This is a genomic window from Chryseobacterium ginsenosidimutans (assembly GCF_039536845.1).
GTDB classification, from domain to species: Bacteria; Bacteroidota; Bacteroidia; order Flavobacteriales; family Weeksellaceae; genus Chryseobacterium; species Chryseobacterium ginsenosidimutans_B.
In genome coordinates, this window is sequence record NZ_BAAAZJ010000009.1 from 251,232 (window position 1) to 308,902 (window position 57,671).

Sequence of the window (57,671 nt, forward strand, 5' to 3'; positions counted from 1 at the left end):
ATCGACTAAAGCTACTGCAACATCTTCCACTGAAAGAACACTTCTTCCATTCTCATCAAAAACAGGGTTTTCTAAAGCCGTTCTGTATTTTCCAACTCTTACACCTGCGGTTCCCTGGTGCATTTCAATTGCCGGACTGAAAAATGTCCAATCCAATGTATTATTTTCTTTAATTTTATTTAAATAATCTCTCGCTGCAGTTGCTCCGGCTTTATAATCTGCAGGGAATTCCGGTGAATCAACCAATTGATTTCCTTCAATAAATAAACTTCCTGCTCCACCAACAGTAATGAATCTTTTTACTCCGGATTTTTCAACTGCTTTTTCGATGTTTATTGATCCGTTTAGGAAATCGTTATACAAATTCGGATTTGTCCATCCTGCATTGAAAGCACTGATTACCGCATCATTTCCCTGTAAAGCTTCTGCCAATTCCTCAACATTATTTACATCAACACTTTTTGCTGTTACTTTTTCATTTTCCTGAACTTTTGAAGCGTCTCTAACAATAGCTTCCACTTCGTATCCTCTGTTTGATAATTCATTTACCAATTGTGTTCCCACAAAACCCGTTGCACCGATTACTGCTACTTTTTTCATTATATTTTATTTTAAATTGTAATAAGTTTTGTTACATTTATTGTCAAAAAAAATTTATTTGAACTGATCACTAAATTCCTTTAATGATTTATCACCTAAAAAATTTAAAACCAATTGATCAGTCTCTGAAAATAATATATTTAAGTGATTATTAATCTCTCTTCCTACACTACAAGCCGGATTAGGATTATTATTTTTTTTACCTAAAACTTCAGTATTTTTTACTGCCAGATAAATATCTGAAATACTTATCAAATCAGCACTTTTTGCCAACTGACTTCCTCCTTCCTTTCCCTGTCTGCTTGTAATTAAACCGGCTTCCTTTAAAACACTCAGTTCTTTACGGACAACTACAGCATTAATATTGATACTTCCCGCCATCCATTCGGAAGTGAGCCAATCCTGCGGACTTTCCGCCAATAAAGTCATGATATGTATTGCCGTAGCAAATCTTGTATTGTTCATCGTAATTACACAGCAAAGATAAATAAACATTTTTAATGTAACAAATTTTATTACAGTTAAATTTTTCTTAAAGAATCAATCTATCTAAATCTAAAAGTAAATAATTGATATTCTGATTAATCGTTCTCGTCGCCGACTGCATCTGATTCAGCATGGCAGCTCGATTATGAAGATCATCAGCACGATAAAAACCTCCACTACTGAAAATGACTGATTTTTCTGCAGCTTCTAAGTCATTATCAAACTGAAAATGAAGCCATCTTTTCTTAATACTCTCAATAACTGGTTTCTCATCTTTATTAGAAAATTTCTTCTCTGTATACATATACCAAACGAAGGGTGGAAAGTTTGAAGATTCAAGCTTTTCTTTCCAGACATCTCTTAAAAGATTTCTTTGATGAATAAATTCCACTTTTTTTCCTTTCGGATTTAATGTTGCCAAACCAAAACCAGCTCCTAAAACTCCACCTCCGATGTCAACAGCATTGCTCCAGGCATTATCTTTAATAATTCCTCCAGCAATGGAAGCTGCTGCTCCTGTTACAATTGAATATAAAATCAATTTATTATTTCTTGAATCATTCAGATTATCAACATAATTTCCGATTTGTGCAACTCTTTCTCCTTCACAGTCAAATTCTGCAGCGACAGCATCTAATTCTGTTAAAGCAATCGTTATTTTACTGTTAATTTTACTTTTTAATTGCAAAACTTTTACCTGAGATTCAAGGGAAGTGTCTTTTTTAAGTTCCATGATCTGATGAACTTCATCCAGATTATCCAATGCATTTAAAATCAAAATACTCTGATCAGAAAATGTTCCTTTTAGCTCCTGATTCGCAGCGATAATGGAATCCGAATTATAAGATGGTAATTTATTTACATAATTATATTTAAAAGGTGCTTTGCAATAGCTGTCTTTTAATATCAATATATTCTGTTTAATTACCTGATTTTTCTTTGAAACACAGGAAATCAATAATCCTAAAAAAGCAAAAAAATAAAATAGTTTCTTCATTTTTTGTGAATTCATTTTTAATAAAAACAGGAAGAATTTAAACTATTAATTATAAAAACTTTGCTGAGATTCCTACGGAATGACAAACTTTACGCACAATTTTATGTTATAATTAACCTAATTACGAATATACACAAATAAAAAAATTTACCCGAAAATCAGGTAAATTTTTAAGCTACTTTTAACGGGAAAATTATTTAATACCCAACAATTCTACTTCAAAAACAAGTGTACTGTTTGGTCCGATTTCCTTACTGATTTCCTGTTCTCCATAAGCTAAATGCGGAGGAAGAATCAATCTCCACTTGCTTCCTACAGGCATTAGCTGAAGCGCTTCAGTCCATCCTGAAATTACTCTGTTTAATGGAAATGAAGCCGGAGTTCCTCTTTTTACAGAACTGTCGAAAACCTTTCCTGAAATTGTAGTTCCATGATAATGACATTTTACAGTAGATTTAGGACCAGGTTTTTCACCGTCTCCTTCTGTAATGATTTCGTATTGCAAACCGCTTGGTAACTGAACGACGCTTTCTCTCTTCCCATATTCCTCCATGTATTCTTTACCGTCTTTCAGGTTTTTCTCTGCCAATTCTTTTTTACGCTTAAATAACATATCTGCTACTCCCATAATTAATTTTTTTACAAAGATAATTTTTCTTGCCGGAAAATTGTAAAATCAAATATGGAAGTATTTCAGACCAAAAAATGAAAAAACAAAACCCTACTTATCATATATTCAAACATTTAATCATTTCCATGAAATTAATTCAAAGAACCTTAATGTTAGGTTAACACAATTCTCGCAACTTGGCGTTATAATTGGATTTTGAAAACTAAATGCCAAGTCCATTAAAATATAACAAGAAATACGACAAGCTAACCGACGAAGAAAAAGAACTTCTTGAAATCAACAAAAAAAGCATTGCTGATTTTGTTGAACAGTCAACTTCCATCAGCGATGTCAACTACGCCACCAGAAACGCTCACGCGAAAACATATGCCGTTGCAAAAGGTGAATTTTTAATCGATAAAAATGTTCCCGAAGAACTTCAACAGTTTTTTGATAAAGAAAAATACGATTTAATCATTCGTTTTTCAAATGCTCATTTAAAGATTAATAAAACCAAGAAAGATATTCCTGCATATGGGTTTTCGGTGAAAATAAAAGACGAAAACGGAGATTTGCTTGCCAATTATCCTTTGGTTAATTTCCCTTTGTTTCCGATCAATTCTGTGAGTACTTTTCTGAAATTATTTACATCCGTCAACCGTTTTTTTGTAAAAAAATGGAGTTCATTTTCTTTAATGATTCAAATTTTAAGAATTACACCTTCGATTTTTACAGGTTCTTTTTTAATGAATATTGTAAAATTAATCAGCAAAAGAAATGATTTCATCTTATCATTTGATTATCATTCTGTCGGAGTTTATCGATTGGGAGAAAATATGATGAAAATTAAGTTGAGTCCGAAATCCGTCGACAAACATTTCGGCAAAAAAATAAATATAAAAAATGCACTTGGAAATTATTTTAAAACGAATGATTTCACTGCAGATGTTATGGTTCAGTTTTGTTATGATTTGAAAGATCAGCCAATCAACAGACTCAATGTGGAATGGAAAAATTCACCTTACATTAAAATTGGTGAAGTGAAAATTGAAAAAGATTCTATTTTAAGTCCGACTACCTGTGATAATGAAATGCTGTCATTTAATCCTTTTGAAAGCAAAATATTTTTTCAGCCTGTAGGAAAAATCCAAAAGCTTCGTGATGAAGCGTATAAGGTTTCTTTACAAACGAGACTTAAGATCAACAAACTTTTGAAATACAAATAATTATATTTTAATCTAAAATAAAAAAGGCTCTACAATTTGTAAAGCCTTTCTATTTTTATTGTAATTGATATTATTCTTCAATTTTTTCTTTCTCTTCTTCCTCTTTTTTATCAGGGAAAATGATCGATAAAAGTACCGAAATAACCAAAACTCCACCCACGATTCCTAATGAAAGCGGCGATGAAATATGAATCCACGGTGCGATCAACATTTTTACTCCGATGAAAGACAGAATAACCGCCAATCCGTAAGGTAATTTGCTGAACATATGAATAAAGTTCGCCAATAGGAAATATAAAGATCTAAGACCTAAAATTGCGAAAATATTCGATGTGTAAAGGATAAATGGATCATCTGAAATTGCAAAAATCGCAGGAATAGAATCCACCGCAAAAAGTACATCCGTAAATTCAATTACAGCGACAACTACCAAAAGCGGAGTTGCCATTTTTATTCCGTTCTGAATGGTAAAGAATTTATCTCCAACATAATTATCAGAAACTTTCCAGAATCTTTTGATCAATTTTGCTCCGGCTGTATTGCTGTAGTCTTCATCATCACCGTCGTCACCATCTCCCCAGGATTTGATCCCTGCGTAAATGAGAAACAGACCGAAAAGAACCATGACAATATTAATCTGAACAGCTTTTCCGAAAACATTCATTTCAGGCAAATACGTTAGATTAATCAATCCAACACCTGCAAAAATGAAAATTGCCCTGAAGATCAACGCTCCTATAATTCCCCAGAAAAGAACTTTGTGGTGAAGATATTTCGGAACTTTAAAGAACCCGAAAACCAAGATGAATACAAACAAATTATCCACCGAAAGTGCCTTTTCAACCCAATATGCAGCCTGATATTGTGTGAATTTTTCTACTGCGACAGCATGACTTCCCGCCGTTCCGTCTGTATTGAAAACCCAATACACAACTCCGGAAAAAATCATAGACAGCGAGATCCAGACAATTGACCAGATTGTAGCTTCTTTGGAAGAAACCTCGTGACTTTTTTTATTGAAAACTCCTAAGTCAAGGAGCAACATGATAACCACCGTTATGGCAAATCCCCAAACCAAACCGGGATGAAGGTCTATAATACTTTGATGTTTGTCCACTTTTTTATCTGCTTATTTATACGATAAAAGCAATAGCTGTACAAAGTACAATTATTGCTAATCTATTATTGTTTTGATTTATAATCTCTTACAAATACTTTTGCTTTACAGTTTCGATGGTTTCCTGTAATTTTCTGTCAGCTGTAGGATCTCCGATCGCGTTGAATTTCCATTCTCCGTTTCTCTTGTAGAAAACTCCCATTATCATTGCCACATGACCTTTGAAAGATGCATCGTTAGCAATATCATATTTAGCAAAAACTTCTCTCACATTGGTTGGAGTTCCTTCATAAATTCTGATTGAAGCAAAAGGAATTGTACCGAAATCCTGACCTTTGTAGCTATTTAAAACCAAAGCAACGTGTTCTACGTTTGATTCCAAATTACTAAAGTCAATAGTAATCACCTCGTTGTCAAGACCATCATCTCCGTTTACGTCACCTGTTAAATCATCACCACTGTGTCTTACTGCACCATTTTTTGATTTTAAATTTCCGAAATAAATGATTTCAGTTGCGTTTTTATTTGAATCATATAAAATACAGCTTCCGTCCAAGTCTACCGCTTCTCTTGTAACTCCACCGAAAAATCCTTTTTTCTCAATTGCTCCCCAGTTGATTCCTACACAAGCCTGTGAAAGAGTCGTTCCGTTTTCCTTCGTAAGGTTAATTCTTTGACCTTTTTGTAAGTTAATAGCCATTTTATGTTTAGTTTATTGTTTATATTTTTGCAGAGAAGCTAATTTTCATTTTGCTTTTTTAGCTTTCCCGGCTTTTTAATTATTATTCAAATTTAAATTAAGCATTGCGCGAAGAATATTGGTTTCTTCATTGATATCAAACATTTTGCTCATAACATCAGTATTTTCAAGATTTTTAATATAATCTTTTAATACTAAAATTACCTGCTCCGGTAACATTTTTTTCCTTTCGTTCATCGTTTCTTCCAGCTGTTCATTCTTTTTTTTCAGCTGATTGACAATCGTTCCCTGATTCGATTCATTGGGCAGTGTATCTAATTTTTCCAATTTTTTCGGATCAATTAAATACATTTTTTTACCTTCCAGATCAAAGATAAAATAATCGTCGGACTGGAAAATTTTAAATAATTCATATTCATTTCCTGTAATTACGTAACCGCAAACAAAACGAACTTTAAAGTTCTGAATATTAAGCCTTCCCAATAATTTCCTTTCTATCTGATAATCCTGATATTGATAGGCCGGAAACGAACCGGATTTCAATAATTCTTCATCAACATTCGATCTGTAGAATTCTGTCGCATATTTTTTATAGAAATACAGAACATTGTCCCAGTTCAAACGGAATTTGTCTTCCGTAAGATCTTTATACAGACTTTTTAATTGATTGGAAAAAATACCGCTGTACATTTTCCGGTCTGTTTCAAAACCGTCTACACGCTTTTCTTCGAAACCGGAAATATATTTGTTATTGATATCAATTTCATTAATAACAGCCAACATATCATTTTCCTTTTGTCTTTTAATTTTAGTCAGAAGTTCGATGAGACTGTCGGTATACTGAAGGTGAAAAAGTTCGAGTTTACTGTAATCCAAACCATTATTTTCCTGAAAAAGATTATGAATAATATCCGTCTTAATGTAGATGGAAATTATATCAACATTTTCAAAAAAATTCGCAAGAAGTTTAAGTTTCGTTAATCTTCTTTTGCTTTGGGACATTATGTTTACAGCATCATCATTCACCTTTTATCCTGTTATTATCCTCTTACGTTTGCTTTTAATTCGTGTTCCAGAGTCATCAAATCCTGATCCAGTTTTCTTCTTCCTTCTGCACCCTGTTTCTGGATTTGCTTAACTTCATTTAATGTGCTGATCAACTTCGCAGTCGTTTCTCTCAATACATCAACAGAAACGATAGTCTGCTCGTTTGCTCTTGCTACATTCACAGAATTCTGCCCTAAACGCTCTGCATTTTTTCTCAAAATTTCTTCCGTTGTAGCCGAAACTTTCTGCTGAATTTCAATGCTTTGCTGTTGTCTGTACATCGCAACCGCTAATGAAAGCTGGTTTTTCCAAAGTGGCAACGTCGTTGTTAAAATCGTCTGCGCTTTTTCAGCGATCGAAACGTTGTTATTCTGAACCAATCTGATCTGCGGAAGAGACTGCATCATGATCAGACGAACCACTTTAAGATCCGCCAGTCTTCTGTCTAATCTATTGATAAAATCTCTTTTATCAGCAATCTGATAATCCTGAAATTCCTGAGTATTTGCTTCCATGTGAGCCAATTCTGCTCCTGCTTTTTCCATTCTCAGGTTCCCGACAATTACCAGTTCTTCGATTTGTTTGATTGCATTTACATTGCTTTCAAAAATCGTCTGTAGAACAGCATTATCTTTCGTAGAAGTGATAATTCCGGCGTTTACTTTATATGCGATCTGATCAATATTATTAACGATCTTATCATATTTAGCAAATAAATTCTCGATCTGCGTCATTACCCCTTTCATGAAAGGCAATTTGCTTAAAAAGCTTTTGAATTTATTTTGATTTAATTCCTCAACATCTACATAATTCAGCTCGACTAATAAATTATTAATCAGTTCACCTACTTCTCCTGAATTTGATCTTCTTACATTTCCCAAGAAACTGTCACTCTGATTTGATAACGTTCTCTGAAGATCAGCTCCAAAGTTAACGATCGATCCCGGGTTTGTTTCATCGATAGAATCTGCAAGAACTTCATATTTTTTACGCTCCTCTACCTGTAATTGTGTAAGATTTACATTTCCGTCTCTGTCCACAAGTGGTGCAGGAGGCGTACTTGGAGCCGCCATATTCGGTGGCGGAGCCATTGGAGTTGGTTCAAAAGTTTTTAAAGGTTCAATAGATCCAAGTGGATCAATTGGTTGATTTTCTTGATTATCCATGATAAATTATTGATAAATTGATACAAATTTTTCAAGACCGTCTCTCTGTCCTGCTCCAACTGCTTCGAATTTCCACTCTCCGTTTCTGTTGTAGATTCTTCCGAATTCTACTGCCGTTTCAATGGAGAAATCTTCGTCTAATTCGTACTTCAAAATTTCTTCATTCGTATCTGTATTGAAAATTCTGATGAAAGAATTTCTTACCTGCCCGAAATTTTGTCTTCTTGCATCTGCATCGTGAATCGTCACTACCACAGTGATTTCTTTTACAGCGTCATCAATTTTAGTCAGATCGATTTTGATCTGCTCATCATCTCCTGCTCCATCTCCTGTCAAATTATCACCAGAATGAATCACTGCTTTATCCGGAGATTCAAGATTATTATAAAAAATAAAATGATTATCTGAAATTAACTTTTTATTTTCTCCCAATAAAAATAAAGATGCATCTAAATCAAAGCCAGTTCCGGTAGATGTATTATTGGTATCCCATCCTAAACCTACCGTAAATTTAGGTGCGTTTATATTTTCTCTCTGTCCTTTCTGTAAGTTAATAGCCATAATATAATTCGGTTTGCGTTAAAGTGTTTATATTGTTTTCGTATTCTTTTATTAAATGATAATTGTTGCTGATAGCAAGTTCCAGCAAGTTATCTATATGTTTCTTTGTTACTTTAGACGTAAGATACTCAAAATTACTTGAATCTAAGCCTAAAATATATTTCACGATCCTCGTATTAAACTGAAAACTAGGCTTTACCATTACTTCCGCGATGTGTTCCACATTTTTCACAGCGTAATAATTAAAATAATTTTCGATAGTAGGATCGAGGTTAAAATTCATCAATTCAGCATAATACATGAATAAAAAATCTGCTTCTACATTATATTCATCTAAAATTTTATTTACTGTAAATTCATGACTTCCTGTGATCTTAATATCATCTATAAAAATACAAAGTTTTCCTCTAAGAAAATCTTTATCGAGATAATAAGTATCATTGGCAATCAAATTTTTACGATCCTCGAAACTCAAATTTCCGTAATCGGTTGTATACGTATGATTTCTGTTAATTTTCGATAAAATACTAGACTTTTTCCCTTTCTGAAACAAGTAAAAATCCAATTGTTTTTTAAAATAGAAACACAAAAAATTAGAAGCTGTCGGAATTGCCATGTAAGGACTTGGCAAAATTACAATTTCCTTATCTGTATTTAAAATATCTTCATGTCCGGAAATAAATCCTTCGAATAATTCTTTCGCAAATTTCTCAGCATACGACTTATCGCCATACTTGAAATAGCTATATTCTGCGGGTGAAAAAGTAAACTCATCCGCCGAATGAATGTGGTGTAAGCTGTACCTTTTGTTCATAATTATATTTGGTGTTTAAGTAAATGGGCATTAAAACCAAAATCTTTTGCGCCTTTATAATCAGCAATCGGATTGTCACCAATATGCAAAATCTGCTTTAAATCTAAATCTTGGTTTTTTATTAAATTTTTCACCTCCTGAAATATCTGAGGATTAGGTTTTGAGCAATTAATTTCATCAGAATAAATATGAAAATCGATATACTGATTTAGATTTTCATTAATCAGGAATTTTCTCATGGTTTTTCCTTTGATAAAACCTGTATTACTCAAAATATTTATGGTCTTTCCCTGATTTTTAATTTCATCAAAAAACTGATGCAAATTTTCGAAAATCACAATAGGTTTATATTCCAGAAACAAGTCTTCGCTTTTTTGATAAAATCTGTTTAATTTATCTTTATTTAGTTGTTTTAAATCTATTTCTAAAGAGTTTAAGATCAATAAATATATTTCAAAAGTGTCTATGTTTCCTCCAATTACCTCATTGATAGAATTACAAAGATCATCATAATATTTTACGACTCTCGCAACCTCGTCAAGCGGTTTTTTTACGTCAAAAAATGAAGAGAACAACTCAACTCTTTTTGCTTTAAATTCAGGGTGAGATTTTATTAAAGTAAGCCACAAATCAAAAGAAAAATGTGAGTGATTGTGGATGTCGATATCTGTTTTCAAAATGGTGTAGTTAAAAGTTTTATTTAGCTTATTTCCTGAAAAAGATGTTTAATTATTATTGAGTTATTCATCATCAAAATATGTTTTAAATTTTCAATTCTACCCAAAGATAAAATTTTTAAATTAATGAGTAAAAGTAGTTTGATGTTTTAAGATATTTTTATGATTTCCGTAATTTCAATTTTATTTATTATTTATTAAAAACGACTTCCTTTTTGTCGTTAATAAAATATTTTCAAAAAATTTTTGTCATTTAAATATTTTTTATAATTTCGCAACCGATTAACAATCAACAATGTCAACAAAAATGATAAATATAATCACTTTAAGCAATCCTATCAGAGCTGTGTACTTTGGTAGCACTGAATATTTATCTGAATAACGATCGACCTTTATAAAAAGAAAAATATAACGAAGGCCTATCTGTTCAGATAGGTCTTTTTTGCTACCCTCCTTTTCAGCTTTTACACTCGAAAAACTTCTGTTGTTCGGTGATAAAATATTGGAAATTTTCTTTTAAACGCAAAGTCTTAAATAGATAAATTGCATATTTTCAGAGAGCAAAGAATAGCGACAAAGTCGCTGATGAAGCCAGCTTCTTAAAATCAATAAAATTGATTCAATCTTTGCTCCTTTAAATTAGATTTAATTTTAAAAAATCTTTGCGTCAAAAAATCAAGAAACATCACTCAACATTATTTCAGAAGTTTAAAAATCAACAATTTAAATTTAACAAAATGAAATACAACACAAGAAATATAGGGATCATAGCACACGTCGATGCAGGAAAAACAACCCTCACGGAAAGATTGCTTTATTATACAGGAATGATCCACAAAATCGGAAACGTAGACGAAGGAAATACCACGATGGATAAAGATATTCAGGAGAAGAACAGAGGAATTACAATTTCATCCGCAGCCATTTCCACACAATGGAAAAAAGATGATAATGTTTTCAATATCAACATTATTGATACTCCCGGTCACATTGATTTTGCAGTGGAAGTTGAACGTTCTTTGAGAGTTTTGGACAGCGTTGTTGCAGTTTTCTGTGCTTCTTCAGGAGTTCAGCCACAAACGGAAAATGTTTGGTTTCAAGCGGAAAAACATGGAATTTCAAAAATCTGTTTCATCAATAAAATGGACAGAATCGGGGCTGATTTCTTTGCTGTTTTTAATGAAATCAAAACTAAATTAAATGCAGTTCCTTTGGCTTTGCAAATTCCGATTGGTTCTGAAGACAATTTTGAAGGAGTTATTGATTTAATTAAACAAAAAGCATTGTACTGGGTCGACGAAAATGGGGAAATGATTGTTGAAAAAGAAATTCCTGAAAATTATAAAGCCGAAGCCGACGAATTCAGGTTAAAATTAATGGAAACATTAGCAGAATTTGACGAAATTTTTTTTGAAAAATTCATGGATTCTGAGACGAAAATTTCTGAAGAAATGATTGTTGAAGCCATAAAAAGAACCTGTAAGTCAAGAGCTACCGTTCCTGTTTTATGTGGTTCTGCTTTTAAAAATAAAGGAGTTCAGCCATTGCTTGATGCGATTGTAGATTATCTTCCTGCCCCAAATCAATTAGCTTCTATCAAAGGAAAAGATGCGAAAACGGAAGAAACAATCGAGCTTGAAAGAAATGAAGAAGAAACTTTTTCGGGACTGGTTTTCAAAGTTGTGATTGATAAACACATGGGCAAGCTGGCAATGCTGAGAATTTATTCAGGAAACATACAATCCGGAGACACGGTTTTGAATGTGAGAACGGGCGAAAATTTCAGAATTTCTAGGATTTTACAAATGCAGTCGGACAAAACCATAACGGCTGAAGAAGGAAAAGCAGGAGATATCGTTGCTTTAACAGGAATAAAAGATGCGAAAACAGGAGATTCTTTATCATCCATTGAAAAACCTGTTTTGCTAGAATCCATCTCGATTCCGGCGCCGGTTATCCGAGTTTCTATTGAGCCGAAAACGAATGCTGATGAGAAATCTTTCGGATTGGTCTTAGCTAAAATTCAAGAAGAAGACCCTTCGTTGGTTGTTGAAAGAGACAGGCAAACAGGTGAAACTTTGTTGAGCGGTTTAGGTGAATTACATCTTGAAGTTACTTTAGAAAAAATCCGATTGAATCACGGAATTGAAATCAATCAGGGAAAACCTAAAGTTTCTTACCGAGAAATTTTAACGGAAACCCGAAAACACAGAGAAAAACTTTCAAAACAAAACGGAGGAAGCGGACAATTCGCGGATATCACTTTTGAAATTGGACCTCGTGAGAATAATGAAATCGGTTTGGAGTTCATTAATCAAATTAAAGGCGGTGTGATTCCGGGTGAGTTTATTCCTTCGATTGAAAAAGGTTTCAGAGAGGCAATGGAAAACGGCCCATTGAGCGGAAATCCTTTGGAAAGTATGAAAATTACTCTTCTTGACGGCTCGACTCACAGTAATGATTCTCATGCTTTAGATTTTGAAATCGCCGCAAGAGATGGTTTCAAAGAAATAGCAAAAGCTTGCAAGCCGAAACTTTTGGAACCGATCATGCAGATTGAGATTCAAAGTATTGAAGAATATACCGGAGTTGTAACCGCCGACATCAACAAACGAAGAGGAATGATCACTTCGATCGATGAAAAATCAGGAAGAAAAATTTTTGCAGCGGAAGTTCCTTTAGCTTCTACTTTCGGATATATTTCTGATCTGAGAACGTTGACGAGCGGAAGAGCTTCGATCAGCATGAAGTTGTCGCATTATGCTTTGGTGCCTGATTTCATTGCGAATACATTAATAACCTAAAAAACGAGGGCTGTAAATTTTATTTTGCAGTCCTTGTTTGGGTTATAAAGGTGAATGTGAATGAATTTCTTCTTTTCCATCGTGGATTTTGCTAATTACACCTCATTATATTTTTGACCGCATTTTATACGATCTTTTTCTAAATCGTCCCTTCGGGACTACAAAATTTCAGCCACCAAAACTCTAAAAACACTCCAACTCTCAAACCCTAAAACTCTCCTACTTCTCAGGCATCACTTTATACGTCGGATCTTCCTGGATATTGACTTCAATAACTGCTTCTGCATTTTTCAGTATTTTTATACAATCTTCACTTAAATGTTTTAAATGCAGTTTTTTATTCAACTCATTGTATTTTTTTGATAATTTATCTAACGTATCAATCGCGCTCATATCGACAATTCGGCTTTCCTTAAAATCAATCACAACCTGTTCGGGATCATTTGCCGGATCAAATTTTTCTGTAAAAGCTGTAACAGAACCGAAAAATAGCGGACCGAAAATTTCGTAATGTTTAATTCCGTTTTCATCAATATGTTTTCTTGCACGAATTCTTTTTGCATTATCCCAGGCAAAAACCAATGCTGCAATAATGACTCCCACCAAAACCGCTAAAGCCAAATTGTGCAAAACAATGGTAATTAAGGCTACTGTAATTCCTACAAAAATATCAGATTTCGGCATTTTGTTGACAATTCGGATTGAAACCCACTGAAACGTACTGATTGCCACCATCATCATAACTCCAACCAAAGCAGCCATCGGAATTCTTTCAATAAAAGGTGCGCCAACAAGAATAATTATTAAAATGGTAATGGATGCAATTATTCCTGAAAGTCTGGCTCTTGAACCTGCATTTAAATTAACCAGAGTCTGTGCAACCATCGCACAACCTCCCATTCCACCGAAAAAACCGTTGGTAATATTCGCCAAGCCCTGAGCAATAGATTCTTTATCTGTATTTCCTTTTGAATTGGTGATTTCGTCGACCATTGATAAAGTTAACAGCGATTCAATCAAACCAACTCCTGCCATAATCATAGCGTAAGGAAAAATAATCTGTAAAGTTTCCAGTGAAAAAGGAATATTTGGAATATGGAAATTGGGTAAACTTCCACTGATATGAGCGATGTCTGCAACTGTTTTAGTATTAATTCCAAATCCTAAAACAATTCCAAAAACGATTAAAATTGCGACTAAAGAAGCCGGAATGACTTTCGTAATTTTCGGAAAAAAGTAAACAATTGCAATCGTTAGAGCTGTTAAACCCAACATTATATATAAGGATGTACCTTGAAGCCAACCAACAGCTCCGTTTGCATCAATAATTTTGAACTGTTCGATCTGCGCCATGAAGATAATGACTGCCAAACCATTCAAAAAGCCATACATAACCGGTTGCGGAATTAAGCGTACAAATTTTCCCAGCTTGAAAGTACCGACCAATAATTGAAAAATCCCTGCGAGAACCACCGTTGCAAAGAGATACTCTACACCGTGAGTTTTTATTAAAGCTATCAAAACGACAATTGTTGCTCCTGCTCCACCGGAAACCATTCCGGGGCGACCGCCTAAAACTGCGGTGACCAATCCCATCATAAAAGCTGCATAAAGCCCTGTCAGCGGAGAAAGCCCGGCTAAAATTGCAAATGAAAGTGACTCCGGAATCATGGTCATTGCAACTGTAAAACCTGCAAGAAGTTCGTTTTTATAATTTATTTTTTTCGAGAAATCGAATAAGGCAATGGTATTTTTCATTTCGTGGCAAAGGTAGGTACTTGAATTTTTCCATACAATTTTTGTGGTACCTCCATTTAATATTTCACAACATGTTCTGCTATAAATTGTTTGTCTTACAAACAAAAGCGATTACAATATTTCACTATACACTCCACTTATTTCATTTAATTTTAAACAAAATTCATATTTAACAAAATTTTCACCTCATTTTTTTGATTTTCTTCCTATTTTTTCTATATTTGAAATTAAAGATATTAATTATTTTCTATTAAAATTTTAAGCTAATTAATGATGATTAATTAAAATTTCAAATAGAATCTAACATAATAATTAAAATTATAAAAAGAAAATTGCATGAAAGAATTTTAACAGGTAATATATTATTTATACTTCTTTAGAGAAAGATATGAAATAAAGATTTTACTGAATGAAATGAAAAAGAGAAAACAAAATGAAGACACGAAATTCTTTATGTAATAGGAATCAGAAAGGATTATTATTCTGATTTGTTACACATTATTTACACTTCATGGTCTTGATTTTTCAGTAAATCTTTTTTAGAATATTTTATTTTTAGAAAAATTAATATATTTTTTGTGCTGTTTTGCATGCAAATTGTTTACTAAACACTAAGGTAATTTTATCACATGTTATACAAAGAAATACATATAGGACAGTTTATCAAAAACAGAGTTGAGGAATTGGAAATCAGCATTGAAAGGGTATGTAGTTTTCTCAAAAAAGATGAGGAAGCTGTTGAAGAGATTTACAAAAGTAAATCTATAGATACTGATCTGCTTTTAAGATGTTCAAAGCTATTGGAGTACGATTTTTTCAGACTTTACAGTTCACACCTGATTTTGTATTCTCCTCCTTCAGCTATTGACAAAGGCAAAAATCACAGATCCAACAAAATCCCTTATTTCAGGAAAAACATTTATACTCAGGAAATTAAGGATTTTATCATCGAGAAAATACAGTCCGGTGAAATGACACACAGTGAAATAATCAGCGAATACTCTATTCCTAAAAGCACTCTGCACCGCTGGCTTCAAAAAATCTAAAATTAAGAATCTCATGCGCCCCAATTATACAAAAATTTACCAGGACATGTTGAAAGAAAAGGATCCTGAAAAATTAAAAGATCCTAAAATTCAACGTCTAATAAAGAATTTAAAAACAACGGAAGATATATTGAATTTTAACGAATTGGTTTTTAAGCAATCAAAAGAAAGTTCGCAAAACAATCAAAAGTTAAAAACTTATGATAAGAAAACAATGATAAAACTTCTTGAGTATCAGCAAAAACATAATCTTTCTACTAATTATATGTCAAAAAAATACAAAATTAGCAGAACGACGATTGCCAAATGGAAAAAGACATTTGAAGAAGAATTTGAAAAGATAACAGCCAAGAATTAATTTTTTTTGACTTGAAATATTCAAAAATAAAAAAATCCGATGAGCCAAAAGATTCATCGGATTTTTTAAAGGTAAAAAACGAGAAAAGGACGGGGCTAGTCATACCGGAATCGAACCGGATAGCCTTGCCGGAGTAACCGACTTCGCTATTCCTCCCCTATGTGGACGAAGAATCTTTTCTCTACGACACTTTATATTTTAAAACAAGGCAACAACCAAAAAGCGTAATGTCGTGCTCTAACCCACTGAGCTACTTTTCCTATTTAAATTTTGTGTTTTGATTGTGGAAAAGGCGGGATTCGAACCCGCGACCCCGTCGTAATGAGCGAAGTAACACTATTCTACGGCACTTGTTTATATTTTTAAATTAAAAAGAGGTAAAGAACGAGAAAACTACATATAAACCATTTTCAGGTTTATTTTGGAGTTGAACCAATATCATACGATTTACCGAAGTAAGTTTTCTCTACGACACTCTTATTTTATCAAGGTGAATTACGTACAGATACTTTACGCTTACGTCCTACCATTAGACTACTGTTTTCACAGACAGGATTTGAACCTGTATCTTAAGCCTGGAACGAAGTATTTCTATACTAACGACACTTGATGTTATTCATAATTTTATTGAAAAAGAGGCAAAAGGCGAAAAGACAGACATGCACCTGCTCCTTACTGTTATTCGGGATATTGCACTTTTCTTAGATTTTTGAGGTCTAAATTCTGACTCGAAGTAAGCCTTTTCTACGGCACTCTTTTTGTTTTTTAAATCAAGGTAAAATTATAGAATCCTTTTTTCAGTTCATTTGCTCTACCAACTGAGCTACTCTTCCTCGTGGAACAGGCAGGATTCGAACCTGCGACACAATGTTTGGATATCGAAGTATGATTCTAAGACGACACTTGATTTTTATTTTATCGTTTCAATGTTTATAGTTTTTAAAATCGAGCAAAAATTTGAAAGAGGCTTTTTTTCAATTTGGATTCGAAGGAACTCTTTCTTACGGCATCGATTGTTTTTAAGTAAGGTAAAAAATCAAACAGAGACTTTGTCCAGAATTTTCAGGAACAGGATTTGAACCTATATAACCGCTCCTTAACGAAGAAATTCTGTTTTACGACACTTACTTTTTTGAGTTTTTATGGTTATTGTTTTTTGTTGTTGTAAAATTATTGTGTTAGTACGCATTCTTTTCACGCAGTTGAAATTATTTTTAAATTTAAAAAACCAAGTAACAAGTTATAAGAGTTTTTATGTTGTTCAAGTTTTAAATTTGATCGATGGAACTCTTATGGCAACGACATTGGTTAATATAAACCGAGCAATATAGCGAAAAGACTCTATGTCAATTGGAAGTCGAAGGATTTCTTTTCTTACGGCATCGGTTTGCTTTATTAATCATAATCATCTTTTGCGAAGAAAGTAATCTGGGCCTTATCTAAATCAATTAATAAAAAACATATATAAAAGCCCATATCATAACCACTCCAATCTCCAATGTTGAATATTCTATAATTATCGTTTTGAAACAATTTCACTAGAAAATCATTGATCATTTTACTTGTCAATCTATCCGAAGATTTCCATTCTTCGTATATACTTCCCTCTTTTGCAATCTCAAATAAATATCTTTGTAGCTTCAATTTATTCATTTCTGCTATGGGTAATTTTCTAAAATTTTCCAATGAAGTATATTGTGTGGCTATTGTGAAAAAATCGCTATCTTCATAGAAGTAGAGACTTATCCTTCTTAAAGTTTCATTATTTATAAGATGATAAATAAAATCTTTTGCATCAGAAGTTGCAGACTGAAAAGGAATATTAATATCAAAATCTTCTAACGGTTTATGAATGGAATTAAGATAATTTCTAAATTCCTCCTGATTACTCTCAATTGTTTTGATAAAGAAAAAACCATTAAAGATTAATTTAGAATATTCCTTTATAAATTCGGTTTCCTCTAAACCAATATTTATTTCGCTAAACTCAAAATCTGCTACTTTTTTATATTTATTTTCCATTTCTGCAGTTTGTTTTTTCCTAGCCCCGATTGCAACGGCATCCTTTTTCTTTTTTCTCAAAAAAGAAAAAGATATAGTGGAAAGCGGGAAATAGCTCCTAAAAAAATTGGTTATTAGTTTTATTTTTAAAAGCAGTGCCTTTTACAGCACTACTTTTTTAATCATTTCTACTGCTGTTTTTCGGTCTTCCAAAGCATTCAGTACATCGAAAATTTTGTCGGACCAGCCTGCGATAAGATATACATCATTTTTTCTGACATCTAACGGCTGTTTTCCGTAGCCCGCCAAATCAAAAATATACAATTTTGCATTGGGGTTGAAACTTTTGTATTGATTCCATGAGTTTTCAAAGGAATTTCTACCTCTGTTGCTATCCCAAAGCTGAGTGTCGGTGAACAACATTACTTTATCCACTTTTTCACGTCTGTTCAGCAAATCTTCAATCACCAAATAACCGTTTGTGGAATAACCAACTTCACCTTCTCTTTTATAAAATGCATCAACGTTTCTCAAGATACCGTTTTTAGGCATCGGAACTCTCTTCCAACGGTCACCAAACATACCTGAAATCACATTTTTGCACTGTGACTGCAACATCATCGACATCAACAAACCGATATCATACAACAAAACTTTAGATTTCGGGGAAACCGGCTGTTGCATCGAACCGGAAACGTCTGCTGCGATCACCACCGAAGTATCGAAACCAAAACCTTTGATATTTTTTGCACTCACCATCACCGCATCTTCCAATGCTTCTAAAATTGATGACAAGTAAGGTGAATCGATCGTTTTCAATTCTCTATACGCCGCCAAAAATCTGAATGGCAATTGTTTTGAATTTCTCACCGCTTTTTCATCCGACAAATAGTTGCACACTTTGTACATCGCATCTGAAGAAACGTTGGCTTCCAGGATATTTCGCAAGTTTCGTAACGTTGCCATATAACCCAGTTTATTACTGAAAATCAATTCTTCCCATTTGTTTTTAAAAGCTGATTTTCTTTCTGCTTCATCAGCAAATTTTGTCTGACCCAACACTGAAAGTTCAACTTCCCAAGTATATGGAGTTTCCAACGCATCGTTTACGATTTTGTTGAAAATTGACTGTTGATTTTCGTCTTTTGCTTTTGGGTGAACCAAGAATAATGCGTCCTTCAAAGTTACTTCAGCTTTTCTGTTGTATTTTGCGAATTGGTATTCATCAAATTTGTTGAAAGATTTTACCAAACCTTTTTGAATTTGTTTTGAAAGTTTGTTCAGCTTTTTTGTTTCTGTTCTTTCGTTTGCCAATTGGTAATAAGCCAGCAATTCTGTGATTTCATCAGCTCTTTGGATAACTCCGTTAACTGTTTTGCTTACCAAGTCTGTACCTGAAGCTTTTTTCGCCAATTCAGTCGTCAAAACCAATGGAATTGAACGCAAATACATTTCTTTTCTTGCATAAACCGCCAATTTTGCAACAAATTCAGGATCGTTTTTTGTAATCAAAGATTGAATTCTTGCCAATCTGTCATTTCCTTTTTCATAGGTTGCATTTGATAATCCTGTTGTTACAACAGCACTATATAGTTCTTCTGCAGGTGTCATTGTATAAGCTTTTGCACCTTCGTAGTTGAGTACTACTTTATTCTCTTTTCTTAAAAAATTAAATTTCATGGTTACTGTTTTTTTGTTAAACATTTCGGAGGATTATCATTTCCTCTCTGATTTCTTATGCAAAGTAAGGATGGTTTTGCGCAGTGTTTTTGCGTAGTTAATTTTTTAAAAAAAAAATTTATTTTTTGATTAATTGATTGCTGAATAGTTTTAAACACCATAATAATCATAAAGTTTGTCATTCCGTAGGAATCTCGGCAATGTTTACAATAACGAGGCTTAGATTCTTACGGAATAACAAAAATAGTATTGATTTTTAAAGTCAATTAAAAATAAAATCTATCTATCATTCATTTTACATAATGGAATCGATAGTTTCAGTTTTTTGGAAATATGTTGTCTAGCTTTGTGTACATTAAAATTTAAGCTATGATAAAAGGATTATATGAAACTCACGTACAGGTAAGCAATTTAGAAAACTCAATAAAATTTTATACTGAAGTTTTAGGTTTGGAATTTGCTCATCATGATGGAAACCGTCCAATTGCATTTTTATGGATCGGAAAAAATAAAGAAGCCATGCTTGGTTTGTGGGAGCAAAAAGAAAATTTACAGACGAGACATTTTGCTTTTTCCGCTGATAAAGAAGATATTTTAAATTATTCCGTTGAGTTTTTGAAAAATAAAAATTTAAAACCTTATAACTTTTTAAAAGACGGAATTGATGAGCCAATGGTTTTTGCGTGGATGCCGGCTTTAGCAATTTATTTTAATGACCCGGATGGAAATCAACTGGAATTTATTTCTATTTTGGAAGGAGAAGGAAAACCGGAATTGGGAGTTATTTCTTATGAAGAATGGATTCAAAAAACTCAAAATTAAACACAAAAAAAAGACAAATCCATTTCTAGATTTGCCTACAATATAATGTCAGTTATTAGTTTTATTTTGCGAAGATCTCTTTCAGCTGAGAAAGGATATTACTGTTTCCGGAAACGGTGATATCTCCAATTTTGTCGGCGATTTTTTCCATATATTCCATTTCTTTCAGCTTCCATAGAACTTCGTTTTCTTCCATCAGTTTTGCAGTGTTCAGCAAACTTCTTGTGGAAGCAGTTTCTTCACGACGCATGATGCTGTTTGCCTGTGCTTTTTTCTCGGCGATCAAAACCTGGTTCATGATTTCTTTCATTTCTCCTGTCAAGATCACGTCACGGATTCCGGCATCAGAAGCTCTGAGACCTAGATCTTGTGCTTTGTTTCCAAGATTTTCAAGGATCTCTTTTCCTACAGAATCTTTTTTCACAAGCAATTCATCCAACGTCAAAGCTCCAACGAACTCACGCAAAGCCAACTGCATCAAAATATATAATTGCTTATCATATTCTTTATTTTCCATTAAAGCTTTTTCAATATTTTCCACCTGAAAACGCACATAGAAATTGATACGAAGCATCGCTTTATCTTTCGTCAAAAGTTCCTGACCTGCAATTTCCATTTGCTGCATACGCGTATCGATAACTTTTACTTCAACAGAAATTTCGTTGTTCCAGAAGTAGTAAGTTCCGGCTTCTAAGATTTTGGTTAATTTTCCGTCAATCAACAATAATCCTTTATATTGATTTGTCACCATAAACTTTCTTATGAAATTTTTCAACTTCATATTTTCCAGGATTGTCTTAGAGATTTTCTCTGTGATGTCAACTTTCGTTAAGTCAACTTTTTGAAATTCTCTGCTCAAAACACCTTTCCAGAAAGCGTATTGACCAACATTCAAAACTTCTTTGAAGATACCGTTTTCCTGTACCAAGACAATTTCACCATCTTTCACATCAACAACTTCCAACATGGAATTCAAACTTTCATTTTTCAATAAAAGATTCAAGTCTTCAATCGTTTTAAATTGATTTTTCATTTCATGAACTTCTACAGATTTATTCCCGAAAATCCAATGATTACCTTCTTTTAAAATTTCAATTAAGTTTCGGTTTTTGAAAACCAAACCCACCTGATAGGCTTTAATTTGTACATTTTTAAACATCATATTTTATTTTAAGTGTTATTAATTTTAATTAAAAAAGGGGAAATCCGAGATTCTCTCTTCCAAAAATGGCGGAAGGAAAGTTTTTCACAAAATTCCATTCATTTTTAGATTAATATTTTTTGAACTGATTTCAAACTTTAAGATCTTCATTAAACTTATTCTTCATTTCCACTTTTTGCAGTGAATTTTCTCTAATATGCATTTCTAAAATCTTCTTGTATAAAAATTTATTCAATTATCATTCATCCGTCAACCGAATTTCATTTCCAGAAAAAATCTTTTCTTACAAGCTTTTTCAAAATGTTGATTCAACAACTGAAAAAAACTCAAATTTTCCCATAACGAATGTTTTTTAATGAGAAACATTCCAAAACTCTCATAAAAAAATAGATTTTGAGTCTATTTTCAACTACAGTGATAGTGTAGTGCTCTAACCAACTGAGCTACTTCACCCGAAGTGAAGACAGGATTCGAACCTGTGCTAAAAATCTATTGTTCTACCAATTGAACTATATTCCCATTTTGGAAATAGAAGGAATCGAACCTTCAACCTATAGAGCCGTGTGAAGTTTTTTGGCAAACTCCTGAAACCTTCAAGTCAAGTTGAACAGAAAAAAATAATGTTTCTCAACAAAATCTCCTGCAATGGTGCTATACAGAAACACTCAACAAGACCCGCCTGATATTTTGACTAAAATCTGTTCTTCAAATTTTAGTGTTGTTTCATTTTGATGATGCAAAGTAAAGTTGTTATTGCGCAGTGTTTTTGCGTAGAAAATTTTAATACAAAAAATTATATTAAATAAAAAAGCAGGCTACCAAAAGTAACCTGCTTTAATTTCCCGTATAAAAAATTTAATAATTTTCCTGATTCGATTATCTACAAAGTGGACATATCAATAACAAAACGATATTTCACATCTCCTTTCGCCATACGATCAAAGGCAGCATGAATATTTTTCATCTCTATCATCTCAATATCAGCAACAATCTGATGCTCTGCGCAGAAATTTAACATTTCCTGAGTTTCCGGAATTCCTCCCGAAGCCGACCCTACAATACTTTTACGACCCAATTGAAGCATTCCAACATTTTTTAACACTATTCCTTCCGGCGGAATTCCAACAACAATATGAATTCCGTCGAGTTTTAATAAAGAAAGATAAAAATCAAAATCGTGTTCTGCACTTACTGTATCAACAATGAAATCAAATGATGACTTAACTTTTTCCACAGCTTGTGCATCGGTCGTAACCACAAAATGATGTGCTCCTAACTTTTCTGCATCAGTAGCTTTGTGAGGTGAAGTGCTCAAAATAGTTACTTCAGCACCTAAAGCCACCGCAAACTTCACCGCCATATGTCCTAAACCTCCCAATCCTAATACAGCAAGCTTATGTCCTTTTCCTACTTTCCAGTGTTTAAGCGGAGAATAGGTGGTAATTCCTGCACACAACAAAGGTGCTGTCGCTGCAAGATTCAGATTTTCAGGAATACTTACTGCAAATGATTCATCCGAAACGATCGTGTCAGAATATCCTCCATAAGTCGGCAATCCGTCTCTGTATTTATCTATTGCATTGTAAGTTGGTATAACACCATTCTCACAGTATACCTCAAGACCTTCTTCACAATATTGGCAATGTCTGCATGAATTCGCAAGAGTTCCAACCCCTGCAAGATCACCAACTTTAAATTTCTTTACATGATCCCCCACTTCAATAACCCTTCCTACAATTTCATGACCGGGAACCATCGGAAACACTCCGGGAAACCATTCATTATTAATCTGCGCCAGATCAGAATGACATACTCCACAGTATAAAATTTCGATCTGTACATCATGGTTACCAACATCTCTTCTTTCAAAATCCCACGGTGCAAGTTTATCGTTTGGATTTTGCGCTGCATATGCTTTAGCTTTTATCATATTAGTATAATTTAATAGCACAAAATTATCTCAACATTATACCATCCGATATGTATTTATCAAATCAAAAACTGTAAAAATCAAAGAATTAAGTAATTATTATTTCTTAATTTTATATATATGAATATTTGATTTTTACAACTTTATGTTTGAAAAAGGCAATATTTCAAAATCTAATTACTGTAATATTGTATATATTATTAATGTAAATATTTAATAGTCGGGAAATGAATTTACACGAAGATTTAAAAATGGATACAAGGGTTTTCATGCCCGGAACCGTAGAAAAAGACATTAATAATTTCAATGTCTTCCATGTAAAGCATAACAATGATGAAAGATTCAACTGTAAACCTTTTAATCGTAAAACACTGTATAAAATCAGTTTATTAAAAGGAAAGACCAAATTGTATTATGCTGATAAAATAATAGAATTTGACTGTGCATTACTTTTTTCAAATCCGAATATTCCATATTCCTGGGAACATCTGGAGTCTGATCAAACTGCCTATTTCTGCGTTTTTACTGAGGTTTTTTTTAATCCTTTTATAAACAATTTTAAAGAATATCCTGTTTTCAGGCCCGGAAGTGTTCCTTTGTATCATCTCGATCCGGAACAATTTGATAATTTCAAAGATATTTTTGATCAGATGCTTCATGAGATTACTCTGGAATTTAATTATAAATATGATACCTTACGAACTCTTGTTCTCCAACTTATATTTAAAGCATTAAAACTAGAGCCTGCAGCTTATCAACAATATAAAGACTCAAACGGATCTCAGAGAATTGCATCTATTTTTTTAGAACTATTGGAAAGACAATTTCCCATTGAATCCACCATGCAACGTATGGAATTCAAACATCCGACCGAATTTGCCCGACAATTATCTGTACATGTCAACCATCTCAACCATGTGATGAAATCTGTGACTGAAAAAACAACTTCACAGGTAATCAGCGAAAGAATTATGCAGGAAGCAAGAAGCCTTCTTCAGCACACGAACTGGAATATCTCAGAAATTGCCTGGAGTCTCGGCTTTGATGATCTATCTCATTTTATTAATTTTTTTAAAAGGAACCAACAGCTTACCCCAAAAATCTACCGGAAAAACACAATTTAAAAATAAAAAAACTCCCTTTCGAAGGGAGTCATTCTATAAAAATATAATTATTAATACTGTTGCAAGCACCAATGCAAAATTTTTGCAATATTTTTCGCATCATCCACACCTCTGTGATGAGTACCTTCAAGCTTGAAATTCAATTCGCCTAAAGCTCTTGCCATTCCGACACTTTTGCGAACCGTCGGATGCGTTTGTCCGAATAATGTTTTCACATTGATATGATCATCACTCAAAGGATAATCGACATTGAATTTTCTCGCCTGATTTTGAAGCATATTCAAATCATAATTTCCATAACTTGCCCAAGTCAGGTCTTCAGAATCGTATTCTGCTCTCAGAATATCTAATGCATCTTCTAGTAAAATACCTTCTTCATCAAGCATTTTCTGAGTAATGGAAGTCAGTTCCGTACAAAACGGACTCACTTTTGAGTATTGAGGTTTCACTAAGATTCCTTCATTTTGCGAAATCTTACCGGTTTTTGTATCCATAATACAAACTCCGATTTCTATGATTTCACTTTCCTGACCTCTCGGCGGTCGGTCATCCCAGCAAGTAGCTTCGAGGTCTATAATTAATATGTTATTTGTTGTTTTCACTTTTTTAAATGTTTATTGTTAAATAATTACCGTAAAATTTCTCTCAAAATTCTGGCGGCATTGTAAGCGTCGTCTGCTCCGCTGTGATGGTGTCCTTCAAAATTCATGTTCATGGCGTGAAGGGCTCTTTTCAAACCCATCATTTTATGAAGTCCGTTATATTTTTTGAATTGATGCATTACATTTAAATAATTTTCGGAAAAAGGATTTTCGATACCGAGATAATCACACTGTTCCATGATCTGCTCTTTATCAAAATTTCCAAAACCTGCCCAGGTAAGAGAATTTGAATCATATTCATCCCTTATTTTCTCACAGGCTTCTTCGAAATGAATTCCTTTTTCTTCTATCAGTTTGGGAGTAATCCCTGTCAGATCTGTACAAAATTTACTTATTTTAGACCTTTCCGGAATGACATAAATGCTTTGTTTCTTAGAAATTGCTTGTGTTGTTCTGTTTAATTCGCAAATTCCTATTTCTATAATATCGACTTTTTGTCCGGTGGGAATTCTGTCGTTTTCCCAACATGTGGCTTCCAAGTCGATGATTAATATTTCATTGGTTGTTTTCATTTTTATTATTTTATTCTACATTTTTTATTCATCTGCATGCGGTTTACTAATTGAAGGAGAAAGCGGGAAGAAATACCCTGAAGAAGAATTGCTGCTAAAGCTCTGCAAAGATAAAACCATCAGTACGCATCCTATTTACGCAGTAAAAAAAATAAATCAAAAAAGCTCCCCGAAAGGAGCATTTCTAATTTCTCGGCGCAAAAGGTGGTGTCCATTTTTTCTTCTTCATTAATTCCTTGACTTCCTCGTAAGAAACTGGGCAAAAATTATGACAATCTACTCCAACGTCAATGCTTAAAGCCATTTCGTCATCCGGCAATGTACCGTGAGAATGTCCGTAGAGTTGCCAAACACCACGATGTGAACCGTTCCAGGTTCTCATGGAGTAATGAAAAAGAATGATTTTTTGTTTTCCGTTGCTGTTTTCCGGTTCATCAATTTTCAATTCATGATAATCTCTTATGGAAGCAAATCTTTTAGGATAAGTTAAAGCTGCCCCTTCATGATTTCCTTTTATCAAGTGAATATTTCCATTTAATCTGTCTAAAATTTCTTTGGTAAAGTCAGGTTTTCCCAAACTCACATCTCCCAAATGGTAGACTGTATCATTAACTCCAATTTTCTCATTCCATCTTTTAATGAGCTCTTCATTCATCTGTTCCAAAGACTCAAAAGGTCGTTCGGAAAATTTTATAATATTTTCGTGACCAAAATGATGGTCTGCTGTAAAAAATATATTGGGTTTCATTTTTTTGATTTTGTTTTTAACCACAAAAGCTTAACATCATGTTTGTCATTCTGAAAGAATCTAAACTGTATTTTAAAATTATTATTCTACAATGTTGCTTAGATCACTACGTGATGACAAAGTGAGTTTTTATTATCTTTGTGGTTTTAGTTTAATAAATATTTTTAATTAATTTCCTTTAAACGCTTTATAAAAAGCAGTTTCAATTTCCAGTTTATCACTTTCTACATATCTTCTTGAAAAGTGAATCGGGATAGCTTCTTTCACTTCACATTCCTTCATGATCCTTCCGGATGCAGAAGCAAAACTGTGATAATTGAGCTTTGCAAATTCCTGATCTTCATCTTTATAAAATGTTTCAATGTAAACCATATCCGCTCCTTTGAAAACCGTTTTGATTTTTTCATAATTATCCTCGCAAACGGCATGATCCATAATTACACCTAATTTGTAACCTTCATTTCTCGTCAAAAAATGAAACAAATCAGAAGTTTTGAAAACTGTTTCATCGATCTGAATTTCTTTATCTGAATCGTTGTTTTCAAAAGCTAATTTCAATTCGCTGATCCATTTTCCTTTTTTGAATTCGGACGTGTTTTCATTAAAAGTGATCGAATCTTTTTCCTTGAACAGATAAGCGATTGAATCTGTTTTATGATCAAGAATTGCAAAATCAACATTCACATACTCATCTTCAAAAAGGAAATTCTGAGTTGTTACCAACTCAAGATTCCAGTATGGCGGACGAATTTTATATATATTAATTTCTTCCTTAGAAATTATCTCACGGATTTCATATTCAATGGCATTTTCATCAATTAAATTCCAAGTGTAAGATTTTAACCTGGATTCAACTTGTTGATGAATATTTTTCGGTCCGCAAATCACAATTTTTTCTCCGCTTCCAATCTGATGTCTGAAAATTCCGTCAAAATTTGAAAAGTGGTCAATGTGAGTATGACTGATAAATATTGCCGAAACTGACTGTATTTCTTTCACGGTCAACAAACTCGCTTCACCACAATCACACAGATAATGTTTCCCGGAATTGGGGATTTTTATTAATATACTGATGTCTTCTCTTAAAAGACTTTTTATTTCTGCCTGTAACATTTTTTTCTAGTTTTTATTAATCATAAAGTTTTTCACTTAGTTTGTCATTCCGTAGAAATCTAAGTGCATATCTTTTATTATTCTACAAACTTTGCTTAGATTCCTACGGAATGACAAACAGAGCGTTTAAATAATAATTTTTTTCACTTGTATGTTTTAAATTTAACAATAAAAAGTTTCGATAATAAATTACCGAAACTAAACTTTAAGAGTCATCAACTCTTCTTTTACAACGTCAATGACTAAAGAATTCAACTTTTTGTTGATCCTTTTCTGTTCTTGTTTTTCTATGGTTGTGAAAACTTTCGGGAAATCTTTTTCAAAATCTTCCAAAATATCCTGTGAAAAAAGACCAATCACTTTCCCAATCATCTTGGGTTCAAATTCACCAATCTTGCTGACAACGTTATTCAACCTGTTTGGAGTTGCATATTTTTGGATTTCTTCCCAAATATTCTGAGCTTTTTCGCTAAAGTTGATTGATTTTTGAACAGTATTATGCTGTTTTCTTACCACTTTAGATTTTTCGACCCATTTTTCATTTTTATTTTTTAAAATGACTCTTGAACCGTTTCCAAAATATTTGGTTTTCAAAGTTTTAACGATCGTTCCTTCGCACATATTGTCCTCAATTTCAGGTAATCCCAACCAAGCCGGAATTTTAGAATCGAAAACATTTGGGAACTTCAAAGCCTCATCCAAAGTCCCTTGAAATAAGATTTTTGCATAGAAAAATCCGGTTTCCTCGAAAATTTGGTTCACCAAATCTGTATCCAAATAAGTAGTGCTGTTCAATTTGATGTCGAATCCGTAAAATTCGTTATGAGGTGCATATTCAACACCTTTTTGAACTTTTATCGCATCTTTTACGGGCTCAACTTCTTTATGTTTGTAACCTCCACCGAATAATTCACCGTAGATCACTACAGTTTTCAAATCCGGATGAATAGTTTTCACTTTTTCGAACAAATCAATTACGTTTTTTCTGTAACGCTCCAACATTTGATGGGCGTTATAGAATTTTTCATCCTTCTCGACGAAAGCAGTTCTTTTCGCGATTTTAATCTCCTTTCCGTCGGTAAAGAAAGAGAAATTAGCACCGTGAACCTTTTCCTGTACAATGAAAACCTCATCCCCAAAACCCTGCAACCTGATCTGATCGATCACACGAGTTTGGTAAGCATTTTCTATAGAGTTATATGTTTTGAAAATCATTTTTTTAGTTTTTAATAGTTTTTGAAATTTTTTAAAAGGCTTTCAATATTTTCCTTTCCCACAGGATTCATGGAGTGGCAGTAGAATTTTGGTAAGTCTAAGTAATTATCTATACAATATTCTACCAACCATTTTGCACAATCGTAGCCTGTTTTTTCTACAAATTCCTGAGAATTTGGTTTTAAATAATGTTCATCTGCAAGGTCGTGATCAAAAGAAATCATTTCCGGAAGTCCTTTTTCCAAAATCCTGTTGACAAACTGCTCGTAATTTCGAACGATATGCCAGTCTTTTCTGAGGAAAATATCCTGTTTTGTATAATGATAAGCCTCAATGGGATATCTTATATCATCCAGAAATAATAATCTTTTTGTAAGTTCCATCGCTTTATTTTTTAGTTGGAAAAGTAAATATTCAATGCTTTGATAATACTTTTCACGTTGGTATTTGGATAAAATCCGGAACTATTGATGCAATTTATTTCAACAACTTTCCAGCCTTCATCCGTTAAACAAATATCCATAACAAAAGCTTCTTCAAGATTGAAAAGTTGGAGCATATCATTGGCGAAAATCAACCCGTCATCTGAAACTTTTTCTTCGAAAGGCGCATTATCATTAAATTTATAATATCCTGCATCGATAATCTGTCCGCCAACAATCCAAAGTCTTGCTTCTTTTATAGTTCGTTTTGCTTCAGAAATCTGAATCAAAGAATCTTCTGTAATTCTGTTTAATTTATTTTCCAGTGATTCAAAAACAAAATCTTTCCATTCTGTTTCTGTGAAAACTTTTCCTGTAAAAATTTTCGCTTCATTGTAAGGTTTGATGAATTTGAGTTCATCTTTTTCCCAAATTAATTGTTCCGAAATTTTATGAACGGAAACTTTGTGATTCAAAAGGTTTTCACCATAATATTTAGAATACACTTCATACAGGTGATTTCCTCCGTAAAAAGAACCTGGAAACCAGTCGGTATTTTGTTTTGCCAATCTTGCAATCGTTACCGAACCATACACGAAAACATCTTTTCTGTCTGTTTCGAAGTCTATTTTTTCTGCATTAGGTGGAATATTTATGACATCATAGTCAATATTTAATTCTTCCAACGCATCAAAAATTTTGTAATGATCGGGATCTAAATATACATTAGCCTGAACTAAAAAATACATGGTTATTAGTTTTTTAAGGTTCTTTTATTTACTTTTTACAATACCTGATAATTCCAGTTTTGCATCTTCTGGAAACCCTGAAAGACCGGGAATATCGTTGTATTCTAAAATTGCTTTTTCTCCATTTTCTGTTTCCAGAACATCAATGGCAACAATATCTGCTTTGATGTTTTCCTGTAGCAGTTTTACTTTTTCTATCCATTCTTTTTCCGGCTCGATGATTTGATATTCCTGGGTTAACGAATTGGCTTTCCAATATTTGCCTTTTCTTTTCATTGCCCAAACTTTATCATTTACAGCCAGATAACGAATGTCATATTTATAGTTAATAAATTTCTCTATCGTCACATAATCCTGATGAATAAACAGTAAATCTTTCAGTTCTTCCCATTGTTCTTCGGTCGAAACCAGACTTTTCCCATATCCTCCATGATGATTTCCAACTTTAACAACGAAAGGAAAATGCATTTCCAGATTTTTCAGTTGGGTTGTATTGGTTGCCACATTAAAATCAATAACAGGTAATCCAAGTCTTTTCAATCTATTTAACATTGATAATCTTTCGTATCCCGTTAATAAAGTTGAAGCTGAATTCACACAAGGAACTCCGGAATATTCAATTAATTCCAAAATATTTCTGTGTTTTGCTTCAGGATTTACTGCTCCCAATCTCCAAAAAATAACATCCGGTTTGCAGACTCCATCCTCATCAATAACATACAATTCAGCATCTTTTACAATAAATTCTGAGGTCTGAACTTTCTTCTGAACCACATTAAATCCTGCAAAATAATCTTTCCAGTATTTTTCTCCGTTAATGATTAAAATTGTTTTCATAATTTATTTTTTTTGGATGGAAGTTGGAAGCTGGATGAAGGAAGTTAAATTCATACTTTTAGAAAACTTCAAGCTTCCATCCTCCCGCTTCCAACTATCTACACCATCATATCAGCACAATTTGAACTTGCGAATGCGTAAGGTTTTGCTTTAAACACATATCCCATTCCCAGAATATATCCCATTGCGTCTTTCAAAGCAACGTTGGATTTAAAATCCGGATCAGTGTTAATGTCTGCATGCACCTCCATTTCTACATCATAGGTTTCCAGAATAGAGCAAATGGCGTAGGCGATTTCCACGGATTTGTTGACCTCGTTCAACATTCGTTCTTTAATACTGATACTCTGTATTTCTCTTTCTTTTCTGATAAAGGTAAACGCTCCTTTTCCCTCACGAATAAAGACAACTGCCGTAGCGTAATTAATGGCATCACCATAAACATGGGAGTCTGAACCCACACACACTTTCAGTCGGTGTCCATTTGCCTGTTCGCGGATGATGGCTTCTTCTACCAGCTGTGTGATAGAGTGTTGGAAAATTTTTCCAGTCATGTTTTGCCATGTTTGTTGTTGCGTTTCCATTTTTTCTACATGTTTTAAATTTGTTTTGTTTAAATTTTAATTTGTTGATTCATCAGGACTCGAACCTGAACAACAAGAGTCAAAGTCTTGTGTGCTGACCAATTACACTATGAATCAGTTTTTTGAGTTATTATTCATTGCGCATATTTCGTGGAACAGACAGGAATTGAACCTGTACCTTTAGTTTTTCAGACTAACGTGCAGACCTGCTACACCACTCTTCCAATTTTTTCTAAATAATTTTTGTACGGAAAGAGGGACTCGAACCCCCAAAACCTTGAGCCTAAATCAAGTGTGTCTACCATTTCCACCATTCCCGCAAGTTTTTATAAATGATAATTGATCAACTATCATTTATAAAATTAGGTCTGAGAAAAGCTTGTCTATATTTATAAACTATGCCTGTTATATTTGTAAAGATCTTCTGCGCTTGACAAACTTTTCTCCTTTCCATTTAAACCTAGTACTCTATAAGGGAATCGAACCCTTGTTTTCTGCTCGAAAGGCAGGCGTCCTGAACCGTTAGACGAATAGAGCAATAAACCATCTGACTAGGAATCGAACCTAAACAACAAGAGTACATTTCCTGCATGCTGCCATTACATTATCAGCGGTGTTGGTGGAAGTAGTAGGATTTGAACCTACTCAGCAATGAAGCAACAGATTTACAGTCTGCCCCGACTCTCCAACTTCGGCGTACTTCCGGTTTTTGAAATTGGTTGATAGTTGCTGGTTGATAGTTTTTAGATAACACACATCTCTAACTTTTAGTTTCTAACATCTAATTTCTCATTTGAAGAAAAACAAAGCCTGTCTTTAATTTTTTTAGTTTGATATAAGAACTTCTACGCTCGACAAACTTTTACTTTTTCTTCGGAACTAATCTCATTTTAGTTATTTGAGATGGTTATGGGAGTCAAACCCACTCAGTTTTCACAACGGTTTTGCAGACCGCCCCGACTCTTCTACTTCGGCGAACCATCAGATTTTATAAGTGATCAATAATGGGTAATGAGTAATTTCCACTTTACTGATTATTCTTTTTTTATTTAAATTTTCATTAAAAAAATAAAGTCTGTCTTAATTTTTGTTTGATATAAGAACTTCTGCGCTTTGACAAACTTTTTCTTTCTCTTTGAAACAATTAACATTTAGTTATTTGCGATTCCGGAAAGATTCGAACTTTCAACTTCCTGTTTAACAGACCGGTGCTCTACCATTGAGCTACGAAATCATTTGTACTCCATAAGGGAATCGAACCCTTATTTACTGCTCGAAAGGCAGCCGTCCTAAACCATTAGACGAATGGAGCAAATTGTCTGGAAAGCAAGATTCGAACTTGCGACCTCCCGCGTCCAAGGCGGGTAAACAACCACCGTTATCTTTCCAGTTTTGCAGATTCACTTCAAAATTCTTTTCCGAGAGACAGTCGGATCGGAAATTTTCCGTGAATCGTTGCGGTCTATGCGAGAATCGAACTCGCAGTGCCTGAGCGACAGTCAGGCAGGTTAACCATTACCTCAATAGACCTTTTTTGTGATTCCGACAGGGCTCGAACCTTCAACCTTCGGTGTCGTAAACCAACGCTCTATCCAGTTGAGCTACGGAACCTTGGTAATCCCAGAAAGATTTGAACTTTCAACCCCCGGTTTAAAAGACCGGTGCTCTAACCATTTGAGCTATGAGATTCTATTTGTAATCTTAGAAGGGCTCGAACCTTCAACCTCCGGTGTCGTAAACCAACGCTCTATCCAATTGAGCTACAAGATTATATTTTGTAATCCCAGAAGGATTGTTCATGAATTTTATTTTTCTTTTTTGAATTCACGAATACTTAGTATTTCAAACCTTCAACCTTCGGCGTATCAGACCGATGCTCCAACCCATTAAGCTATGAGATTTTCACTTTGGGTATCTCCGGGAATCGAACCCTGTTCTCCGGTTCCACAGACCGACGCTTTACCAAATAAGCTAAAGAAACCATAAAAAAAGCGCCTCTTTTCGGGAGGCGCTTTATATATTTTGACGTGTCGCTACATTAGCTGACCCATTTATATAAGCACCTTTTTTCCACAAATTCACTATCAAGAAGAACAATACAAGCATAATCCTGTCCCATCGGCTCTTGTCCGTGTCGTCTTGAATACTGATTAGATATGTTATGTAATTGTTTCATTATATTCTTGTTGTTTAAAATTGTTTTTTTGAAAGATTAAAAACGTGTTGCTTTTAATTTTCGGTTGCAAAGTAAGTATGATTTTTTTTAACTCACAAATTTATTTTTAAATTAACTATTTGAAAATCAATTAATTATGCTTAATTTTTAGAATAAAGGATTTCTGTCCGTAATATTTTACAGATATCTTAATTACCTAAATGACTGTCTCTCATCGGGTTATTGATCACGCTTTATTTACTTATTAATTGTTCATTGTTGATTAAATAATTTTCACTTTTATGGTTATTTTTTTTCATTCTAAATAATTTCTGCCCTAAAAACACAAAAAACGCCCCGATCATCGAGGCGTTTCTGCAGTATTTTGATTAAATTTTTACGAGTTTACAGTAAATAATTTTCAAAGCAAGCACATTTCGCCTCATCCAATATCATCCATTCATATCCAAACGATCCCTTTAGTACAGGGCGATCGCATAGATTCAAACTGATATGTGCTCTTTGTATTGTCATAATTTTATTGGTGCAAAGATAATTTTTTTTCTTAATTAATTGTTAATTTTGTCATTGCGAGAAGCAAAGCGACGAAGCAATCTCTATCAGAAAATGGGTTTATTTAATTTAGATTGCTTCACCTTCGGTTCGCAATGACAGAAGCATATTTTTTTACTTCTAATTCCTAAACATCCTATTTCTCCCCGTTTTATACCTAGAAATATCTTTCAAAATCACCTCATCACCGGGATTGAAATGTTTTAATTCATTGACGATCTCAGAACGGGTGGCAACTTTTTCCGCGATGATTTCGTAGGCAATATTTCTTGTTGTATTTTGAAGTTTTAGATCTTTTTTAAATTCATACTTCATAGCCTCTAGGTAAACAATCTTTTTATCGGAAGGTGTTTTGTCATACAATTCCTGAATTTGCTGATCAAGTTTTTTCACATCAAAAATATTGGCAAAATAATTATTCAGACAATTGAATGCATCACGATCTTCTTCCCAGCCTTTTAGCAAAATCTTCTGTGCTTCATCCGGCATTTCCATTTTTTTACGATAAATCAGAGAACCTTTTACCATCTGGTTGTTGTTTACATAATCATCTATAACCATTTGATAATAAGTATTTGAATTTTTAACATCATTAATTTGTCTGTACAAATCGCCTACTTTTTCCTTTTGTTCAAGTTCTTTATATAGATCGATCGCTTTTTTAAATTGCTTAGCTTTTTCATAACAATTCGCGGCTTCGGATTTATTTTTTAATTTTTTAAGATAAATAACAGCTGCTTCATTATACAAACCACCACCTTCCAATGTTTTCGCACCACGATAATTGTCACGAAGAAGATTCATATACACTTTTGCTGCCCGTTTATAATCTTTTTCGTCGATATATTTCTGAGCCAGATCTTCGTATTTATTTCTAATTTTATCAAACAATGAAGGTTCAAGATAGAAATTTCCACCTCCGGCTCCGCCTCTGCGACCGCCAGAACTTTTCTCTTTCTCCTTGTCTTCCAGCCTTAGAAGAACAATGAAAATGATGAAAGCAACAATCGCAAAAATTACCAAAGTTCCGATGACACTCCAAAAACTCTGATGAAACAGCTGTGCCAAAATCCCGATAACCTTAATGATCACCAGAATAAAAAATGCCGCCATGAATTTGTCTATAAACTTCTGCTTATTCATCTTTATCTGTTTTTAAAATGGTTTTGTCTTCGCTGAAAAGACGGTAAAGAAGTACTACAACACCGATAATGAGAATCCAAACAAACCAGTTGTAGCCGAACATTTCGATCAAAGGATAGAAAATATACGCTAACATAGCAACTAATAGAATAATAAGAAAAATTTTAATTCCGCTCGGAACATTGTCTCCACCAATATTTAAAGATTTTCTTTTTACAATAAAAGAATAGAGCCCGACAACGCCTGTCATGAAAATTATTAACCAAATAATCTCCGAGAAAGAGATATCATTTTTCGAATAAGGCTTTTCATTTTCCAGTGTTTCCACTTTTTTTGCTTTATTCGGATCAATCGGGGGTTCAATATATTCTTTTGTTCCGTATAGACGTCCTAATGAATCTTCAATTAAGACCTGTTTCTTTTTCAAGATTGTTTTTACAATTCCCTGATCAGCAGGTTTTCCGGAACTTATTTTATTTAAGGAATCTGTAATTTTCTTCGTGTATTTTTCTTCGCTTTGAGCTAAATATTTTACGATTTTTTTACTGTAAACCGTTTTTAAAGAATCTTTTGACTTGTCAATTTTGTTATTTATTTTAGAAAGCTCTTTGTAGAGCTCATTCGGATCACGCTTTCCCTGTTTTTTGTATTCATCAATCCTATTTTTATCCTGAGAAATATAAACAGAGGTAGCAGTAGCATATTCATTAATAATTTTATTTCTTTCCTTTCCGTAAAGAGAGTCAATCTTCATATCAATATCCGTAACTCCTGACTGATAGGCTACAACAGGGTTCATTATATTTTTATCCACTTCGGAAAACTTCCCCGACGAAACCGGTGGAGCTTCTTCTACAGGTTTTTCTTTATTCAAAAACATGAATAATCTCACCAATCCAATGGCTATTAAAAACACCCAAAATATCCAACGATATTTCTGAGAATAGGTTGAATTTGTACCATCTTCAGAATCTCTACCGAATAATTTTCCGAGCCAGGTATTTTCAAAGTTAAATTTTGCAAAACCGTCGCCTCTGGAAGTCCCCATTACATCAAGCGGAACACCTAATTCTACCGCTCTGTCGGGATATTTTTCGATATAGCTTAAATATTTTTCGATCTCTTTTTTGTTTCCGGCCATCACTTTTTTCATATCGAAAGGAAGATCTTTCATCCATTCTTCTTCGGTTTGTGGTGTTTGAAGCGCTTCCAAAACTTTTTCATCATCCATTTCAACCGTGTAACTCTCAATTTTCTGAGGAATTTTTACACCGTTAGATGGTTTTCGGATTTTATCTTCAGATTGTTTCGGATTTTGAATTAATGAGATCCAGTCGATTTCTTCATTTAATTTTACCAATCCGAATTCGGGATGCATGATCAGAAACTCAGCATCAATATTTTGCCAGTCTTCAGGATTGAGTTTTGGATAAAAAATGGTGTTTTCAGGAATGAAAAACTTATTATTAACACATTGAAAATAAGAATTTTTTCCGATTTCACTCGGAGCATTATTTTGAAAAATCAAAAAGCAACCAAACAAAACATTTGGCTCATTGGAAGGAATCGGAAAAGATCGGACCTGATCTAAATCTATCCCTAAAATTTCCATCTCGTGAAGCCACGTCAAAGATGAAGAACCTTTTATTAAAAGTCCTTTTTTATGATAATTATTTTTCGGAAAAGGTTTTATTCTAAGTTCCATATTCCCAAATTTGATCGATAAATTCTTCAAAATATTCGGTATACATTTCCTCTGAAGTTCTTACTTTCAGTAAGGTAGTCTCTGGTAAATAATATTCTGAGCCGCTAAATTCCGTATGAGTAGCCACAGCAAGAAAACCACCAATCGATGTTGGTACATAAAAAACAGGAATATTTTTGTTACTGCTTTTAAAAGTGAGCATCCCGCGAGAATCTGTAATAATTTCGCTGCCATCGGAAAATGTAAATTTATTCTTATTTTTTTCTGCTATAATATTGGCAACTGTTCTGTTTTTATAAATTTGCAATGCACCTTGATAGCTTTTGTGCAATTCATAATTTGATATGACAATGTTTTTATTTTCATTGATCCCGATATTCATAAAATTACTCAATATCTTATTTTCATAATCATTAAGTCTTTCAATCTCACCTGTAACTTTTGAAACGCTTTTCTGAATTTCATGATCATTCTTTACATTTTCAAGCGCAATATTTCCTTCGACGTTTATTTCTTCAATCCAGATCGCATCTTCATGCCACAGATAAAAGTTCCTTTTAAAATAAATAAGTTCTAAACTGAAATGTATTTTTCTTCCTGTCAAATTCAATTCAGAATATTCTTTTGTATTCAGATTCAATTTTGAAATCAGCTTTTTATCCGGTTGATACTGGCAGAGAATAAATTCCTGTTTTTTATTTTTTGCCAATGCAAACTGACCTTTGGGTTTTATAGAAATATTTTCGATTACAACTTCACATCCCCGATAAATTTTCGATGAATGATAATTTTTTCTGTCGTAATAATTATCTGACAAGTATGTTTTCAGAAGTTGTTTTTTATTGCTTAAAATAAAAAATTCACCTTCATATAAAAATGTTGCTATCTTATTGACAGGAGCTGGGAACAAAATCGGATAATTCAAAGGCAAATCAGTTTTTTTGCCATTAATATTCTCACCAATCTTTTTTCGTCGTGGCGGATTTGCCCATAATTCCTGCAACGGAAGAACTATTTTCTGAATGTGTTTTCTTGTTCCTTTATGATGTTTATAGAAATTCAATTCGCCATCGGAAGAAGTTGTTACTAAAAATTTCAGTCGATCCCTGTTTTCATGAATGACTTTTTGAAGATTTTGGCTGACTACATTTTCCTGATGCGTGATGAAAAAAACTTCCAGATCTTTTTCTGTATATTCTTCATTAAAAAACTTTTCTAGCGCATAAGAAACTTCCAAAACCGGACTCACCTGATTCAGGTTTTCTATAACTTCATCTACCTTATCCAGCGAAATCGGGATATTGGTTTGTCCCAACGCAAAAACCTTACATTCGGAATGCGCTTTCGGATGTTTGATCACCGCAATTGCCGATGCAAATGCCAAAACTTTTGGAGTTCCCCAGTTTTTCAGGGAAGTATCTATGAGAATAATTCTTTCAAAAATATTTTCTTCAGGCGGAATTTCACGCTGAATGTACAACGCTTCATTATTCGCGACACGGTTCATGAAAACCTCATCTTCATTGGCAAATTCCGATAAAAGCATTCTGTTGAAATCACCTTTGTTGGTCATATCAGAAATTCCTCCGATCGGCTGTTCTCCGGGAGAAAGATGACGCATTGGGATTTTCAGACCGCTCCAGATTCTTTTTATCAAGCTTCCGATCTGAAAAGTTTTGGGCTCTTCAATTAATTCCTGAATAAAGTCTTTCTCGGTTTCGACAGTGGTTTCTTCCTGTACAACTTCATCTTCGAGTTCGGGAACATCGATAAAGCCTTTCATTACGTTAATAATGGATTCTGTTGTTGGGAATTTATGTTGAAGTAAAGCTAAAGTTTTGATATCCCTGTTAATAGCAACCGGAGTTAAATCTTTTTTATTTGCAGCTTCAGCAATTATATGAGGCTTTGTATCAAATATTTTTAAAATTAACCCAGAATTTATCGGGGAAACCTTATTATGACAATCTCCAAAAATAGTCTGCAGAAGGATAATTTTATTCTGTCCTTTTTTAAATGAACTTCCCAACTGGCTTAAATTTTCTAAAAATTTAATCGTATGCTCAATATCTAAAGCTATTTCCGGTGATACATTTTTTTGTCTATTCAAATAAAAAAAAACTCCATCAAGGTTTAAATATCCATCCTGAATTGCATATAAAACAAGAAGTAATGAACCAAAAGGCGGAAATCCCTGATCTTTCAATTCTTTTAAAATTTCCATCACATAAGGTCTGTAAGCAATCGCCCCTACATTGGGAATTGAAATAAGGTTATTTTCATTATATCTGGAAACATCAGGAATATCTTCATCAGTTGTCCACTCCCAGAAATAATTTATATATGATTGGAAATAAGCAATTACATCCATTCTTGTGATTTTTCAGTGAGACGAAATGAGCTTACGGAAAGTTTCCGGAAATCATCTTTATTAAGATGTAAAACACTTCCGTTTTCATTCCACAAAAGCCATTGATCCTGACTTGCATTATATTTTCTCTGCAATAAAGAACTCAAATTTTTAAACTCAAAATCAAAACCTGTCGGCAAAAGATGACCATCTTTCGTCCAATATGTTTTTCCCGGAAAACCCAATAACGGATTTCCTATAAATAATGCTTTATCATTAATGACAATCCAATTCAGTTTTTCCAGTTTGAATTTTGGTAAAGCAATAATTATTTCCTTAATTTCAGCAAATGAACTTAATAAAGCTATTCCCGGCTGTTCTTCTTCGCTTGACGTTAATTTAATTTCAACTTTTCCATCAATTCCAAAAAAATTCTGGTTCGATGGAGGAAAAGTTAATCGCAGTGCTTTATCAATCGGTGTCCAAAGCAAAGCCGTCCTTACTTTTTTACTTGGAACCAAAGCATCTTTTCGAAATAAAAGACCTTCTCTTAATTCATACAGCAAAAAATTCGGCAATTGTTGAATTTCCGACGAAACAGCCTGTTCATCGGTAAAACCTTTCAGCCAGATTACATCTTCCTCCAAAGCAATCTGAACATTTTTCCAGTCACGAATCGAGCCTAGAAAATCTTCATCAGCTCGGGGAATTTCTGCCCAAAATTCTTTTATACTGTTTGAAGAATCTTTTGCCATAGACTTTCGATTTCTTGTTGAATGTATTGTTTCTGCTCAGGATTTCTGATCCAGTCGCAACGGGTTTGAAGGTATCTTAATTTATCTTTGATAACATTTTGCTCTTCAAAACTCAAGGCTTCATTATTCCATTTTTCAACCAGAATTTTTACATCTTTCATTACTTCTTCCGGATTCGGAGTTTTGTTTTGTAAAGCTTGAGGATGAGATTTCGGGTTGTCGTCTTTTTCAATCGTTCTGTTGATAATTCCTTCCAGAATTTCGATCTGTTCTTCCGTATCCCAAATATGTTTCAATACCCATAAATCCGAAAGAATAGCTTCATTTCTGCCACAAATCAAAGCACTTGCAGCAATCAGATTCTGAAGTTTCACGGCTCTACGGTCTGAAATGGCGATTCCTGTATTTCGAAGATTGATAATTGTATTTAAATATACTTCGTAAATCGGTTTTAAGTCAATTGTTTTACACAAATTCTGAAGTGCTCTGATTTCGTTTGAAAGGATTTCAGGAGTTTCCGTTTCGATGTTATTTTCCAGTTTTCTTCCGGCTAAAAGTACCTGCTGAAGAAGATCGGGATGTACATAATCTACATTAATTCTGATCAGAAAACGGTCGAACAAAGCATTCAAAGCTTCGTCTTCAGGAAGAACGTTACTCGCTCCCACAAACATCAATGCAGGAAGATTTTTCGTTTCTTTTCCCCTTTTGAAAATCTTCTCATTCAAAGCCATCAAAAGGGAATTCAAAATTGCTGAATTGGCATTGAAAATCTCATCCAGAAAAACCATTGACGCTTCCGGCATCATTCCTTCGGTATTGGTCAGTAATTCTCCTTCTTTTAATTTTCTGATATCAAAAGGTCCGAAAATTTCATTTGGTTCGGTAAAACGTGTCAACAAATATTCGAAGTTTTTGCCGTCTTTTACAGTTTTTGCCAACGTTCTTACAATAGCTGATTTTGCAGTTCCCGGAGGACCGTACAAAAACGCATTTTCTCTTGCCAATAAACAGATTCCTAACAGATCTACCACATCATTTTTTCCGACAAAAGTGTCTTTAACGTAGGTAAGAACTGTGTTTAATTTTTCTATATTTTGAGTCATTAATTTTTTGTTTTATTTTTTTAACGCAAAGAGCGCAAAGATTTAATCATTTATATTTTTTAATTCTCTCCAAAAAACATCTTTATACATTCCAAATTCAGCGATCAACAGGCGATTGATATATGGAATTTCCGCCAATGAATAGGCTTTTTTTTCTACAATCCTTTCGAGATACAATTTTCTGTACGTTTTATCTTTTAATTCTTCTTCCCAATCGATACTTCCCAAATCCAGATCAAAACCAATTCCTGAATAATGAAATTGTTTTAAAATATTTTCCAACATCTTAATCAACGGATCTTCCGGATCGGCATTTTGTAAGGCCTTCATAATTTCCGGCAAAAACCTTAATGATAAATCTGCCGACAATAGAGAAGCAGCATTTCTGTTCCCACTGAACTGAGGGATTAATTTCTCCAGGTTTTTCGCGGTATCTTTTCGTATCAAATATAATTGGGCGCTGTGATAGAAAACTTTTGCAGCCCAAACTGCTGTTTCACAGTCACAATTGATCTGATCAGACAAAAATTCTAATCTTTCTTTTTCAAATTCGGACTCAAAATAATCTGCAGCATTCTGTTCTTCTTTTTTGGAGATTTCATGAAGATCTGTGAAAATGGTAATGCATTCATCCTTCCGAAGCAAAAATAAAGTATCTAAAAATGGGGATTTGGTTTCCATCATCTAACAAAAATAAAATTATTTCTCTGAGTATAAAATTTTTACATGAATGATTGATAATTAAATAATATCTTTTTAAAAATCTGAAAATATAATTACTCTGTGCTAGTCTCATTTTGTAAAATTTGAAATGAAAAATTGTTGTTGAGATTCCTAATGGACAAATGTTGTGATTATTTTGACTGTTTGAAAGGAACAACGAATATTCTAGCCCCGATTGAAGTGAAAATCCTTTTTTGAAAAAAAAGATTGCAGCGGAAAGCGGGAAACAGCTCCAAAAATATCTTCCGGAAAGTTATTTTTTTATTCAAATAAACATTTTGATTTAAATTAATCAATATACATGAAGACATTAGCAAGCACCCCGAATCGGCGATCCGCTATTTACATATTTATTATCTTTGCCATTCAAAATAAAATTATGAGTATCCACATTAGTGCAAAAAAAGGAGAAATTGCTAAAGTTGTATTGCAACCCGGAGATCCGTTACGTGCCAAATATATTGCTGAGAATTTTCTTGAAAATGCAAAATTAGTAAGCCAGACAAGAGGTATTTTTTACTACACAGGTCTTTATAAAGGTAAAGAAATCACTGTGGGAGCAAGCGGAATGGGTTTCCCAAGTATAGGAATTTATTCTTTTGAACTGTTTACGGAATATGAAGTTGATACGATCATCAGAATCGGAACTTGTGGAGCTTATACAACAGATTTGAAAGTTTTTGACATTCTGAATGTTGAAAATGCAGCAAGTGAAAGTACTTACGCAAAATATGCATGGGAAATTGAAGAAGACATTATTTCTCATCAGGGAAATATTTTTGAAACAATTAATGCAACTGCAACCGAACTATCGCTAAAAACGAAGGCTGTAAATATTCACAGTAGCGATATTTTCTACAGAAAAAACCCTGATATTCCTGCAATCGCAACAAAATACAACTGTCCGGCTGTAGAAATGGAAGCATTTGGATTATTTGCCAATGCCAAATATTTAGGTAAAAATGCAGCGACAATTCTTACAGTTTCTGATATTATTCCAACTCACGAAAATATTTCTGCCGATCAAAGAGAAACAGCTTTGAAACCTATGATCGAATTGGCTTTAGAAGCAGCTTGGAAAAGTATTTAAGTTAAAAAAATCAATTTTCATAAAAAAGAGCTTTACATTAGTTTGTAGAGCTCTTTTTTATATTCTGAAAAAATTCCGGGCAACTTCCGTGGTTTCATCTGCGACTTCAGAAATGCTGATCTTCTTTAAATTAGCAACCGTTTGTGCAACGTAAGGAAGAAAAGACGGCTCGTTTCTGCGGTTTTGCATTCGGGGCATATTTTTCGGAAGCATAAAAGGAGCATCGGTTTCAATCATCATTCGGTCAAGCGGAACATATTTTATAACTTCTTCTAAATGTCTGAATCTGTTTTGATCACTAATTGCTCCTGTAAATCCTAAGTAAAACCCTTTATCCAAATAAATTTTCGCTTCAATTAACGTTCCGGTAAAACAGTGAACAACAGCTTTTGGGAGTTTTGATAAATATTCGTCTGTAATTTCATTGAATCTTTTAAAAGCTGATCTTTCGTGAAGAAAAAGTGGTTTATTCATTTCGATTGCTAATTCGAGTTGAGTCCGGTAACATTTTTCCTGAATTGGTCTTGGCGAAAAATCCCTGTCGAAATCCAGTCCGCATTCTCCGACGGAAATTACTTGATCTTGTTTTAATAACTTCCTAAGTTCATTACTACTTTCATTGTTAAAAGATTTTGCATCATGCGGATGAATTCCTGCTGTTGAAAATAAAATTTCAGGATAATTTTCTGCAATTTCTGCAGATTCTTTGCTTCCACGAACGCTTGTTCCTGTGAGGATCATTTGCTCTACTCCATTGTCGAGAGCCCGGTTGATGATTTCTTCGTACTCGTTGTAAAATTGTTTATTGGTCAGATTAATGCCAATATCGATAAATGTGTTCATTTTTTAATTATTTTATTAAATTTTCTTTTGTCTTGAAACAAAAGAAACAAAAATTCAAGACCTGGAATCTGAATGCTAAAAATTAAAATTTAATCCTAAAATCCCCAAAACTTGCGCGAATTCAATATTTGTTCTTCGGTTCATCATTTACGTCGCGCTTCGAACAGTGGGAATTTTTTAACGGATCAAATTTGAATTTTCTTAACGCTTCAGCTTCCTATGTCGTTTTATTTGATGGTTTATTTATAATTTTCTCAATCATATTTTTCAATTGTGGAAGCGCCGTAGAACTGCTTTCCCGAATAGAATGCAATGTTTTACTTCCTTTTAAAATATAATCAAAATATGTATCATTTTCAGGATTGATGAGCACCATCCATTTTGCACGGATTTTTACGGTTTCTACAATATTTACAGGTAAGGTAGTCGATCCTGAAGTTCCGACAACAAACAGAATATCTGTATTATCGGCAATATTATAAGCTGTGTCAAAATGATAATATTTTTCGTTATAGCTTTCATCAAACCATAAAGTATGAGGACGAAGCCAGTTTCCGCATTTTCTGCATTTCAGATTGTCAATATCTTCCTGTGTCAAATCTTCTGTATATTCTTTAAACTTAATATTTTCGGGGAAATCAATTGGTTCACTGCATTCTTTTGAACAACGGACTTTTTGCTTGCTCCCATGAATCTCATAGACTTTTTGTATTCCGCTTCTTTGGTGAAGACCATCAACATTTTGAGTAATTAATTTAAATCTTTCTCCCAAAAGAGATTCAATTTCTGTAATAGCAAAATGTCCCGGGTTGGGTTTTGCTTCTGAAATCATTTTCTTCCAAAAAAGGTTGTATTGCCAGACTTCTTCATGATTCTGACTGAAATATTTATACGTCCCGAATTCTTCCGGACGGTGATATTTTGTTCCTTTAATCCAGATTCCGTCGATAGATCGGTATGTCGGAAGTCCGCTTTCTGCAGAGATTCCTGCTCCGGTAAGGAAAGTGATGTATCCTTGTTTTTCTTTAATTATAGTATTTAAAACTGATTGTAATTCTTCCATGATTTTTAATTTTAAAAGGGGAAACAGGCAAGATTTGAACTCGCAATTTCTCTGGGTTTGAGACATTTTTCCATTTAAATTACTGTTTCCGTTTTGGGAGTACAGCAGGACTCGAACCTGCAACCTCTGATCAGTGAAGTCAATATTCTTCCATATTAGAACTATGTACTCCTTGTGAAACGTACGGGACTCGAACCCGCAACCTCTAACTTGGAGGGTTAGCGCTCTTCCATTGAGCTAACGTTTCTATATTGGGAGATAAGCAGGAATCGAACCTGCAACTCATCTTAGCAAAATGTATTTTTCCATTTATTACTATTATCTCCGTTTGGAAAGCGTGTGGGACTCGAACCCACGACCTCCTGCGTGTAAGGCAGGTGCTCTTCCAGCTGAGCTAACGCTTTCTATATTTTACCAGTTATTAATTTTATAATTTTTTAATAAAACTCCACTGAAATAATTTCCGTTGATTCCTTCCGCAATCGGATGCAGAATTCTCGCAGCTCCATCCACAGAATCCAATGGCGGAATATATCCCTGTTCAAATTGCTTCTTTCTTAAACTTTCGTTTGCACCCGTAGAAATCCAACCTACATCAACGGCACTCATATAAATCTGATCTTTTTCAAATTCTTTCGCAGAAGTAAGCGTCATCATATTCAAAGCGGCTTTTGTCATATTGGTGTGCGGATGAAACATTGTTTTGTTATCATAACTGAAAATACCTTCTGAAGACGTCACGTTAATGATAAATTTTTCTTTAAAAGAGGAATTTTTCATTAAAGGTTTTAATTCTTTGATCAGAAAATAAGGTGCAATATGATTAATTAAATTCACCTCAACCAATTCGTACATTGAAATTTCTTCCAGTGTAGAATTCCAGCTCGTTTTATCACGGTTATCAACAGGTTGTCCGAAACGCGTTAATTCAACTTTAGTTTCTTCATTTTGTGCATATTCCAATTTTCCCATCTCGGTGGAAATTGCTGTCTGATTTGGAATTAATTTTTGATTGTTTTTAAACTCAACCAACATTTCGTTTTCACGTTTGATGATTGGCAAGTAATATTCATCGGGATATTTAATGGTTTGAGCTGCATTATTGATCAAAATATCAAGCGTATCAAAATTCGATTTATAAAAATCTGTAAAATCCTGAATTGCCTTTAAATTTCTAAGATCCAAACCATAAACCCAAAGTTGTTCTTTCCAATCTTCATAATCTGCTTCCTGCTGCAAATTTTCCAATGCCAGAGCCGGAAAACGGGTCGTCAAAACCAAATTGGCTCCGTTTCTCAACAATTTTAATGCGGTTGCAAATCCTACCTTTACCCGCCCTCCAGTCAAGATTATATTTCGTTCTTTCAAATCTGTTGACAAAAAACGTTTTTCATAGTTTTCTTCGGCACATTTCGGGCATAATCTTGTATAAAAAGAATGAGCATATTGATAGCTCTGATTACAGCAGTAGCAGTTTTTTGGTATCTGTAATTTTGTAAATTGTGTTTCGTCTTTTTGGTCGTCATAAAAAGCAGAAACTCCTGCCAAAGCCTTTTTCATCAATACCGATCCGGCATTAATTTCTAAGTCATGCGACTTCATCCGGAAATAACTTTCCTGACGGTTTTGTTTTTTGGCGTTCTTATGAATTTTCGTAATTAATCCTGAAAAAATTTTATTGTCAGGATTGAGAAATGGTTCCTCTTTCAAGGCATGAAGAACCTTGAGACATGATTCCCATTCGTTTTGCGAAAAATTTTGATTAGAAAATTCCATTGCTTTTTATTTTACACTGACAAAATTATCAATGTGGTACGCAATGTTTTTACGCAGAGAAGATATTTTTTAAGAAGTTAGAAATTAGAGATTAGAATTTTAGTTTTAAAATGATTTGTTCTTTAATTATTCATTAATAAAAACTTCCAGGAATCCTATTAAGTTTTTTCCACTGTGACTCCAGCGAATTCCATGACCGCCTTTTTCCCTTATTTCGTAGACAAGTTCGTGTTTGTAATGAAAGAAAACGTTCCACCATGTTTTATTGTCGAGAATGTAATTGATTTTTTCCATTACGATTTGCTGTTTCTGTTGGTTATTTCCCTTTACTTCACCCCAGAATTGATCTCCCATTCTTCCGACGTGCTTTTCCCAAGCTCTTTGTGCGGTAGTAATTTCATCATTAAAAGGTTTCTGACAAGCTTCAATCAATCTATTTTGAGAAGGAGGAATGGCATTTTCATTACGAAGACTTGCCGAAGTCAATCTTTGTCCCAGGATATTTAACCAATGTTCAAAAGGAATTTCTTCCAGTTTTTTGGTTTTAAATTCATCTGTACCTTGGGAATCGAAAATATTGATGAATGTATTAAAACTTTCATCACGATCGATTTTGAGTTCTTCATTAAAAAAAGGCAAATCCCAATCTAAATTTTGATCTTTAAATTTCCGAATATTTTCACTTAAACTTTGTAAATGTTCTTCAATCAGAATTTCCTGATATTTTTCTTTCCATTCGCCTGAAAATAATGGAATGTGTCTCTCAAATAAATTCATGATTAAAACATTTTCACAAGATTAATGGAAAGTTTTTCTTCTCTAATTAAATATCCGACAAGATTGAACCAATTTTTACAATGATCCAAAATCCAGGCATCAGAAGAGACTATTATTTCAGTGTTTTCAACTAAATATTTATCCGGATTAAACTCTAATTCAACTTCCCAATTAAGGTTATTTTCAATAGCAAAATCTAAGATAATCTGTTTAATTCTTCCACTGTTGGAAACAGGTTTGTCAAAAATCCATATTAATTTTTCAGCATTAGACTTCTGAAAAAATGCAGCAACCAATTCAATTGACCTCTGCGTCTGATTCACTCTTTTATAAGTTCCATGAACACCTGAAAGATCCCGAAAACACCCATCAACTCCTTCAAAAATATATGCGTCGGAAAGTAAGCTTTCCAGTAAAATCAGAACATTAAAACCATCAAGATAAATCGTTTTATTTTTTACATCTGAAATTTCGAGTTGCTTAAATTTTCTCTTCCGGATTTGATTTTCTGAAGCCGAAGCACCACGAATCACCTGAATTTGTCGGGTTTTCAAACGGTAATGATTTCCAACTAAATCCGAAGAAGCTTTCTCGGCATAATTCCGATTCAACAAATATTGCATATCCTGAACTGCCAATTTCAGTTTCTCAATCTGCTTTTCAGAGCTAAATAATGAATCATCGCCTGTATTTTTCCCTCGGTTTCTGTTGTTCATGCTCAAATGTAGAAATTATTTTTCAGTGTAATTATAATAATTCCCATTTGAATTCTCAATATATTATGATCAATTTTATCTCTACTTATGATACTGATTTTGTGCATATTATTTCCATTTTTAATTTCAAATTGGTAAAATATTTCCAAAATTAACGAACTATCTCTATCACATCATGAAATAAACGAAAATAAATGTAAACTAACGGGCTTATATTCAAATTATTTTCTTACATTTAATTTGATTATTTTTTATTACCTGGCTTTCCATCATGGAAGGTCTTTTTTGTTTTTAAACCATTTCTTCAAATTTTGTTTTCCGGAAGTACTTTTTGGTAAGGCAAATTTTCAAAACAATGAATTTTCATTGAATTTTATCGTAAAAATAAGCTTAAAAAATTTCATTCAAGTCAATGAAAAACAAACAAATGAACCTTACCTTATCATATAAAATAAGATATTAATAAAAATTCATATAATATTCACTAAAATTATTACATTTAAAAGCTAAGTTTTTATAAAAAATAGAGTATAGAATTTTAATTTCTGATTATTCAATATTTTTTATTTAAAAGCGCAATCGATTGCATTAATCAACAAAAAATAAATAAAAAATGGCTGTTACAATTGGCAATAAAGAGTATTTCAAAGGCATTGAAAAAATTCAGTTTGAAGGCAGAGAATCTGATAATCCTCTCGCTTTCAAATTTTATGATGAAAACAAAGTAGTCCGCGGAAAAACAATGAAAGAATATTTCAAATTCGCGACGGCTTATTGGCATACATTCTGTGCAACAGGCGGAGATCCGTTCGGAGCAGCAACACAACAATTTGATTGGTTATCAGCTTCTGATGCTAAACAGAGAGCGACAGAAAAAATGGATGCCGCTTTCGAATTTTTCACAAAATTAGGTGTTCCTTATTACTGTTTTCATGATTATGACCTAATTGACGAAGCAGATAATTTCGTAGAATCTACAAAAAGATTAGAATTTATTACAGATTATGCCAAAGAAAAACAGGCGGCTTCAGGGGTAAAATTACTTTGGGGAACTTCAAACTGCTTCTCAAATCCAAGATTCATGAACGGTGCGGCTACCAATCCTTCTTTTGATGTTTTGGCTTATGCAGGTGGACAGGTGAAAAATGCTTTGGATGCAACCATCAAATTGGGCGGTGAAAATTACGTTTTCTGGGGTGGTCGTGAAGGTTATATGTCTTTACTGAATACAGATATGAAACGTGAGCAGGAACACATGGCAAAATTTTTACATTTAGCTAAAGATTATGCCCGTTCACAAGGTTTCAAAGGGACTTTCTTTATCGAACCAAAACCGATGGAACCTACAAAACATCAGTATGACTTCGATGCGGCAACATGTCTGAATTTTCTTCGTCAATATGATCTACTAAACGATTTTAAATTAAATCTTGAAGTTAACCACGCCACTTTAGCTCAACACACTTTTGAACACGAACTTCAGGTTGCTGCTGATAATAACGTTTTGGGAAGCATCGATGCCAATCGCGGAGACTATCAAAATGGTTGGGATACAGACCAGTTTCCGGTAGATTTATATGAAATGACACAAGCGATGCTGGTCATCATTCAGGCTGGAGGATTCCAGGGTGGTGGAGTGAATTTTGATGCTAAAATCAGAAGAAATTCAACGGATCTGGAAGATATTTTTATTGCTCATATCAGTGGAATGGACAATTTTGCCAGATCTTTCTTAGCAGCAGATGCTATTTTAGAAAAATCAAAATATACAGAGATCAGAACCAACAGATATTCTTCTTTTGACAACGGAAAAGGAAAAGATTTCGAAGAAGGAAAATTATCCCTTTCAGACTTGGCTTCTCATGCAGAAGGACTTGGGGAAGTGGGTAGAGAAAGTGGTAAACAGGAGTATTTGGAAAGCCTGATTAATCAATATTTATAATTTTTTGTTACTGGAAAAATGCAAAGACGCAAACTTTAACAAAAATATACTTTTAAGGTGCAAGAACACTTCGACAGGCTCAGTGTGACATAACTTTAACACTAACTATTAGTTTGAATACTGTCATCATGATCTTATAGAAGCATCAATATGACAAGATTTTCAGTGAGTGTTGCATTGTTAAATTTTATCTTCGATAAAATCCCTGCGTCTTAAGCCTATTAATTTTAAAATAAATTGTGCCTTCGCGTTTTTTCAACAAAACAAAATTTTAACCATAATTAAAACTACGTGAAAATATGCAAATAATAGATTCCGGACCGAAATATTCCTCAGGAGTAAAGGCCGAAATAAATATGACCTACGTCACCGTATTGACATTGGTGGCGACTTTAGGCGGACTTTTGTTCGGTTATGATACAGCGGTAATTTCCGGAGCAGAAAAATCTCTTCAGGAATATCTGATTATTCCGTTGGGATTAAGTTCGTTGGTTCATGGAGCAACCATTTCGAGTGCATTAATCGGATGCATCATCGGTGGCGCTGTTTCAGGATATTTTTCAAGCAGATTAGGAAGAAAAAAATCGTTGATGCTTTCTGCGTTTTTATTTTTCATCAGTGCATTAGGAGCGGCTTATCCGGAATTTTTGTTCTTTAAACAGGGTGAACATTCAATGGGAGTTTTACTGGCGTTTAATTTTTACAGAATTATCGGTGGCATCGGAGTAGGCCTTGCATCAGCGGTTTGCCCTATGTATATCGGAGAAATTGCACCTGCTGAAGTTCGTGGAAGATTGGTTTCCCTGAACCAGTTTGCCATTATTTTCGGCATGCTTGTCGTTTATTTTGTAAACTGGGGAATTGCCGACGGAAAACCTGTTGAATGGATCAACGAAATCGGATGGCGTTATATGTTTTTATCATTGACTGTTCCTGCTGCATTATTCGGGATTTTATTATTCTTTGTACCGGAAACTCCAAGATATTTGACTTTAATTAAAAAAGATGATGAAGCACTTAAAATTTTAACCAAAATTAATGGACAACTTCGCGGACATCAGATTTTTAATGAAATCAAAGGAACTGTCGCCGAACATAAAAGTGAAATTTTCGCTTTTGGAAAAACAGTAATCGTCATTGGAATTTTACTCTCTGTTTTTCAGCAGTTTGTAGGAATTAATGTCGCTTTATATTATGCACCTAGAATTTTCGAAAGTATGGGAGTTCATAAAGACGCTTCTATGCTGCAGACCGTTGTGATGGGATTGGTGAATGTAGTTTTTACGGTTGTAGCCATCTTTACCGTTGACAAATGGGGAAGAAAACCACTTCTGATTGTAGGTTCTGTAGGAATGGCAATTGGAATGTTTGCGATTGCAATTTTCTCATATTTACACATCATCGGGGTTGCAACATTAGTTTTCATTATTGTATATACAGCATCTTTTATGATGTCTTGGGGACCGATTTGCTGGGTTTTAATCTCAGAACTTTTCCCGAATAAAATCAGAGGATCGGCGATTGCGATTGCTGTTGCAGCACAATGGGCAGCAAATTATTTAATCTCTTCCACTTATCCTTTTATGATGGAATTCAGTGGGGCTTTTACCTATGGTTTTTATGGAGTAATGAGTATTTTATCATTATTCTTTGTCTGGAAAATGGTTCCTGAAACCAAAGGAAAATCTTTGGAAGAAATTGAAAAACTCTGGAAAAAATAAATATTTTTTACTTCAATAGTCAGTTACAAAAGGGGCATCGATTTTCGGTGTCCTTTTTGGTGAAATAAAATGGTTTGTTTTGATGATAATCAAGCTTAATTTTCACTATGAATCAGTTTGATTTTCAGCTCATCTTAACTTTTAATCTTAAGCAAATTTTAGCCTTAAATCCAATGAAATCAACCATTTAAACAGCTTTAATATTTAATTTAATTTTAATCATCTATAATATTGTATAAAATACATCATATTTCCTTTTTGATAGACATAATTTGATTAAATTTACGTCAATAATGTATATCATTTGGGTATACAGAAACAGCTTCAAAAAAACCTGTATGAATAAAAAAAATGCCACGATATACGATATTTCGAAAAAACTCGGTGTGAGTGTGGCAACTGTTTCCAGAGCATTAAACGATCATCCGAGAATAAGCCAAGCAACGAAAGAATTGGTAAAGAAAACTGCTAAAGAAATGAACTATAAGCAGAATAATCTTGCCAAAGCTTTAAAAAGCGGTGAAACAAAAAACGTGGGAATCATCGTTCCTTTCATAAACACCAATTTCTTTTCATCCGTCATCCGCGGAATTGAAGAAGAACTTTCTCCATTCGGCTATCATGTGATCATCTGCCAAAGCCACGAAGATGTAAATATTGAAAAAAAACATCTCAATACTTTACTGAATGCTCAGGTTGACGGAATTTTCATGTCGGTTTCCAAAACGACTCTTGATACAGATCATATCCAAAATATTTTAGACACAACTAATACTCCAATTATCTTTTTTGACCGTAAAAAAGATATTAAGGGAATCAGCACTGTGACAATTGATGATTATCGTGGAGGTTATATTGCAACGGAACATTTAATTAAAGAAGGTTATAAAAATATCTGTCATTTTTCGGGTGACCTAAATCTGGAAATTTACCAGAATCGTTTAAATGGATATAAACAGGCTTTAATTGATCATAATTTAACTGTAAAAGAAGATAACATCATTACAACAGGGAGTTCGATTGATGCCGGAATAGAAGCGATTAAAACACTTTGGGATCAAAAATCTGTTCCTGATGCTATTTTTTCTTCGAGTGATTTTGCTGCCTTGGGAGCTTGTCAGGAATTGAAAAAACGTAAGATTAAAATCCCGCAGGAAGTCGCTGTCATCGGCTTTTCAAACGAACCTTTTACTCAATTTATGGAGCTTCCGATAAGTTCTGTTGATCAAACTCCTGTTACGATGGGAAAAATGGCCGGGCAGGTTTTCTTAGAAAGTGTAAAAGAGAATGGTTCCGGAGTTTCCACAGAGAAAAAAGTGGTTCTGGCACCGCAGATTTATATCAGGAAATCATCGAAAAGAAGACAACTTTAGCAGAACTTTTTATATACTCAAACAATACCTAAATATTGTATTAATCCTAATATTAAAAATCCCTTTCAAATATGCTTTGAGAGGGATTTTATATTCTATTTTTTTCAAAAGAAACTAACCAACCAGACTATTGATAAAATTGTTATTTCTTTACTCCTCTTTTCTTATAATTCGTAAGATAAATACCTTTCTCAGAGTTTTTTGAAAAATTGCTTCCGAATTCCCAAAAAAGACGCGCATTGGATCTGGCATTTTCATTGGTGAAATTTTCGTATTCAATTCTGTAAATAGAACTAAAAAGACGTGAGCGCCCTACACCATGATGACAATGGATGAGGACAGGATAATTTTTGGGATTATCCATAATCTTTAAAAACTTTTGTACAGTACTGTCTTCCGGAATCTGATCAGTCGGCAGATTAAAATAGTGAACCCCTGCAATCTTGTCTACTGCATTTTCTTCCGCATTTACCTGTTTTTTTGTCTCAGGATTTAATTCTGTCTGTACCAAGCCATCACGCAGATCAACAATGGTTTTTATTTTGTAATCACTGATAAAACCCGGCAATTTATCGGGAGGCACAACCCCGGAATTATAGACTTTATTTTCCGAAATCGTCACCAAATTATACCTTACTTTTTTCTGATAAAATACAAATGCCAGAATCACGGCTGTAACAACAACCAATGAAATTAATATTCTTTTCGTTATATTATTTTTGAAACTTAGCTTCATAGGGTTTCGGTAATTAAATTTTAAATACTACGAAGCTACAATCTTTTTTAGAATATTGATAACGACTTTGTATTCATTAATGAAAATATTTGTGCAATTCCTATTTAAATAATAAAACTCAATTTTCATTTTATTACACAAGATTTCTATTTCAGTACAGATGATTTTTGCTCTACTTCTCACCAATTTTCTTCCAGTTTAGTTTCTCTTTATCTTAGTGTACAAGATATTTAGAGTAGTATACTTGAGTTCTATCCAAGTTCTCTCGACCTTTGTCTTAGTACACTATGTTTTTATCTTACTGCACTGCAATTTTATTCTAGTACACTAGATATTTGCCTTAGTACACTGGATTTGAGGATGGAAAATTGGGTAATCTCTGTTTGCTGAAACATGATCTTGTATTTTTCTTAAAAATTTGGAAGTATGGTATTAATCGGTACGAGCATCCCCGCTCGTACCAGATTGTACAACGTATCGGAACTTTTATAGAACGTGTCTGGATAGGTTTTGGATATGTCAGTTGGGGTTCGGAACGTCAAATTTGGGGCTGGGACGTGGAGAGATGGGTTTTTGTTTTGGTGGTATGAGTATAGGAATTGTGTGTGTTGTTTGTGCACTCTTTCTAACCACCCGTCTTTTTTCTTCGAAAAATCCACTTCTCCAAAGGGAGAGGAATTATTGTGCGTTTAAGAAGGCTTAGTCTTCATTTCAAATTTAGAAATTGTAAGACAAATATTCAACAGAAAATCTACATGTGAAAAAATTTCCCTCCCTCAGAGAGGTGGCGAAAATTCGAAAGAATTTTTGACGGGGTGGTTTGTCTCGCAGGAATGATTTTTTGCTTTCGCTAGCGCGAGCGTCTCGCTCGTGCATATTTTTGTGGGCATGAGCGAGACGTTCGCACCAGCATGGGGGTTTTTGGATGATAATTAGTCACGGATTACAAATTCGCGACATCAAGAGATTTTTTATTGAAATATGGAAAAATCAAAAACAATAATTCAAATGATTTTCCCACATTCCAACAAAATTTTAACACCCACATCAATAAGTTATTAACAAAAAACTCTACTTTTGAGAGTATCTAAAGAGGGTGAGATTACATTAACCCTTTATATTTACATTAGCTAAAATTAAAATAAATGATGAAATTAAAATTTTTAATCTCAGTTATCTTTTTCATAGCAGTACCTTCTTCTTGTAAAAAAGAACAGAATAATAAAAAGCTGATAGAAAAAACAATAAAAATCCCTGTCACAGTTGATTCTTTTAGAGATTCACATGTTCTGAATAAATTTGATGCTGGATGTATCATTTCTTACTCTAAAAAAGGAGCTAATGAGAATGAGAATATTTTAATGCAAGGAGCTGGAGTTCCAGCTGAAATGGGTAGATCCCTTTTTATTATGAAAATTGACGGAACATTGCAGCTGTTTCATTCCAATGACGAAAGAGATATAAGGACTGTAAATAAAAACCTAATTAAGGCAAAATTAAGTAACAAGGATTATGAAGTGGAGGTAATCACACATATTGGACAATATTTTGAAGCATCCGATTCAACTGAACATTTTGGAACAATAAAAATCACTAGGAAAAAGGATAATTCTAAAATCTCTATTAATTTTGTAGGGGGGATAGCTTGCTGAAAGTGTTTTAAGATTCAAGATGAATAAATTACCATCCCCCGATGTCGCGGATTTGCAATCCATGACTTTCTGCAAACATAATATTTTAAGCACGGATTGCAAATCTGCGCTATCCATATTCATGTTATTTATATTTAGATAACAAAAAAAGAAAATGCCTCCTACAAACGTAGAAAGCATTTTCAACCCTAATATTTAATATAATTAACCCATTACAGAGAGACGCCTCGTCTCCATGGAATGAAATCATTCTGATTAAGAACGTCCGCTTTGGTTTTTACTTCGCCGCTGGCTACGTTAATGATGAGTTCCAGAAGTTCGTCTGCAGCTTCAGGAATTGTTTTTTCTCCGCTGATCACAGTACCTGCATTGAAATCAATAATGTCTGACATTTTTTCAGCCAAAATTGTGTTGGAAGAAATCTTCACAACAGGCGTAATAGGATTTCCCATCGGAGTTCCAAGACCTGTGGTGAAAAGCACCACTGTTGCTCCTGAACCGACTAAAGCGGTTGTACATTCGGCATCATTTCCGGGAGTACAAAGAAGATTAAGACCTGGTTTTGTGGCGTATTCTGTAAAATCGAGAACTTCCACGATTGGTGCAGCTCCGCCTTTTTTGGACGCTCCTGCAGATTTCATGGCATCAGTAATTAAACCGTCTTTGATGTTTCCGGGAGACGGATTCATATCAAAACCTGATCCTGCTGCAACCACAGATGCTTCAAAATCTTTCATCAGTTTCAGGAATTTTATACCGTCTTCATCGTTGATGCAACGGTTGACCAACTCCTGCTCTACTCCACACAATTCAGGGAATTCGGCAAGCATGGTTGTACCGCCAACTGCCGCCATAATATCGGAAACTTCACCCAAAACAGGATTGGCAGAAATTCCTGAGAAACCGTCTGAACCACCACATTCCAAACCAATGTTCAGTTTGGTGATGGAGGCTGGTTTTCTTTCTATTTCGTTGGCTTTTTTAATGCCTTCGTATGAATCTTTGATAACGCCCGTCAACATTTCATCAATGGTACCAGATTTTTGCTGTTCGTAAACAACAATCGGTTTCTTGTTACCCGGAGCCAATGCATGCAATGAATCCATGAAAATCTGTACCTGAAGATTCTGACACCCTAAGCTGAGAACCGTAGCTCCCGCCACATTCGGATTGTTGACATATCCTGCAAACAATCTTCCCAACGCTTCTGCATCCTGACGAATTCCGCCACAACCGCCTTGGTGCGTAATGAATCTTACATCGATATTTTTAAATACTCTCGTATCCGGTTCTTCCTCTTCTACTGCAACATCAGAAGTTTCACCGCCGTTCAATAACGAACGAAGTAACAATTGATGTTTGCTGGCTTTGTCGTGAAGTAATTCTTTTTCAAAAATATCTTTCAGTGTTTCGATATTCTTGTTTTCGCAGAATACCAACGGGAAAAATAGCCACACGTTTTCTGTTCCAACCTGTCCGTCTTCACGGTGATAACCCATAAAAGTACGGTCTTTCCACTTGTCTACATTGGGTGGAGTCCAGCCTAAAGTTTCGGTTTTCCCAACCACTTTTGCACTTTGGTGCTTTACGTTTTCAGTGGTAATAACTTCCCCCTGCTTAATGGATTGGTTGGCTTTTCCAACGATTACACCATACATGATGATATGGTCGCCATCCTCAAAATCTACGGCAGCGAATTTATGTTTTGCTTTAATATCTTTAAGAATCGTATAATCTGTACCGTCTAGATGCACCGATTCTCCGGCAGGTAAATCCAACAGCGCTACAATAACGTTGTCTTTGGGATTTACTTTCAGTACTTTCTTTTGCATGATTTCTAAGAATAAAATTGAATAAAATTTTTGTAAGCAGCTTCCATTTCATTGTGGTCGATTTCGTACAATGCTTTTACTACTGCGGCTTTCAGGCCTTCAACCTGTGTAA

The 57,671-nt window shown here is 33.9% G+C and carries 50 protein-coding genes and 18 tRNA genes (1 of these 68 only partly in view); 11 read left to right on the plus strand and 57 right to left on the minus strand.

Annotated features, from left to right (window positions below; genetic code table 11):
- The 4 genes from ABD745_RS11190 to bamJ all read right to left on the minus strand — a co-directional run.
- On the minus strand, positions 1-600 hold a 600-nt coding region (locus tag ABD745_RS11190; protein ID WP_344829547.1), incomplete at its 3' end, for an NAD(P)-dependent oxidoreductase.
- Positions 601-654: 54 nt separating this feature from the next.
- Positions 655-1,095 (minus strand): Rrf2 family transcriptional regulator, encoded by a 441-nt coding sequence (locus tag ABD745_RS11195; RefSeq protein ID WP_344829553.1) that lies wholly within the window; start codon positions 1,093-1,095, stop codon positions 655-657.
- Between the two features lie 37 nt (positions 1,096-1,132).
- A complete protein-coding gene (locus tag ABD745_RS11200; RefSeq protein ID WP_344829555.1) occupies positions 1,133-2,083 on the minus strand; it encodes a hypothetical protein in 951 nt (316 codons plus the stop codon).
- Between the two features lie 193 nt (positions 2,084-2,276).
- Positions 2,277-2,711: a BamJ family beta-barrel-assembly machinery protein gene (bamJ, locus tag ABD745_RS11205; RefSeq protein WP_081986754.1), complete on the minus strand. Its 435-nt coding sequence runs from the start codon at positions 2,709-2,711 to the stop codon at positions 2,277-2,279.
- A gap of 209 nt (positions 2,712-2,920) precedes the next feature.
- Here bamJ and ABD745_RS11210 point away from each other — a divergent pair, with 209 nt between their 5' ends.
- The gene (locus tag ABD745_RS11210) at positions 2,921-3,919 is read left to right on the plus strand and encodes a catalase family protein (RefSeq protein ID WP_344829559.1); all 999 of its coding nucleotides are present in this window, start codon (positions 2,921-2,923) and stop codon (positions 3,917-3,919) included.
- Between the two features lie 70 nt (positions 3,920-3,989).
- Here the strand turns inward: ABD745_RS11210 and ABD745_RS11215 are convergent, their stop codons facing one another.
- The 7 genes from ABD745_RS11215 to ABD745_RS11245 form a co-directional block, all read right to left on the minus strand.
- A complete protein-coding gene (locus tag ABD745_RS11215; protein WP_344829562.1) occupies positions 3,990-5,036 on the minus strand; it encodes a TerC/Alx family metal homeostasis membrane protein in 1,047 nt (348 codons plus the stop codon).
- A gap of 88 nt (positions 5,037-5,124) precedes the next feature.
- On the minus strand, positions 5,125-5,736 hold the full coding sequence (locus tag ABD745_RS11220; protein ID WP_344829565.1) for a TerD family protein: 612 nt from the start codon (positions 5,734-5,736) through the stop codon (positions 5,125-5,127).
- 75 nt (positions 5,737-5,811) lie between these two features.
- The gene (locus ABD745_RS11225; protein WP_344829568.1) at positions 5,812-6,738 is read right to left on the minus strand and encodes a hypothetical protein; all 927 of its coding nucleotides are present in this window, start codon (positions 6,736-6,738) and stop codon (positions 5,812-5,814) included.
- Between the two features lie 38 nt (positions 6,739-6,776).
- The gene (locus ABD745_RS11230) at positions 6,777-7,949 is read right to left on the minus strand and encodes a toxic anion resistance protein (protein ID WP_344829571.1); all 1,173 of its coding nucleotides are present in this window, start codon (positions 7,947-7,949) and stop codon (positions 6,777-6,779) included.
- 6 nt (positions 7,950-7,955) lie between these two features.
- Positions 7,956-8,510, minus strand: coding sequence for a TerD family protein (locus ABD745_RS11235; protein ID WP_047397587.1), 555 nt, complete (start codon positions 8,508-8,510; stop codon positions 7,956-7,958).
- Complete coding sequence (locus tag ABD745_RS11240; protein ID WP_344829575.1) at positions 8,500-9,324, minus strand: phosphoribosyltransferase family protein; 825 nt, start codon at positions 9,322-9,324, stop codon at positions 8,500-8,502. The genes ABD745_RS11235 and ABD745_RS11240 overlap by 11 nt, the downstream gene beginning before the upstream one ends.
- A gap of 2 nt (positions 9,325-9,326) precedes the next feature.
- Positions 9,327-10,001, minus strand: coding sequence for an HAD family hydrolase (locus ABD745_RS11245; RefSeq protein ID WP_344829583.1), 675 nt, complete (start codon positions 9,999-10,001; stop codon positions 9,327-9,329).
- A gap of 737 nt (positions 10,002-10,738) precedes the next feature.
- Between ABD745_RS11245 and fusA the strand changes: the two genes are divergently transcribed.
- On the plus strand, positions 10,739-12,805 hold the full coding sequence (gene fusA, locus ABD745_RS11250; protein WP_344829590.1) for an elongation factor G: 2,067 nt from the start codon (positions 10,739-10,741) through the stop codon (positions 12,803-12,805).
- A gap of 219 nt (positions 12,806-13,024) precedes the next feature.
- On the opposite strand, the gene ABD745_RS11255 is transcribed toward fusA, so the two are convergent.
- Complete coding sequence (locus ABD745_RS11255; protein ID WP_344829598.1) at positions 13,025-14,563, minus strand: SulP family inorganic anion transporter; 1,539 nt, start codon at positions 14,561-14,563, stop codon at positions 13,025-13,027.
- Between the two features lie 629 nt (positions 14,564-15,192).
- Here ABD745_RS11255 and ABD745_RS11260 point away from each other — a divergent pair.
- A complete protein-coding gene (locus tag ABD745_RS11260) occupies positions 15,193-15,609 on the plus strand; it encodes a transposase (RefSeq protein ID WP_344829606.1) in 417 nt (138 codons plus the stop codon).
- A 46-nt stretch (positions 15,610-15,655) separates the two neighbouring features.
- Positions 15,656-15,967 (plus strand): helix-turn-helix domain-containing protein, encoded by a 312-nt coding sequence (locus tag ABD745_RS11265; RefSeq protein ID WP_344829613.1) that lies wholly within the window; start codon positions 15,656-15,658, stop codon positions 15,965-15,967.
- Positions 15,968-17,362: 1,395 nt separating this feature from the next.
- Here the strand turns inward: ABD745_RS11265 and ABD745_RS11270 are convergent.
- Together ABD745_RS11270 and ABD745_RS11275 are read right to left on the minus strand one after the other, a co-directional pair.
- Positions 17,363-18,049, minus strand: coding sequence for a hypothetical protein (locus ABD745_RS11270; protein ID WP_344829620.1), 687 nt, complete (start codon positions 18,047-18,049; stop codon positions 17,363-17,365).
- An 81-nt stretch (positions 18,050-18,130) separates the two neighbouring features.
- Positions 18,131-19,648 (minus strand): TROVE domain-containing protein, encoded by a 1,518-nt coding sequence (locus ABD745_RS11275; protein ID WP_344829626.1) that lies wholly within the window; start codon positions 19,646-19,648, stop codon positions 18,131-18,133.
- Between the two features lie 369 nt (positions 19,649-20,017).
- On the opposite strand from ABD745_RS11275, the gene ABD745_RS11280 reads away from it, so the two are divergent.
- Complete coding sequence (locus ABD745_RS11280) at positions 20,018-20,470, plus strand: VOC family protein (protein WP_344829634.1); 453 nt, start codon at positions 20,018-20,020, stop codon at positions 20,468-20,470.
- A 61-nt stretch (positions 20,471-20,531) separates the two neighbouring features.
- Here the strand turns inward: ABD745_RS11280 and ABD745_RS11285 are convergent, their stop codons facing one another.
- Positions 20,532-21,632: a slipin family protein gene (locus tag ABD745_RS11285; RefSeq protein WP_344829642.1), complete on the minus strand. Its 1,101-nt coding sequence runs from the start codon at positions 21,630-21,632 to the stop codon at positions 20,532-20,534.
- 880 nt (positions 21,633-22,512) lie between these two features.
- Entirely contained in the window at positions 22,513-23,562 is a 1,050-nt protein-coding gene (locus ABD745_RS11290; protein WP_344829648.1) for an NAD(P)-dependent alcohol dehydrogenase, read from the minus strand.
- Positions 23,563-23,789: 227 nt separating this feature from the next.
- On the opposite strand from ABD745_RS11290, the gene ABD745_RS11295 reads away from it, so the two are divergent.
- Complete coding sequence (locus tag ABD745_RS11295; protein ID WP_344829654.1) at positions 23,790-24,686, plus strand: helix-turn-helix domain-containing protein; 897 nt, start codon at positions 23,790-23,792, stop codon at positions 24,684-24,686.
- A gap of 50 nt (positions 24,687-24,736) precedes the next feature.
- Here the strand turns inward: ABD745_RS11295 and ABD745_RS11300 are convergent, their stop codons facing one another.
- From ABD745_RS11300 to ABD745_RS11440, 29 genes are all read right to left on the minus strand, one after another.
- Positions 24,737-25,288: a 3'-5' exonuclease gene (locus ABD745_RS11300; protein ID WP_344829658.1), complete on the minus strand. Its 552-nt coding sequence runs from the start codon at positions 25,286-25,288 to the stop codon at positions 24,737-24,739.
- A gap of 26 nt (positions 25,289-25,314) precedes the next feature.
- On the minus strand, positions 25,315-25,860 hold the full coding sequence (locus ABD745_RS11305; protein WP_344829665.1) for a 3'-5' exonuclease: 546 nt from the start codon (positions 25,858-25,860) through the stop codon (positions 25,315-25,317).
- A gap of 184 nt (positions 25,861-26,044) precedes the next feature.
- Complete coding sequence (locus ABD745_RS11310) at positions 26,045-26,608, minus strand: metallophosphoesterase (protein ID WP_344829672.1); 564 nt, start codon at positions 26,606-26,608, stop codon at positions 26,045-26,047.
- Between the two features lie 168 nt (positions 26,609-26,776).
- A complete protein-coding gene (locus ABD745_RS11315; protein ID WP_344829679.1) occupies positions 26,777-27,721 on the minus strand; it encodes an MBL fold metallo-hydrolase in 945 nt (314 codons plus the stop codon).
- A 198-nt stretch (positions 27,722-27,919) separates the two neighbouring features.
- A complete protein-coding gene (locus ABD745_RS11320; RefSeq protein WP_344829685.1) occupies positions 27,920-28,936 on the minus strand; it encodes an RNA ligase, Rnl2 family in 1,017 nt (338 codons plus the stop codon).
- Positions 28,937-28,947: 11 nt separating this feature from the next.
- On the minus strand, positions 28,948-29,319 hold the full coding sequence (locus ABD745_RS11325) for a cyclic-phosphate processing receiver domain-containing protein (protein ID WP_344829691.1): 372 nt from the start codon (positions 29,317-29,319) through the stop codon (positions 28,948-28,950).
- Positions 29,320-29,330: 11 nt separating this feature from the next.
- Positions 29,331-30,107 carry an ATP-grasp domain-containing protein gene (locus tag ABD745_RS11330; protein ID WP_344829696.1) on the minus strand — a complete coding sequence of 259 codons (777 nt, stop codon included), beginning with the start codon at positions 30,105-30,107 and terminating at the stop codon, positions 29,331-29,333.
- Positions 30,108-30,131: 24 nt separating this feature from the next.
- Positions 30,132-30,944: an ATP-grasp domain-containing protein gene (locus ABD745_RS11335; RefSeq protein WP_344829699.1), complete on the minus strand. Its 813-nt coding sequence runs from the start codon at positions 30,942-30,944 to the stop codon at positions 30,132-30,134.
- Positions 30,945-31,042: 98 nt separating this feature from the next.
- Positions 31,043-31,528 (minus strand): ribonuclease H-like YkuK family protein, encoded by a 486-nt coding sequence (locus ABD745_RS11340; protein ID WP_344829702.1) that lies wholly within the window; start codon positions 31,526-31,528, stop codon positions 31,043-31,045.
- A gap of 44 nt (positions 31,529-31,572) precedes the next feature.
- Positions 31,573-31,645, minus strand: a tRNA-Gln gene (locus tag ABD745_RS11345).
- Positions 31,646-31,679: 34 nt separating this feature from the next.
- A tRNA-Phe gene (locus ABD745_RS11350) sits at positions 31,680-31,752 on the minus strand.
- A gap of 22 nt (positions 31,753-31,774) precedes the next feature.
- Positions 31,775-31,848, minus strand: a tRNA-Leu gene (locus ABD745_RS11355).
- Positions 31,849-31,992: 144 nt separating this feature from the next.
- A tRNA-Glu gene (locus ABD745_RS11360) sits at positions 31,993-32,065 on the minus strand.
- Positions 32,066-32,145: 80 nt separating this feature from the next.
- A tRNA-Tyr gene (locus ABD745_RS11365) sits at positions 32,146-32,232 on the minus strand.
- 458 nt (positions 32,233-32,690) lie between these two features.
- Positions 32,691-32,762: transfer RNA gene (locus ABD745_RS11370), tRNA-Asn, on the minus strand.
- A gap of 5 nt (positions 32,763-32,767) precedes the next feature.
- Positions 32,768-32,840 (minus strand) — tRNA-Glu (locus ABD745_RS11375).
- A gap of 6 nt (positions 32,841-32,846) precedes the next feature.
- Positions 32,847-32,918 (minus strand) — tRNA-Pro (locus tag ABD745_RS11380).
- Positions 32,919-32,986: 68 nt separating this feature from the next.
- Positions 32,987-33,058: transfer RNA gene (locus ABD745_RS11385), tRNA-Asp, on the minus strand.
- A 7-nt stretch (positions 33,059-33,065) separates the two neighbouring features.
- Positions 33,066-33,139: transfer RNA gene (locus ABD745_RS11390), tRNA-Arg, on the minus strand.
- Between the two features lies 1 nt (position 33,140).
- Positions 33,141-33,217: transfer RNA gene (locus ABD745_RS11395), tRNA-Lys, on the minus strand.
- Between the two features lie 7 nt (positions 33,218-33,224).
- A tRNA-Arg gene (locus tag ABD745_RS11400) sits at positions 33,225-33,298 on the minus strand.
- Between the two features lie 8 nt (positions 33,299-33,306).
- Positions 33,307-33,429 (minus strand) — tRNA-Ile (locus ABD745_RS11405).
- A gap of 7 nt (positions 33,430-33,436) precedes the next feature.
- Positions 33,437-33,504 (minus strand) — tRNA-His (locus tag ABD745_RS11410).
- An 872-nt stretch (positions 33,505-34,376) separates the two neighbouring features.
- Positions 34,377-35,399 (minus strand): tetratricopeptide repeat protein, encoded by a 1,023-nt coding sequence (locus tag ABD745_RS11415; RefSeq protein WP_344829705.1) that lies wholly within the window; start codon positions 35,397-35,399, stop codon positions 34,377-34,379.
- On the minus strand, positions 35,392-37,104 hold the full coding sequence (locus ABD745_RS11420) for an APC family permease (RefSeq protein ID WP_344829708.1): 1,713 nt from the start codon (positions 37,102-37,104) through the stop codon (positions 35,392-35,394). Before ABD745_RS11420 ends, ABD745_RS11415 begins: the two co-directional genes overlap by 8 nt.
- Entirely contained in the window at positions 37,094-39,475 is a 2,382-nt protein-coding gene (locus ABD745_RS11425) for a hypothetical protein (RefSeq protein ID WP_344829711.1), read from the minus strand. Before ABD745_RS11425 ends, ABD745_RS11420 begins: the two co-directional genes overlap by 11 nt.
- Positions 39,466-40,209: a hypothetical protein gene (locus tag ABD745_RS11430; RefSeq protein ID WP_344829714.1), complete on the minus strand. Its 744-nt coding sequence runs from the start codon at positions 40,207-40,209 to the stop codon at positions 39,466-39,468. Before ABD745_RS11430 ends, ABD745_RS11425 begins: the two co-directional genes overlap by 10 nt.
- Entirely contained in the window at positions 40,182-41,315 is a 1,134-nt protein-coding gene (locus ABD745_RS11435) for an AAA family ATPase (protein ID WP_344829717.1), read from the minus strand. The genes ABD745_RS11430 and ABD745_RS11435 overlap by 28 nt, the downstream gene beginning before the upstream one ends.
- Before the next feature lie 42 nt (positions 41,316-41,357).
- Positions 41,358-41,999 carry a hypothetical protein gene (locus ABD745_RS11440; RefSeq protein WP_344829720.1) on the minus strand — a complete coding sequence of 214 codons (642 nt, stop codon included), beginning with the start codon at positions 41,997-41,999 and terminating at the stop codon, positions 41,358-41,360.
- Between the two features lie 418 nt (positions 42,000-42,417).
- On the opposite strand from ABD745_RS11440, the gene deoD reads away from it, so the two are divergent.
- A complete protein-coding gene (gene deoD, locus ABD745_RS11445; protein ID WP_344829722.1) occupies positions 42,418-43,128 on the plus strand; it encodes a purine-nucleoside phosphorylase in 711 nt (236 codons plus the stop codon).
- A 57-nt stretch (positions 43,129-43,185) separates the two neighbouring features.
- Here deoD and ABD745_RS11450 read toward each other — a convergent pair whose 3' ends face one another.
- The 9 genes from ABD745_RS11450 to ABD745_RS11490 form a co-directional block, all read right to left on the minus strand.
- Positions 43,186-43,971 carry a TatD family hydrolase gene (locus ABD745_RS11450; protein WP_344829724.1) on the minus strand — a complete coding sequence of 262 codons (786 nt, stop codon included), beginning with the start codon at positions 43,969-43,971 and terminating at the stop codon, positions 43,186-43,188.
- Positions 43,972-44,188: 217 nt separating this feature from the next.
- Entirely contained in the window at positions 44,189-45,034 is an 846-nt protein-coding gene (locus tag ABD745_RS11455) for an SIR2 family NAD-dependent protein deacylase (RefSeq protein WP_344829726.1), read from the minus strand.
- A 19-nt stretch (positions 45,035-45,053) separates the two neighbouring features.
- A tRNA-Val gene (locus ABD745_RS11460) sits at positions 45,054-45,123 on the minus strand.
- Between the two features lie 86 nt (positions 45,124-45,209).
- Positions 45,210-45,281, minus strand: a tRNA-Gly gene (locus ABD745_RS11465).
- 7 nt (positions 45,282-45,288) lie between these two features.
- Positions 45,289-45,359, minus strand: a tRNA-Ser gene (locus ABD745_RS11470).
- 8 nt (positions 45,360-45,367) lie between these two features.
- Positions 45,368-45,438 (minus strand) — tRNA-Val (locus ABD745_RS11475).
- 7 nt (positions 45,439-45,445) lie between these two features.
- Positions 45,446-46,810, minus strand: coding sequence for an SDR family oxidoreductase (locus ABD745_RS11480; RefSeq protein ID WP_344829729.1), 1,365 nt, complete (start codon positions 46,808-46,810; stop codon positions 45,446-45,448).
- A gap of 126 nt (positions 46,811-46,936) precedes the next feature.
- The gene (locus tag ABD745_RS11485) at positions 46,937-47,587 is read right to left on the minus strand and encodes a hypothetical protein (RefSeq protein ID WP_344829732.1); all 651 of its coding nucleotides are present in this window, start codon (positions 47,585-47,587) and stop codon (positions 46,937-46,939) included.
- Positions 47,588-47,589: 2 nt separating this feature from the next.
- Positions 47,590-48,303 carry a DUF434 domain-containing protein gene (locus tag ABD745_RS11490; protein ID WP_344829735.1) on the minus strand — a complete coding sequence of 238 codons (714 nt, stop codon included), beginning with the start codon at positions 48,301-48,303 and terminating at the stop codon, positions 47,590-47,592.
- Between the two features lie 613 nt (positions 48,304-48,916).
- Here ABD745_RS11490 and xylA point away from each other — a divergent pair.
- From xylA to ABD745_RS11505, 3 genes are all read left to right on the plus strand, one after another.
- Positions 48,917-50,245 carry a xylose isomerase gene (gene xylA / locus ABD745_RS11495; protein WP_344829737.1) on the plus strand — a complete coding sequence of 443 codons (1,329 nt, stop codon included), beginning with the start codon at positions 48,917-48,919 and terminating at the stop codon, positions 50,243-50,245.
- Positions 50,246-50,544: 299 nt separating this feature from the next.
- Positions 50,545-51,966: a D-xylose transporter XylE gene (gene xylE, locus ABD745_RS11500; protein ID WP_344829740.1), complete on the plus strand. Its 1,422-nt coding sequence runs from the start codon at positions 50,545-50,547 to the stop codon at positions 51,964-51,966.
- Positions 51,967-52,304: 338 nt separating this feature from the next.
- The gene (locus ABD745_RS11505) at positions 52,305-53,339 is read left to right on the plus strand and encodes a LacI family DNA-binding transcriptional regulator (protein WP_344829743.1); all 1,035 of its coding nucleotides are present in this window, start codon (positions 52,305-52,307) and stop codon (positions 53,337-53,339) included.
- A gap of 142 nt (positions 53,340-53,481) precedes the next feature.
- On the opposite strand, the gene ABD745_RS11510 is transcribed toward ABD745_RS11505, so the two are convergent.
- Positions 53,482-54,075 (minus strand): dual specificity protein phosphatase family protein, encoded by a 594-nt coding sequence (locus tag ABD745_RS11510; protein ID WP_344829746.1) that lies wholly within the window; start codon positions 54,073-54,075, stop codon positions 53,482-53,484.
- 1,145 nt (positions 54,076-55,220) lie between these two features.
- Here ABD745_RS11510 and ABD745_RS11515 point away from each other — a divergent pair.
- Positions 55,221-55,727, plus strand: a complete 507-nt coding sequence (locus ABD745_RS11515) for a hypothetical protein (protein ID WP_344829749.1) — start codon at positions 55,221-55,223, stop codon at positions 55,725-55,727.
- A gap of 212 nt (positions 55,728-55,939) precedes the next feature.
- Here the strand turns inward: ABD745_RS11515 and ABD745_RS11520 are convergent, their stop codons facing one another.
- Together ABD745_RS11520 and ABD745_RS11525 are read right to left on the minus strand one after the other, a co-directional pair.
- Positions 55,940-57,559, minus strand: coding sequence for a UxaA family hydrolase (locus tag ABD745_RS11520; protein ID WP_344829752.1), 1,620 nt, complete (start codon positions 57,557-57,559; stop codon positions 55,940-55,942).
- Between the two features lie 5 nt (positions 57,560-57,564).
- A protein-coding gene (locus ABD745_RS11525) for a tagaturonate reductase (protein ID WP_344829755.1) crosses the window boundary here: on the minus strand, positions 57,565-57,671 show its 3' end. It continues 1,357 nt past the right edge of the window; only the last 107 of its 1,464 coding nucleotides appear in the window; the start codon falls outside the window, past its right edge — the gene reads right to left on this strand; it ends in the stop codon at positions 57,565-57,567.

Coding starts and splice junctions, on each gene's coding strand:
- ABD745_RS11195 (WP_344829553.1), bottom strand. CDS start 1,095: ATGTTTATTTATCTTTGCTGTGTAATTACGATGAACAATACAAGATTT.
- ABD745_RS11200 (WP_344829555.1), bottom strand. CDS start 2,083: ATGAAGAAACTATTTTATTTTTTTGCTTTTTTAGGATTATTGATTTCC.
- bamJ (WP_081986754.1), bottom strand. CDS start 2,711: ATGGGAGTAGCAGATATGTTATTTAAGCGTAAAAAAGAATTGGCAGAG.
- ABD745_RS11210 (WP_344829559.1), top strand. CDS start 2,921: ATGCCAAGTCCATTAAAATATAACAAGAAATACGACAAGCTAACCGAC.
- ABD745_RS11220 (WP_344829565.1), bottom strand. CDS start 5,736: ATGGCTATTAACTTACAAAAAGGTCAAAGAATTAACCTTACGAAGGAA.
- ABD745_RS11225 (WP_344829568.1), bottom strand. CDS start 6,738: ATGTCCCAAAGCAAAAGAAGATTAACGAAACTTAAACTTCTTGCGAAT.
- ABD745_RS11230 (WP_344829571.1), bottom strand. CDS start 7,949: ATGGATAATCAAGAAAATCAACCAATTGATCCACTTGGATCTATTGAA.
- ABD745_RS11235 (WP_047397587.1), bottom strand. CDS start 8,510: ATGGCTATTAACTTACAGAAAGGACAGAGAGAAAATATAAACGCACCT.
- ABD745_RS11240 (WP_344829575.1), bottom strand. CDS start 9,324: ATGAACAAAAGGTACAGCTTACACCACATTCATTCGGCGGATGAGTTT.
- fusA (WP_344829590.1), top strand. CDS start 10,739: ATGAAATACAACACAAGAAATATAGGGATCATAGCACACGTCGATGCA.
- ABD745_RS11255 (WP_344829598.1), bottom strand. CDS start 14,563: ATGAAAAATACCATTGCCTTATTCGATTTCTCGAAAAAAATAAATTAT.
- ABD745_RS11260 (WP_344829606.1), top strand. CDS start 15,193: ATGTTATACAAAGAAATACATATAGGACAGTTTATCAAAAACAGAGTT.
- ABD745_RS11265 (WP_344829613.1), top strand. CDS start 15,656: ATGTTGAAAGAAAAGGATCCTGAAAAATTAAAAGATCCTAAAATTCAA.
- ABD745_RS11275 (WP_344829626.1), bottom strand. CDS start 19,648: ATGAAATTTAATTTTTTAAGAAAAGAGAATAAAGTAGTACTCAACTAC.
- ABD745_RS11280 (WP_344829634.1), top strand. CDS start 20,018: ATGATAAAAGGATTATATGAAACTCACGTACAGGTAAGCAATTTAGAA.
- ABD745_RS11285 (WP_344829642.1), bottom strand. CDS start 21,632: ATGATGTTTAAAAATGTACAAATTAAAGCCTATCAGGTGGGTTTGGTT.
- ABD745_RS11290 (WP_344829648.1), bottom strand. CDS start 23,562: ATGATAAAAGCTAAAGCATATGCAGCGCAAAATCCAAACGATAAACTT.
- ABD745_RS11295 (WP_344829654.1), top strand. CDS start 23,790: ATGAATTTACACGAAGATTTAAAAATGGATACAAGGGTTTTCATGCCC.
- ABD745_RS11305 (WP_344829665.1), bottom strand. CDS start 25,860: ATGAAAACAACCAATGAAATATTAATCATCGACTTGGAAGCCACATGT.
- ABD745_RS11310 (WP_344829672.1), bottom strand. CDS start 26,608: ATGAAACCCAATATATTTTTTACAGCAGACCATCATTTTGGTCACGAA.
- ABD745_RS11315 (WP_344829679.1), bottom strand. CDS start 27,721: ATGTTACAGGCAGAAATAAAAAGTCTTTTAAGAGAAGACATCAGTATA.
- ABD745_RS11320 (WP_344829685.1), bottom strand. CDS start 28,936: ATGATTTTCAAAACATATAACTCTATAGAAAATGCTTACCAAACTCGT.
- ABD745_RS11325 (WP_344829691.1), bottom strand. CDS start 29,319: ATGGAACTTACAAAAAGATTATTATTTCTGGATGATATAAGATATCCC.
- ABD745_RS11330 (WP_344829696.1), bottom strand. CDS start 30,107: ATGTATTTTTTAGTTCAGGCTAATGTATATTTAGATCCCGATCATTAC.
- ABD745_RS11335 (WP_344829699.1), bottom strand. CDS start 30,944: ATGAAAACAATTTTAATCATTAACGGAGAAAAATACTGGAAAGATTAT.
- ABD745_RS11340 (WP_344829702.1), bottom strand. CDS start 31,528: ATGGAAACGCAACAACAAACATGGCAAAACATGACTGGAAAAATTTTC.
- ABD745_RS11415 (WP_344829705.1), bottom strand. CDS start 35,399: ATGAATAAGCAGAAGTTTATAGACAAATTCATGGCGGCATTTTTTATT.
- ABD745_RS11420 (WP_344829708.1), bottom strand. CDS start 37,104: ATGGAACTTAGAATAAAACCTTTTCCGAAAAATAATTATCATAAAAAA.
- ABD745_RS11425 (WP_344829711.1), bottom strand. CDS start 39,475: ATGGATGTAATTGCTTATTTCCAATCATATATAAATTATTTCTGGGAG.
- ABD745_RS11430 (WP_344829714.1), bottom strand. CDS start 40,209: ATGGCAAAAGATTCTTCAAACAGTATAAAAGAATTTTGGGCAGAAATT.
- ABD745_RS11435 (WP_344829717.1), bottom strand. CDS start 41,315: ATGACTCAAAATATAGAAAAATTAAACACAGTTCTTACCTACGTTAAA.
- ABD745_RS11440 (WP_344829720.1), bottom strand. CDS start 41,999: ATGATGGAAACCAAATCCCCATTTTTAGATACTTTATTTTTGCTTCGG.
- deoD (WP_344829722.1), top strand. CDS start 42,418: ATGAGTATCCACATTAGTGCAAAAAAAGGAGAAATTGCTAAAGTTGTA.
- ABD745_RS11450 (WP_344829724.1), bottom strand. CDS start 43,971: ATGAACACATTTATCGATATTGGCATTAATCTGACCAATAAACAATTT.
- ABD745_RS11455 (WP_344829726.1), bottom strand. CDS start 45,034: ATGGAAGAATTACAATCAGTTTTAAATACTATAATTAAAGAAAAACAA.
- ABD745_RS11480 (WP_344829729.1), bottom strand. CDS start 46,810: ATGGAATTTTCTAATCAAAATTTTTCGCAAAACGAATGGGAATCATGT.
- ABD745_RS11485 (WP_344829732.1), bottom strand. CDS start 47,587: ATGAATTTATTTGAGAGACACATTCCATTATTTTCAGGCGAATGGAAA.
- ABD745_RS11490 (WP_344829735.1), bottom strand. CDS start 48,303: ATGAACAACAGAAACCGAGGGAAAAATACAGGCGATGATTCATTATTT.
- xylA (WP_344829737.1), top strand. CDS start 48,917: ATGGCTGTTACAATTGGCAATAAAGAGTATTTCAAAGGCATTGAAAAA.
- xylE (WP_344829740.1), top strand. CDS start 50,545: ATGCAAATAATAGATTCCGGACCGAAATATTCCTCAGGAGTAAAGGCC.
- ABD745_RS11505 (WP_344829743.1), top strand. CDS start 52,305: ATGAATAAAAAAAATGCCACGATATACGATATTTCGAAAAAACTCGGT.
- ABD745_RS11510 (WP_344829746.1), bottom strand. CDS start 54,075: ATGAAGCTAAGTTTCAAAAATAATATAACGAAAAGAATATTAATTTCA.
- ABD745_RS11515 (WP_344829749.1), top strand. CDS start 55,221: ATGATGAAATTAAAATTTTTAATCTCAGTTATCTTTTTCATAGCAGTA.
- ABD745_RS11520 (WP_344829752.1), bottom strand. CDS start 57,559: ATGCAAAAGAAAGTACTGAAAGTAAATCCCAAAGACAACGTTATTGTA.